A 57,397-nucleotide genomic window follows, 5' to 3' on the forward strand; every position below is an offset into this window, starting at 1 on the left:
CTTCCCATACCAATAATTCCTGTAATGACTTTTTCCATAGACAATTTTCTTTTCCGTGAGAAATTTCTTTCAGAATCAATACAGAAAGATTTTGCATTATCTGCAATTGTTTTAATTTGTGACATCAAAAGTTTCTTTACCATTTGTGGTTTCATGTGCGCCTCCCTGAAATTTGTAAATATACTTACAATTTCAAGGGCCGCTTTCGCTACCTCTGAAAATAATCAGTAGCGAAAGCGGCCGCACTTTTCTGCATTAATGTCAACCCTTTATAGAAAAAAGACCCCTGCATCATTCCTGATGCAGAGATCTTTATACATCCCTCTTAACTTAATGACATTGCGAAAAAGGGGGAAGCTATTTTTATTCTAGGCGCATATCGCCATCTTTTACCCAACCAAGCTTTACAGCTACCATATTGAATAGTGGGCAGAGCACTGCTGGAAGCACGAAACAGATAAGGATAAGTCCAATCCAATCCATTGCAGTGATTGCTGATTTTGTGCCGGCTGCAATATCATTTACCCAGCCAGTGTAAACACCAATCTGCCCAACAAGTCCGCAGGTACCCATGCCTGATGAAACAGCTGCGCCGTTCATTTCCATCTTAAACAGGCATGTTGCAAGAGGGCCTGTGATTGCAGAGCAAAGGATTGGTGAAATCCAAATGCGAGGATTCTTGATAATGTTTGGCATTTGAAGCATTGATGTTCCGATTCCCTGTGAAACAAGTCCGCCCCATTTATTTTCCTTAAAGCTCATTACAGCAAATCCTACCATCTGTGCGCAGCAGCCTGCTACAGCAGCGCCACCAGCAAGTCCGGTAAGTGAAAGAGCTGCGCAAATTGCGGCAGAAGAAATAGGAAGAGTAAGTGCAATTCCTACGATAACTGAAACAAGGATTCCCATGATAAATGGCTGTTTTGTTGTAGCCCACATAATAAGTGTTCCTACAGAGCTTGCCGCTTTACCAAGGGCTGGAGCCCACCAAGCGGAAAGGGCAATACCAACGCCGATTGTAACAAGTGGAGTAACAAGAATATCTACCTTTGTTTCCTTAGAAACAGCCTTGCCGATTTCTGCAGAAATGATTGCTACAAAAAGAACTGCAAGAGGGCCACCTGCACCACCAAGGGCGTTTGATGCAAAGCCTACAGTGATAAGTGAAAACAGTACAAGTGGTGGAGCCTGAAGAGCATAGCCGATGGCAACCGCCATAGCTGGACCACTCATTGCAGTAGCAAGACCGCCAACAGTGTAATCAACACCTGCCACAGTAGCTACAGGCACTGTCAAAAATCCAATTCCAAACTGAGTTCCTATTGTATTTATGATTGTTCCAATAAGAAGTGAGCAAAACAAACCTTGAGCCATGGCACCAAGGGCATCAATAAGATAACGCTTCACAGAAATTTCGATGTTTTTTCTCTTTAAAAATTCTTTCATACATCTTCTCCTTTTATAGTTGATAACAAATGTATTATAATTGATTTAATCGTGTCGCAAAAGATTAATTGACCGATTTATGTAATGATAGGAGGCAATATGAATTTTCCTAAGGACCCAGTGATGCTTTTGTCTGTTGTAAACACAGCACTTCGTGATTACTACAGCAGCTTTGATGCATTGGTTGATGATAATGAGGTAGACGGTGATGAGATAATTGCAAAGCTTGCAATGATTGATTACCACTATGACCCAGAAAAAAATAAGTTTAGGTAGAGGGAGATTATGAAAAAATTTTTTAAGGTATTAATAAATACGATGCTAGTGATGGTGCTGCTTTGCGCGGCAGGCTGGTATTTCGTTGGTGATGACATTTTTGAAAAGGCTCTTTTTAAGGAGGAGCAGGCTGCAGCCCAGCCACAGGATACTATCGTAGAAAAGGAAGTGGTTGCAGAATCGGAGCCTGCAGTGGAACCAGCGCCAGCCCAGACTACTACAAATATAGTATTTACCGGTGACGTTGAAATCAGTGAATATGTCCAGTCTGCTTATAATGCAAAAGGAATTGACGGTGTGGCATCTGCAGATGTTCAGTCGCTGCTTCGGGATTCTACATTTACAATGATAAATAATGAATTCTGCTATTCTGAAAGAGGGCAGAAGGCTCCTGACAAGCAGTACACCTTCAGAGTCAATCCTGGATATGTCAGCATTTTAGGTGACCTGGGTGTGGATATCGCAGGTCTTGCCAACAACCACGTGCTGGATTTTGGCCATGATGCACTAACAGACACCTTCACCACCCTGACTAATGCTGAAATTGAATACACAGGAGCTGGCAACAGCTTAGAGGAAGCCAGCAAGCTTATCATAAAGACTGACGATATGGGAAGAACCTACGGCTTTCTTGCCGCCAGTCACGTTATTCCAGTAGGAAGCTGGAATGTGCTTAATTCCCAGCCAGGCGAGTTCTGCTTTTACGACGAGACAGATTTATTAAATGCTATCGCAGCAGCCCGTCCACAGGTGGATTACTTATTCGTAATGGTTCACTGGGGCGTGGAGCACACCACAGAGCTTACAGACTATCAGGCCAATGACGGACACAAGATGATAGATGCTGGCGCTGATGCAGTAATCGGCATGCACAGCCATTGCCTGCAGCCAGTGGAAATGTACAATGGCAAGCCTATTTTTTACAGCCTTGGCAACTTCATCTTTAATCAGTCTATCAAATCAGGTGGCGGCGGAGCGGTACAGTTTAGTGTTGATGAAAACGGCGCCGTAACCTACCGCATCATTCCTATAACTGCAAGTAATGCATGCACTTCAGTAGACCCAAGCGGATACAGCTATGTTGAAAGCATTTCTGGCAATGTTGCTGTGGATGAAAACGGAGTAATTAGTCAAAAATAAAAATGCACTCAGGGCGACCTGGGTGCTATTTTTTAAGTTGACTTATATATACAGTTCTACTACAATACAGTCTATCGTAGATTGAAAATTGAATAAGGCGAAATTCACGTATTTATTCCTCGTTTTAGCGCCATGCACCAGCAATTGCTGGTTAACGAGGAGGAGGGATTATCGAAAATTCGGCGGGTGCCCTCCCGTGCAGCCTAGTGCGCACGCATTATTAAATATGCAGGTAACTGCAAAACAGAGATGATGCGATAGGCATGTTTTGATTGTAAGCGACAAAGTCGCATTTTATAGAAAGAATGAGGAATTAAATATGTGTGGAATTATTGGATATATAGGAAATGATGCTTTAGCAAAAATTTTGGATGGACTTGAGCTTTTGGAGTACAGAGGCTATGACAGTGCTGGAATCGCAGTTCGTGAAAAAGGTGATGGCCAGTCAGTAATATACAAATGCCAGGGCAGAGTTAATGATCTGAGAGGAATTATTCCTGAATCAGACGTTAATTTTAGCTGCGGCATTGGTCATACCAGATGGGCTACTCACGGTGGAGTTAGTGATGTGAATGCCCATCCTCATAAATCGGGAAAGGTTACTCTTGTTCATAATGGCATCATTGAAAACTATGCCCTTTTGAAGGAAGAGTACGAGCTTTCAGAGCAACTTGTATCAGAAACAGATACCGAGGTCGTTGCGGCACTGCTGAACAAATTCTACAAAGGAAATCCTAAAGAAGCTATCAAAAGAACAGTTTCAAAATTACAGGGAACTTTCGCTCTTGTAATTATGTTTGATGACATCCCAGATACTATTTTTGCTGTTAGAAATGTAAATCCTGTTGTTGTGACACACACTGGCAATCAGGCTATTTTGGCATCTGACCCAGCAGCGATTTACGCATACTCAAAAGAGTATTTTGTTTTGGATGAAGACGTTATTCTTACAATGAATGCATCAGGCTACACTGTTGAAGATTTTGAAGGCAACCCAGTAGATGTTGAATTCACAAAGGTGGATTGGGACACTACTTCTGCTCAAAAGCAGGGCTATCCATATTACATGGCAAAGGAAATTGATGAACAGCCAAATTGTTTACGCAGAATTCTTAGCAATTATATTGTGGATTCAGATGTTAATTTTGGTTTTAATGGTGAAGTTGATAAGGCCCTTAAGCATTTTAGCAGAGTATGTATTGTTGCCTGCGGAACTGCGTTGCATGCTGGTATGGTAGGCGCGCAGCTTTTGAAAAAATGGTGCGGCATAACTGCTGAAGTAGAAATGGCTTCTGAGTTTATATATTCTGATACAGCTCTTGATGCAGACACTTTATTCATTGCAGTTTCCCAGTCTGGTGAGACTATCGATACATTGGAAGCATTGAATAGAGCAAAGGAAGCAGGCGCAACATGTGTGGCAATCCTAAATGTTCGTGGTTCATCTATGTCGAGAGTAGCAGATATGAGCCTTTATACAGATGCAGGCCCAGAAATTGCTGTAGCAAGTACAAAAGCCTACACTACTCAGCTATTGATGTTTTACATGCTGGCTCTTAAGGCTGGACTTGTACGAGGAAAGCTATCAGAAGTAGATTATGAGAACGCTATCTCACAGCTAAGACTGGTTCCTGATGCTATAGCCAGAGTGATTGCTGAAAAGGATAGCATTCACAGACTTTCAAAAGAGGTTATCACCTGCCCAGATTTATTTATGGTAGGTAGAGGCTTGGATTATCTGGTTCTTATGGAAGGTGCCTTGAAGCTTAAGGAAATATCTTACATTCACTCTGAGGCTTATGCTGCCGGCGAATTGAAGCATGGCCCTATTGCATTGATAACAAAAGGAACACCTGTCATTGCAGCAGTTACTCAGACCAAGCTTGTATCTAAGGCATTATCAAATGTTAAGGAAGTCAAGGCCAGAGGGGCTAACGTGGTACTTTTGGCAAAGAACTCATTTAAGGCAGATTTTTCTGAAGAATATCATGTAATTGGATTACCTGTTTTAGAGGATGAATATATGACATTCCCTGAAATAGCAGCACTTCAGATATATGCTTATTATGTTTCTGCCGATAAGGGCTTAGATGTTGATAAACCAAGAAATCTTGCAAAGGTTGTTACTGTTGAATAGACTAATTTATATGGAATAAATACGTGGATTTATAGCTCATCTTCAAAATATTCGATAAGTGCATTTACATTCAAATCAGAATGCTCTACCTCTCGTGAATATAGGTAGATGGTTTTTGCAAGCTCCTGGCTACTTGCGGCATCTAACATCATCAGCCAGCGGGTGCTTTGAACTGCAATCATGGTGCGGGCGTAGATTTGACCATCGTAGACAGCGCCACAGAAGTAGGTATAAAGCAGGCATTCTAGAATCTTTTCAAATATGAATTCTTTTTCAGCTGCTGGATACATGGTAGACTTCCAGGTGGTGAAGCTTTCTTTATGCTCAAGCCAAAAAGCTTTGGCAGCTTTAATAGAGTCTCGCCATGACTCTTCCAAAACTTCCATTTCGATTAAGGCATCAAAGCCCTTGATGCAATTATCTAAAGATAGCATAGCGCTGGTGCCTGTAGTTTCAAAGGTGTCATCAGCAGTCACATCATCCATCTCAAAAATATCGCCTTCATCATAAAGCTCCTGCAATTCTAAGGCCATGCAAGCAATGATATTCATTCGCTCCTGTAGTGGAAGAGTAGTTTCCTTTGCAAGCGCAAACATTTTATCTCGGGCATATTCCAGCTTGTCGTAAAGCATAAAATCAAAATCTTCGAATTCCTCAGGATTATCACAGGACTCATCCTCAGTTTCAGTTATCCCAAATTCAAAGTCAGGCTCCATCATCATCCTAGTCACCTCAGGGCAGGACAGTGACAGCGAATATTCCCTAATATCCTGGAATTCCTCAATGTGTCTTGGGAACAGCCTGCAGGTATTGCAAAGATAATCCTCTCCAAGCGTAGACTGCAAATCGCAAAGCCCATTATCGTTAAGCATTGCACATCTGGTGGCATTTTGCTTGAAACACTGTACATTGTAATCTATGCCAGCCTTCAGCCTATCAGAAAAATTCCCGGAAGTATTCGTGTATTTATTAACGCTGTCCTCATCAATCACAATTTGCCAACCAATGCAGCAGCTCTTCGGACATTTATCAGCTATGCACTTAAACTCATCGTACCCCGTTTGTTTCCTATAAAGCATAATAACCTCTTCAATCTATTTTCTAGAAGGTATTATAACACGAATTTTGGGTGTGTAATAATTGACAAATAATTAACAAAAATACAGAAAAGTACAAAATTAAGAACATTATGGAAAACCACTATTTTTTCATAAAAAAGTAGTATCATATCAAGTGGTTTTGAAAAACTAACACTTTGGTTTTACTAGAGGTTAAAATATTACTTTTAAAGAAAGAAAAGAGGAATTTTAAAATGGCAGGATTTGGAGCTTTAATTGACATCCTTAAAAAGGATCCTAAGAAAATCGTATTTACAGAAGGTACAGATCACAGAATCATCGAGGCATCTAGCCGTCTTCTTGGTTCTGATTTCTTACAGCCAATCCTTATTGGTAAAGAGGCAGAGGTAAAGGCAGCAGCTGAGGAAGCTGGTTTCAACATTCGTGGTGCTGTTATCATCGATCCAGATAACTACGATAGATTTGATGAAATGTGCGAGCTTTTCTGCGAGCTTAGAAAGTCTAAGGGTGTTACAATGGAGCAGGCAGCTGCTACATGTAAGCAGGCTAACTACTTCGGTACAATGCTTGTAAAGATGGGTGTTGCTGATGCACTTCTTGGTGGTGCTACATACTCTACAGCTGATACAGTTCGTCCAGCTCTTCAGGTTATTAAGACAAAGCCAGGCAACAGCATCGTATCTTCATGCTTCATCATGGTACGTAACTCAGCTACAGGTGATAGAGAAGTTCTTGCAATGGGTGACTGCGCTATCAACATTAAGCCAAACGCTGATGAGCTTGCTGAAATCGCTGGTGAGACAGCAGAGTGCGCTAAGATCTTCGGTGTAGATCCTAAGATTGCAATGCTTTCATACTCAACACTTGGTTCTGGAAAGGGCGAGGATGTTGATAAGATGCGTGAAGCTACAGCAAAGGCTAAGGAGAAGTATCCTACACTTGATATCGAAGGCGAGCTTCAGTTCGATGCAGCTGTTTCTCCACGTGTTGCAAAGACAAAGTGCCCAGATTCAACAGTAGCTGGACATGCTAACACATTCATCTTCCCAGATATCAATGCTGGTAACATCGGTTACAAGATTGCACAGCGTCTTGGTGGTTTTGATGCTTACGGCCCAATTCTTCTTGGACTTAACGCACCAATCAACGACTTATCTCGTGGATGCAATGCACAGGAAGTATACTCAATGGCTATTATTACAGCCGCTCTTGCTTAATATGCATTAAGGAGGGGCCCAGCTTGCTGGGAGGATTCCTTATTGCCACGACGCAACTCATTGCCGTAGGCAATATTTAAATGTTGCGTCTTCCCGTTTTGTATATTCAACCTTCCCCTAGTATAATAGGGGGAGGTTATTTTAGATTTTGGAGATAATTTATGAGTAAATGGATATTACAACGCAAAGCCGCAGATTACGCTACACTTAGCGGGAAGCTTAAGGTGGACCCAGTTATTGTGCGCCTTATGGTGAATCGTGGGCTTACTACTTATGAGGAGATGGAGGAATATCTTCATCCTACATTGAATAATCTGCCTGATCCACATTTGTTTGCAGACATGGACGAAGCCTGTGAGCTCTTGATGGAAGCAATTGATGAGGGGCAGAAGATTCGTGTAGTTGGGGATTATGATGTGGATGGAATTATGTCTACCTACATCCTTACTACAGCCTTAAGAGAGGTTGGGGCAGATGTGGATTATGCAGTTCCTAACAGAATGATAGACGGTTACGGTATCAATCCAGAGATGGTTCAGGCTGCTTATGATGAGGGTGTTAGCTTTATCATCACCTGCGATAACGGTATTGCTGCAGCTCCCGCCATCAATCTTGCAAAGGAGCTTGGCATGACATTTGTGGTTACAGACCATCACGAGGTTCCTTTTGAACTGGCAGAAGATGGCATAACCAAAATCCAGATGCTCCCAAATGCTGATGCGGTAGTTGATCCAAAAAGAGATGATTGTAATTATCCCTTCAAAGGCATCTGCGGTGCCCAGGTGGCATGGAAGCTTGTGGATGTTCTTTATGAATTTCTTGGCATAGAAAAAGAAAAGGCAGATGCATTTTTACAGTTTGCCAGCATTGCCACTGTTTGTGATGTAATGGAGCTTAAGGGCGAAAACAGAGCTACTGTTTATCACGGAATAAAGGCCATCGAAAGAACAGACAATATCGGCTTAAATGCTCTTCTTGCCAGAAACGAGCTTAAGGATAAGCCACTTAGCTGTTATCATCTTGGCTTTATTATAGGCCCATGCCTTAATGCCAGCGGTCGACTTGATACAGCAGGAAGAGCTATAGAGCTTTTGATGGAGACTGATAATGCCAAGGCTCTTGCTATGGCAAACGAATTGGTAGAGCTTAATGCAGAGCGCAAGGCCATGACGCAGACAGGCATCGACAAGGCCAAGGATCAAATCGAAAACAGTTCACTTAAAAATGACAAAGTGCTGGTAATATATATTCCTGAACTCCACGAAAGCCTTGCAGGAATAGTTGCAGGACGTATACGTGAAAACTACTGCAAGCCAGTTCTTGTAATCACTGATGCAGAGGACGGGGCAAAGGGGAGCGGACGCTCAATTCCAGCCTATAATATGTTTGAAGAGCTTACAGCTGTAAAGGATGTGTTCACTAAATTTGGCGGTCATCCTATGGCAGCCGGTGTTTCACTTCCAAAAGAAAAGATAGATGAATTAAGAACCAGACTTAATCAAAACTGCACTCTGACAGAAGATGACATGCAGGAGATTATTAAGATAGATTGCGATATGCCACTAGCCTATATTACAGAGGGGCTGATTGACAGCATTGATTTGCTGGCACCATTTGGCACAGGAAACAACAAGCCGCTGTTCGCCCTAAAGAATGTTCCAATTCTGAAAATGGCATACATGGGCAAGGATGGTCAGTATCTTAGAATCACAGTTGAAACTGAAAATGGTGGAAGCATGACAGCCTTAATGTTTAGAGGTGTGGAGGAATTTGAAAAAGCAGTTTCCAATAAATATGGTCAAAGTGCATGGCAGGGATTGTTCTCGGGCAGCGGCCAGAGCGTGTCCATGGATATTATTTACGAGCCTTCCATCAACGAATTTAGAGGCAATCGTTCTGTTCAAATAATTATTGAGAATTTTAAATAGAGGTCAAAGCCTTTGTTGAATATAGTGGGTAAATCATTTAAAATGAACTAGAATAATTACCGATATGAGAGGGTTAAACATGGAAAATCAAGAGGTTTACACATTTGAATCAAAAGATGGACATTCAATGATACATTGCAGAAAATGGTTACCTGAGGGGGAACCAGTTGCAGTATTACAGCTTGTTCACGGAATGGTTGAATATATAGAAAGATATGATGAATTTGCAAGATTTCTTACATCTAAGGGATATGTTGTAGTAGGCCATGATCACATTGGTCACGGTCAGTCTGTAGATAGCCTTGACGATCTTGGTGTTATGACTAGCACACATCCTGCTGATGATATGGTTGAGGATATTTACACACATTATTCTATTACTAAAAAGGCATATCCTAATTTACCATATTTTATTCTTGGTCACTCAATGGGTTCTTACATGCTTCGTAAGTTTTTGGCTGATAAGACAGCTTATTTGGACGAGCTTTCAGGTGCAGTAATAATGGGAACTGGCCAGGAATCAGCTGGTACATTAAATGCAGGCCTTGCTGTAGTAGCAATCCTTTCTCTTTTCAGGGGAAAGAAATATCGCAGCGCTTTTGTACAGGGCATGTCTTACAGCAAGCCATATCAGATTTACGATTGTTATGGTAAGGATTACGCTAATTCATGGTTGTCTAAAAACACCAGAAGCGTTGAAAAGTATTATCACGATCCTTACTGTACATTTATGTTCACATTGAATGCATACAAGGCACTTGCTGAGGGTACAAAATATGCATGTTCAAAGGTATGCGCTGGCAAGGTGAGAAAGAGCTTGCCTGTATTCTTTGTTTCAGGTGATGCTGATCCAGTTGGTAACCTTGGCAAAGGAACTACAGCAGCATACAATTCCTTGAAGAATGCAGGTGTAAAGGATGTTACACTTAAGCTTTACAAGGGAGACAGACACGAAATTTTAAATGAGTTAGATAGAGAACAGGTTTTCCAGGACATCTATCAGTGGTTAGAAGCACACAAATAATGGAGCAATTATGGATTCTTTGGAGCATTTAATTACAAGGTCAATAAAGTCATATTATAAAAGCAAGCTTTATGCTCCTATTATCTTTCTAGTTATTTTGATTGTGCTTGGCATTATTTTCCCAGTTAAGCAATTGCTTGTTCCTAAGATGTATCAGGAGGAGCAAATCAGTCTGTACGAGATGTACAATTCCAGGGAGAATTTTGCCAGATTTAATCTTAATAATCTGTATTTTACTGGATATACCAGCAAATGGTTGGATACCACCAGGGGCTACTATTACTACACAATGATTAATTCTGAGTGTGTAGTAGTGCTTCTTACCCCTGATACTTGCGAGCAGGGTGCTCCAACCATCGATGCTGTTTCTATAAAAGGTGAGATTCTTTACGATTCGGTTGCTACCAGAACACTTCTTACAAATCTTGCCAATGATTTGAATTGGAACGAAAAAGGAATTCTTTCAACCGTATCCAGCTATTCTATTTCTGAGCCTGATGCGGTAGGAGCCGCTGCAGAGTGTTTTGAATTCTTTTATGTTCTTTTCGGATTATATAGCATAGGTGCAATCTTAATTTATTGCATTTATATTGCATTTCCGGTAATTTCGCAGCCAGTTAGAAAGACTAGGGCATACGGTAAGCCAGCAGAAATATTGGCTGAGGCTGAGGAAGAATTGGCCACACTGCCACAGCTTGCTACAGAAGATATGTTTATTACGGAGCATTATTTCATCGAGACAAGCAGTTATGGTGTTGCTATTGTTCCAATTGATGCTATAATTTGGATTTATAAATATTCCACTATGCATAAATTCCTTTGGCATCATTTTTCTATTACATACACTCTGTATATTACAGCCGGCAAGAGACACTACATCAAATGTCCAAAAAATATTAAGAGTGATATAGATGGTATTATTGATTACCTTGCAGAAGCAAATCATGATATTTTGGTTGGTTTCTCCGAGGAGAATCGATTAAAGGTGGAAGAAATTCAGGATGATTTTGAGATAGTTAGAAAGCTTACAAGCTTTTTATCTAAGAGGGTATAGGATGGAAGCTTACACAGGCTTTGCCTCAGTCTACGATATGTATATGGATAATATTCCATATGATGACTGGGCTAACAATATTAAAACTTTGTTTCAAAAATACGATATGCCGATGGAAATCGTATGTGACTTAGGCTGTGGTACTGGTCAGATGACCAGACGCCTTAAGGCTATGGGCTACGACATGATTGGCATAGATATATCATATGACATGCTTATGGAGGCAATGCAGGTTGAGGATTCCGATGGAATCCTTTATCTATGTCAGGACATGAAGGATTTCGAGCTCTACGGAACTGTGGGAGCGGTGGTTAGTGTCTGCGATAGCATGAACTATCTAAAGGATACAGATGAGCTTTTAACAGTTTGCAAGCTCGCAAATAATTACCTTGATCCAAAGGGCTTATTCATTTTTGATATTAAGACAGAACACTACTTCAAAAAGCTGGGAAGTAGTACAATTGCGGAAAATCGTGAGGAGGGAAGCTTCATTTGGGAAAACGATTACAATGAAGAGACCCGGGATAATTTATATTATCTTACTATTTACGAGGAAAACGAAGAGGGCACCTTCGACAGATATGAGGAGGAGCATCTTCAGCATGCATTTACCGTAGATGAAATAAAGTCTGCAATTGAAAAAAGTGAGTTACAACTTCTTGAAGTGCTGGATGTATCAACCATGCAGGCACCAAAGGAAGATAGTGATAGATTGTATTTTATAGCAAGAGAGGTAATAAAGTAATGAGTGATTATATAGTTAGAGGAACAGCAGCAAACGATTCCATTCGCGCATTCGCCATCACCAGCCATGATATGGTGGAAGAGGCAAGACAGCGCCATAACACATCACCAATAGTAACAGCTGCACTTGGCAGAATGCTTTCAGCAGGCTCTATGATGGGCGTTATGCTTAAGGGTGAGGACGATTTAGTAACACTTCAGATTCAGGGAAGTGGCCCACTTAAGGGAATCACAGTTACAGCCAACAGCAAGGGAGAGGTTAAGGGCTTCCCTAATGTTTCTGTGGTTGATTTACCACCAAAGAATGGCAAGCTTGATGTAGGTGGAGCCATCGACCTTGGTATTATGCGTGTTATCAAGGATATGGGCTTGAAGGAGCCATACGTTGGAACAGTAGAGCTTCAGACAGGTGAAATCGCAGAGGATTTAACATATTACTATGCTGTTTCAGAGCAGATTCCTTCCTCAGTAGGACTTGGAGTTCTTATGAATAAGGACAATACTGTAAATTGCGCAGGCGGTTTCATTATCCAGCTTATGCCATTTACACCAGAGGATGTAATTGAAAAAATCGAGGAAAATCTTAAGACACTTCCATCAGTTACAGATATGCTTTCAAGCGGTAAGACACCAGAGCAAATGCTTGAAACAGTTCTTGCAGGACTTGATTTACAGTTTATGGAGACTTATGATACAGCCTTCAAGTGTGATTGCTCAAGAGATAGAGTTATCAAGAGCTTAGCATCTCTTGGTAAGGAAGACATGGATGAAATCATTGCAGATGGCAAGCCAGTAGAGGTTAAATGTCAGTTCTGTAATGAGGCTTATGAATTTACTATCGACGAACTTAAGAGCTTTAGGAGGAATTAGTCAAATAAAGCCTTCCTAAATCAAAAAGTTTAGTTGTTTTTATTTCTTGTTTTCTTGTAAACTAGGAAACGGAATTATTATATACTGATAACAGAAGGTAAATTTATGAGTAAACGTAGGAAGAACAGGTTTAAATCATACAGACCTGATAAGAATTTAATTATTAAATGGGCAATTGCTATTTGCGTTGCATTTATAGTATATCTTTTAGGTAGCTTATACTTTAACAATCACTTTTATATCAGAAGCAAGGTAAATGGTGTAGGCGCATCCTTCCTTGGAGCCGAGAAAACCTATGATAAGATTGTTCAAAACGCAGACAAATACACAATCACCTTTAAGGATGCAGATGGCAAAGTTGTAAACGAAGTTAGCTCTAGTGACCTTGGGGTAGATGTTAATTATGATGAAACACAGGTCCAGGACATTCTTGATAAGCAGTCAGGCTTTAACTGGATAGGACGTCTTATCGTTCCAGCAGAATATTATACAGCCACAGGAAATGCTTATGATGAAGCAAAGGTAAGGGCAGTAGCTCAGAGCCTTGATTTCAGCGATCAGAAGTCCACAAAGGAATCTGAGGATGCATATATTGAATTTAATGGTGATAAATTCGAAATCGTTGATGAAGTCTACGGAGACAGAATAGACGAAGAGGGCGTTGAGGAAGCTATCATTTACGCTGTAGAGAATCTTGAAAGAGTAATAAGTATTGCAGATGGTTCTTGCTATAACAAGCCAGATGTTAAGGCTGATGACAAGAACATTAAAAATGCAGTTGAAAAGCTTAACAAGTACATGGATGTAAATATCCACTACGACCTTGGTGAAGGCTTCACCGAAGAAATCCCAGCCAAAACAAAAGCTACTTTCTTCAAGTGGGATGATAAATTCAAGGTATCTTTTGATAGAGATGCCATTGGTGAATATGTTAATGCTATGGGTGATAAATACAATACCTACGGCAAGAAAAAGGATTTCACTACCACAGAGGGTGAGGAAATCACAGTACCAGCAGGTTCCTTTGGATGGCGTATAGCCTACGAGGGAGAAATCGATGCAATCATTGCAGATCTTAAGGCTGGCAAGGATGTTAGCAGAGATTTCACTTATCTTTACTACGGAACCAGCCATGGCGAGCATGATTATGGTAACTCTTATGTAGAGGTTAATCTTACTGAGCAGCATGTGTATGTTTACAAGGAAGGCCAGATGGTCTTTGACACAGCCTGTGTTTCCGGAAAGATTGTAGGAAACCATGGTACACATACAGGTGTTTATCCAATAGCTTACAAGCAGACAGAGGCAACACTTAAGGGTGATAATTACGAATCACACGTACATTTCTGGATGCCATTCAACATGGGTGAAGGCTTACATGATGCCACTTGGCGTAACAAATTTGGCGGTGAGCTTTACAAAACAAGCGGAAGCCACGGTTGTGTAAACCTACCACTTTCATCAGCAGAAAAGATTTACGATATTGTTGAAGCTGGTTGGCCAGTTATTGTTTTCTATACAGGCAATACAGAGCAGGAGAATTACTTAATCCAGAATCCACAGCTTAAGGTAATTGAGCTTATTACACAGATTGGACCAGTTACTAGCCTGGAGCAGGAGCCACAGATAGCAGAGGCAAGAGTTAAGTACGAAGCATTATCTGAGGAGCAGAAGGCTCAAGTTACAAATCTCCAGGATTTAGTTAACGCAGAACTAACATTACAGGCACTTAAAGAACAGGCAGCTGCCTCAGCACCAGCTGAGGAGGCTCCTACAGAACAAACAGTAGTAGCACCATAACAGATTTTACGTGAGGCAATTATGACTAAATGGACGAATAATGTTAGAACAGTAGTACCTTACACACCAGGCGAGCAGCCTAAAACAAAAGTAATAAAGTTAAACACAAATGAAAACCCATACCCACCAAGTCCTTTGGTGGGTAAAGCTATTTCTAGTGTAGCTATGGATACTCTCAGAAAGTATCCTGATCCTAATTGCAGCAATCTTACAGCTGCTATAGCAAAGTACCACGGCTTTGACACTGAAAATGTATTTGTAGGTGTGGGCTCGGATGATGTACTTGCTATGAGCTTCTTAACCTTTTTCAATTCTACACAGCCAGTATTTTTCCCAGATATCACATATTCCTTTTATGATGTTTGGGCAGATTTGTTTAGAATACCTTACGAGACCAAGGCTCTTGATTCACAGTTCAAGATAAATCCAGCAGATTATGATAAAGAGTGTGGCGGAATTGTCATTCCAAATCCAAATGCTCCTACTGGTATAGCAGAGCCTGTTTCCTTCTTCGAAGATATTATTTCAAAGCATCCAGAATGCGTTGTTATCATCGACGAAGCCTATGTGGATTTTGGTTCTCAGTCATGTGTAGATTTGGTTCGTAAATACGATAATGTTTTAGTGGTTAGAACATTTTCTAAATCACGTTCTATGGCAGGCAATCGTATAGGATATGCTCTCGGTTCTAAGGAGCTTATCAAATATCTATCAGATTGTAAGTTTTCCTTTAATTCCTACACCATGGATGCAATCACACTTGCAGCTGGCGTAGCGTCTATAGAGGATGATGAATATTTTAATGAAAAGCTTAAAGCTGTTATTAAAACCAGAGAATGGACAAAGCAGGCCCTGACAGAGCTTGGCTTTACCTTCCCTGATTCAAAGAGCAATTTCATTTTTGCAAAGCACGAATCTGTTGAGGCATCCTATTTATTCCAGGAGCTTAAAAAGAAGGGCATTTATGTGCGCTATTTTTCTAAACCACAGCGCATTTCAAATTACTTGCGTATTTCCATCGGTACAGATGATGAGATGCAGAAATTTATAAATGAATTACGAGAGATAATAAAAGGAGTTTAGTTTTAATGATTAATTATTTAATAGTGTTTTTTATTTCCATGGTACCTTTGATTGAGCTTAGAGGAGCAATCCCTTACGCAGTTGCAAACAACATGCCACTTTTACAGAGCTATATCATTGCAATCATAGGTAACATGATTCCTATGCCTATCATTTTCTTCTTCGCAAGAAGAGTTCTTGAGTGGGGTAAGGATAAGCCAGTTATCGGCGGCTTTTTCACCTTCTGTCTTGAAAAAGGACATAAGGGTGGCGAGAAGCTTAAGGAAAAGGCTGGCAACGGTCTTTATGTTGCATTGTTTTTATTCGTAGGTATTCCAGTTCCAGGAACAGGTGCTTGGACAGGTACACTTGCAGCTTCAATTCTTGATATGGATTTCAAGAAGAGTGTTAAGGCTACAATGGCAGGCATAGTTCTTGCCGGTGTCATTATGGGTGCTGGAACAAAAATCATTATGCTTATTGCAAGCTTATTTTAAAGGGTGCTGAATATGGATACAGTTAATATGATAATTAACGTAATTGCGATAATGGCTGGACTTACTATTTACATTGCTATCAGCAATACTAAATGGGGTAAGGCGCATCAGCAGTTTCAATACGCCATAATGCTTGGAGCAATTCTCTTGGCAGTTTTCATTGGAGGATTCATTAGATGGCTAATAATTCTAAAGTAAAAAAATCAAGCAGTACAGCTTGCGAATATTGTAACAACTTTGTCTGGGATGACGAGGACGAGCAGTATTACTGCGAGATGGACATGGACGAGGATGATTATGTAAGGCTTGTAACAGGTCATTACAAGGAGTGCCCATATTTTGTAGATGGTGATGAATACAAGGTGGTACGTCATCAGAACTAAATCACATTGATTTAAGAAATTTTTAGATTAAGAATTATTGATTTGTGGTACTATAAAAGGGCAAGAATAATTAGGAGGGAAAAATTGTGAAAAAGATTAAGGCATCAAAAGCATTTAAGTCATTTGCAGCATTACTTTTAGCTGTATGTATGACTTTATCTGTTCCTGTAACTGCTAATGCTGCAGGCGCACAAGGAATAGATGTTTCAAAGTATCAGGGGGCAGTTAACTGGGCAGCAGTAGCACAGTCAGGTGTTTCATATACATTCGTAAAGGTAGGAAGTACAAAGAGTGGAGTTGATCCATTTTTTGCAGCTAATGTACAGGGCGCTCAGGCAGCTGGCATCCGTACAGGTGTATATATTTATTCTTATGCAACTACAGTAGAGGCAGCTGCACAGGAAGCAGCATTAGTACTACAGTGGATTGAGCCATACAATATCAACTTCCCTGTAGCATTTGATATGGAAGATAAGACTCAAAAGGGATTGGATCCAAATACATGTACAGCAATTGCTAATACATTCTGTAGCATTATTTCACAGGCTGGCTACACACCAATCCTTTATACATACACAAATTTCTACAAGTCACATTTTACATCAGCACTTGCTTGTGATAAGTGGATTGCACAGTATTCAGATCACAATGATATCCCAGGTTGGGCTATCTGGCAGTACTCTTCAGGCGGAGCAGTAGCAGGTATCAACGGCAGAGTTGATATGAACCTTGCAGCCAAGGATTACAGCGCATACATTCCACAGGTTGGTTTACTTGACCTTGGAGCAGGAAATGTTTATTTCTTTAATAATTTCCGTAGACAGTTTGGTTGGATAGATATTGCAGGTACTAAATATCACACAGACCCAGCTACAGGTATCGTTACATACGGTTGGTTTGCAGATCCAACAGGAACATATTATTTCGCACCAAAGACAGCTAACGCATTAGTTGGTTTAAATACAATTGATAAGGGCATTTACTACTTCAATGAAGTAGGTCAGATGCAGACAGGCTGGTTAGATTTAGGAGGAAACACATTCTTATTTAACCCAGCAGATAATGGTAAGCTTTTCACTGGCTGGTGGTCAGATCCAGCAGTTGGAACCAGATACTTAGATACAACAGACGGTCACATGGTTAAGGGCCTTGTTGTTATCGATAAGGATATGTACTTCTTCAATGAGGATGGTTTCTTACAGACAGGATGGGTTGATATCAAGGGCGTTACTTACTTATTCAATCCAGCAGACAATGGCAAGCTTTACAAGGGTTGGTGGACAGATGCCACTGGCACATACTATTTAGATGCCAAGGATGCTCACAGAACTACAGGACTTGCAGCAATTGATGGTAGCGTATATTATTTCAACGAAGCAGGCCAGATGCAGGTTGGTGCTTATGTAGTTAACGGCAATACATACTACTTCGGACCAGACGGAAAGATGCAGACAGGCTTCCAGCAGGTAGGTAATAACACCTTCTACTTCGCAGAGAATGGCGCAATGGTTAGAGGCGCATTTGCTGCAGCAGATGGTATATACTATGCAGATGATAAGACTGGTATCATAGTTCGTAATCAGGTAGTAAAGGTTGGCGGACAGCCATACTTATTTGGAGCTGATGGAAAGGTTGTTAAGAATCAGTTAATCCAGGTAGGAAAGATGTTATATCAGACAAATGAAGCAGGTGTTGTAACAGCACAGGCTCCAGTTCAATAAAAAGAGAACCCTTAGTTAATAACTAAGGGTTCATTTTTTTAGATTATAGATTATGCCAGCTTGTGCAGTAATGGATATAATACAGAAGATATAATTACTCCAAAGATACCTTGAATGATGTTTGGTATGATTCCAGCGATAGATGCTAGGGCGCCAGCAGAAAGGGTAACATCATTTACAACAGAAAGCATAAAAATTTCAAAAATAAAATATCCTAAAACCATGACAGCCTCACCAGCGATTCCACTGATAATAAGTGCCGGTAGGGCTGTTTTTGTATTTAAAAGCTTTCCCACAAGTTTGAAAAGGAAAAAACCGGTAAGGGCAGTAAGTGCTTTAATAATAAAGGTGGCTGGAACATAAATAAAATATCCACCAATCAAATCTGAAAGAGCAGAACCAAACCCAGCAGCCAAGGCTCCCCAAGCAGGTCCTAATAGCAGACCTGATAGTAGTACAAATCCATCACCTGGATGTATGTAGCCATTTGTAGGCGTTGGAATTTTGATAATCATTGTGCCGATACAAGTAAGTGCAGCAAATAATGCAGCAATTATTGTTTTTCTGGTGGCGTCGGTTCTTAAGGTGTTTGCTGTAAAAGTAGTATCCTTCATTATCTAGTCCTCCTGTTTCAAGTGAGATTTGAAAAAGCGCTATTTCATTCTTTTTATGTTGAAGCTATAATAACACTAAGCTGTAACTAAAAAAATGCGTAAAACTGACAAAATAAAAGGGGACAGATATGAAGGTATATGAACAAGTCTATAGTTTTTATGTAAAGAAAATCGAGGACGGCAGCCTAAAGACTGGGGATAGAATGCCCTCTATAAGAGAATCAGAGAGGATTTTGAATGTAAGTAGAACATCAATAGAAACAGCCTATCTACAGCTGGCAGCAGACGGCTATATTTATTCGGTGGAGAAGGTTGGATATTTTGTTTCTGACATGGTAACCAGATTAGAAGACAAAAAGCGTCATGTAGTTTCAGAGAAAGACCAAGCAAAAAAGAAATATGTCTACGATTTAGAAATCATCGGTGAGGATAAAACAGTGTCTTGCCTGCAGCTGTGGAGAAGATATATGAAATCCGCCCTCAGACAGGAGGAAAGATTGCTAAATTATCCCAACAATCAGGGGGAGGAAGAATTAAGAATTGAGATAGCGGCTTATGTTAGAAAAACAAGAAATATACTTTGCAGTGCTGATGATATTGTAATCGGTGCTGGCTTCCAAAGCTTATTGTCTCTTCTTATTCCTCTTATTCCAGGAGAGAAGACTATTTCCTTCCCAACAAAGAATTTTGCAGATGGTGCAGCAATATTTAAAAACGCCGGTTATGTAGTTAATTATAGAGATAAGGAAAGCCATGTAATATATGTTACTCCATCCTATATGACAAAATGGGGCGAAGTCATGACCATGAAACGACGTCATGAGCTTATAGAGCATGCCAGGGTTAGCAACCATCTCATTATCGAGGATGATTACCAGAACGAGTTTGTATTTTCCAACAAAGCCACTCCTAGCTTATATGCCATGACAGGAGGGGAGAATATTGCCTTCTTAGGCTCATTTTCAAGAGTATTGCTTCCTAGCGTAAGAATAAGTTATTTGATTTTGCCAAAGGGGGTTAGAGCTGAATACGAAAAAATAAAGCATCTATATAATCAGACTGCTTCCATGGCAGAGCAGATTGCCTTGGCATCATTTTTAAGAGATGGTCATCTAAACCGTCACATAAAAAAGATGAGACGTCTGTATGAAGATAAACGAAAGCTTATGTACAAAAGTCTGAAGCATGTATTTGTAAAGAACGCCACCATTCTTATGGGAGAAAGTGGGATGGAAATAGGCGTTAAGCTTTCAGGAAGGAATATGGCAGAAAAGCTCAAGGAAAATCAGGTAAGGGTGAAGGTGGTAGATATATCAGAGGATATGGCATTGTTTTTAGTGTCTTGCAGTAGGATTGCAATAGAAGACATAGGGGATGCCATAGAAAAATTAAATTATGGTTTACAATGACGCTTTAGTATGCTAAAGTATATACATAACAGTTTAGTACATTATCACGCTAAAGTGTTTCGGACAGTAAACAATAGCTTTATAGGAGATTCTACTATGAAAAAGAGATTATTAGCAGGAATGCTCACAGGACTTATGATGATTTCCATGGTTGCATGTGGCTCATCGTCTACTACAACAGCTGATGAAAAGCAGGATACAAATACTGAGGCAGCAGAAGCTACAACAGATAGCGATTTAGAGTACATCAAGTCAAAGGGTACACTTACAGTAGGTATCACAGACTTTGCGCCTATGGATTACAAGGATGAAGATGGCCAGTGGATTGGCTATGATGCAGATTTAGCCAAGAAAGTGGCAGAGAGCCTTGGAGTTGATGTAGAGTTTGTTGAAATTGATTGGGATAACAAAATCCTTGAGCTTCAGAACAAATCCATTGATGTGGTTTGGAACGGCATGACACTTACACCAGAGGTTACAAATGCAATGGAGTGCACAAATGCATATCTTAACAATGCACAGGTTGTAGTTGTAAACAAGGATGTTGCTGATTCAGTAACAGATGTTGATTCAGCAAAGGAGCTTAGCTTTGCAGTTGAATCTGGTTCAGCAGGTGAGGCAGCAGCAGAGGAAAATGGCTTCAACTATGTGGCAGTAAAATCTCAGGCTGATGCTGTAATGGAGGTTTCAGCCGGTACATCAGATGCTTGTATCATTGACCTTCTTATGGCAGGCGCAATGGTAGGCGAAGGAACTAGCTACGAGAATCTTACACACACAGTAGAGCTTACTACAGAAGAATACGGCATCGGCTGCAGAAAGGGTTCTGATTTAGCTGAATACATCAACAATCAGCTTAAGGCTCTTTACGACGATGGCACAATGGAAGAAATTGCAAACACCTATGGTGTGCAGGATGCAATCGTAAAACTATAAAACAACAATAAGGAAATATTATGTTTGCGAATGTAACATTATCACTTTTAGAGGGTTTCTTAGGAACCCTCAAATTGTTTTCATTAACTTTATTATTTTCACTACCACTTGGACTTATTATTAGCTTTGGCTCAATGAATAAAAATCTGGTAGTTAGATTACCAATCAGATTCATTATTTGGGTGGTCAGGGGAACACCTTTGATGCTGCAGCTTTTAATAATCTTCTACGGACCGGGAATCTTTTTAGGAGTGAATCTTTGGGGTGCAGGAGATAGTGGGCGATTTACAGCGGCACTTGTGGCTTTTGTAATCAATTACGCATGCTATTTCAGTGAAATATATAGGGGTGGAATTCAATCAATACCAAAAGGACAATACGAGGCAGCGGCAGTACTAGGACTTAACAAAGGCCAAACCTTTTTCAGAATCGTTTTATTACAGGTAATTAAGAAAATTGTTCCTCCTATTTCAAACGAGGTAATAACCCTGGTAAAGGATACTTCGCTTGCCAGAGTTATTGCCTTCTATGAAATCATTTGGGAGGGCGAGCGATTTATTAAAAGCGCAGGAATTATCTGGCCACTATTTTATACTGGCGCCTTCTATTTAATATTCAGTGGATTGCTTACACTGTTATTTGGTTATATCGAAAAGAAACTGGAGTATTTCAGATAATCGATAAATGAATTTTAAGTGAGAATATTATGGCAATTTTAGAAGTACATGAAATCAGAAAAAAATTTGATAAAGAAGAGATATTAAAGGGCATTTCCTTCAACATGGAAAGAGGACAGACCTTGTCTATAATCGGCAGCTCTGGCTCAGGCAAGACCACCTTGCTTCGATGCCTGAATTTTTTAGAGGTACCGGATGCGGGGAGCATCACAGTAAATGGTGATGTGCTGTTTTTTGCGAACTATTCCAAGCTGAAGGAAGAGGAGATTAGAAAGAACCGCCATCATTTTGGAATGGTGTTTCAACAGTTCAATCTGTTTCCTCAGTATACCGCCCTTGAAAATGTCATTCTGGCTCCAAAGCTTGCAGCCAAATCAAAGGACGAAATAGAAGAGATTACCGAAAATGGAAAAGAGCTGCTTAGAAAAATGGGGCTAGAGGATAGGATGGACAACTACCCTCATCAGCTATCAGGCGGGCAGCAGCAAAGAGTAGCCATAGCTAGAGCATTAGCTTTAAAGCCTGATATCCTTTGTTTTGATGAGCCTACATCGGCCTTAGATCCGGAGCTTACAGGAGAGGTCCTTAAGGTTATAAAGGAGCTGGCAAAGCAGAAGACTACAATGATTATCGTTACCCACGAAATCGGCTTCGCCAGGGATGTTTCAGATGAAATAATATTTATGGATGGAGGCGTAATCGCAGAACAGGGCACACCTGAGCAGGTGATAGATAATCCTTCGAATGAGCGAACAAAACAGTTTCTTGCAAACTATCTAAAATAACAATATGAAGGGAGATTGAAATGGCAACACTAGGAATCGTAATTGCAATCGTGATTTATTTGGCAGGTCTTCTTATTATGGGAGCTACCTTTGCTAAAGAAAATCACACCGTTGGAGATTATTATTTAGGCGGAAGAAAGCTAGGCCCTTTTGTTACAGCAATGAGTGCAGAAGCATCAGATATGTCATCCTGGCTTCTGATGGGATTGCCTGGTATCGCATACGCCAGCGGTATTTGCGATGTTTTTTGGACAGCACTAGGCCTTGGAATTGGAACCTATATGAACTGGTTGCTGGTAGCAAAAAGACTTAGAAGATATTCGGAAAAGAACAATTCGGTTACTATTCCAGATTTCTTCGAGCATAGATTTAGAGATAAAAGCCACGCACTACTTTTAATATCATCACTGATTATCGTGGTATTTTTCATACCTTATGTTGGCTCTGGCTTTGCCGCATGTGGCAAGCTGTTTTCTTCTCTTTTTGGATTAGATTACACAATCGCTATGATTGCATCCGCAGCTGTTATCATAGGCTATACAGCTACTGGTGGATTTATGGCAGCATCGGTTACAGATTTTGTCCAGTCAATCATTATGACAATAGCTCTTATTGCGGTAGTTTGCTTCGGGCTTGCCAGTGTAGGTGGAATAGATGTAGTTAGTAATTTTGCCACATCCTTGGATGGATATATTAGTGTGTTGGCTACCCATGATTTTGCAACTGGAAGCCGCGTATCCTACGGCGGAATAATCACCATCATTTCAACAATGGCATGGGGACTTGGATATTTTGGTATGCCACATATCCTCCTTAGATTCATGGCTATCGAAGACCCAGAAAAGATTAAGCTTAGCCGTAGAATATCAACTGTTTGGGTATTTATCGCAATGGGCGTTGCAATTTTCATCGGTGTAATGGCTCATACCATGGTAAATGTAGGCGTTCTTGATGAGCTTGCAGATTCAGAAAGAGCAATCGTAATCATCGCCCAGACTCTTGCAGAGCACAGCTTTGGCGCATCACTACTAGCAGGTGTGATACTTGCAGGTATTTTGGCATGTACCATGTCTACCTGTGATTCGCAGATGCTAGCAGCATCTTCATCTGTATCTGAAAACATATTTCACGAGACACTTGGAATTGAGCTTTCAGAGCATATGCAGATGGTAATGGCAAGAATTGTTCTTATCGTTATTGCTGCAATCGGAATCATTATTGCAAGAGACCCTAATAGTTCAGTGTTTGGCATCGTATCATTTGCCTGGGCAGGCTTTGGTGCAGCTTTTGGTCCGATTATGCTGCTCGCTCTGTTTTGGAAGAGAGCAAATCGCTATGGTGCTATCGCAGGAATGCTTGGCGGCGGCATTATGATTTTTGTATGGAAGTTCATGATTAAACCACTTGGCGGAATTTTTGGAATTTACGAGTTACTTCCAGGCTTCATTGTAGGATTATTGCTATGCGTAGTGGTAAGCCTTTTGACACCTGCTCCAGAGAAGGAGATAGTAGAGGAGTTCGAATCAATCTAACCAATTGAGAATAAATATCAACAAGACATAATATCACCTATAACCTATTGACTAAGTAGGTTATAGGTGATATTTTCTTTTACATAGTTATTCAATAGGTGAAATCTATTAAAAATGTGAAAGGAAGGAATAGTAATGTTTGTATATGCAGATAATGCGGCGACAACAGCAGTTAGCAAAAAGGTAGTGGATGCAATGCTTCCATATTTTACAGAAGTATATGGTAATCCATCTAGTTTATATTCAGTTGGCCAGAAGGCAAAAGAAGTTTTAGAAGAGGCTCGAGAAAGAGTTGCAAAGGTGTTAGGTGCAAAGCCTAGAGAAATATATTTCACATCAGGTGGTAGTGAGGCAGATAATCAGGCCATCATCTCAGCTGCAAGAGCAGGTGCCAAGAAAGGCAAGAAGCATATCATATCTTCTAAATTTGAGCATCATGCAGTGCTTCACACATTAGAAGCATTAGAGAAGGAAGGCTTTGAGATTACACTTGTGGATGTTCATTCTAATGGTGTGGTTGATCCTAAGGAAATTGAGGATGCCATTCGTGAGGATACAGCACTTGTAACAATCATGTATGCCAACAACGAAATCGGAACTATCCAGCCTATAGCAGAAATTGGTAAGATTTGCCGCGAGAAGAAGGTATGGTTCCATACAGATGCAGTTCAGGCCATCAGCCATGTGCACATCAATGTGGAGGAGCAGAATATTGATATGCTTTCAATATCAGCTCACAAGTTCCATGGTCCTAAGGGTGTTGGTGTGCTCTATGCCAAGGGAGGTATCCCACTTACAAACATAATTAACGGTGGTGCCCAGGAAAGAGGCAAGCGTGCAGGTACAGAAAACCTTGCAGGTATCGTAGGCCTTACAGTAGCACTTGAGGATGCAGTAGCCCATATCGATGAAAATAACGAAAAACTTTCCAAGCTTCAGGACAGATTAATCAAAGGGCTTTCAAAGATTCCATACTCAGAGCTTAACGGAGATAGACATGCAAGAGTTACTTCTAATGTAAACTTCTGCTTTGAGGGTATTGAGGGAGAATCCCTTCTTTTATTATTAGATGACAAGGGTGTGGCTGTGTCATCAGGTTCGGCATGTACATCAGGTTCGCTGGATCCAAGCCATGTACTTCTTGCAATTGGCAGACCTCACGAGGTAGCTCACGGCTCACTAAGAATATCACTTGGAGAGGATGCTACAGAAGAGCAGGTTGATTATATCGTAAATGCGGTAACAGAGGTTGTGGAGTACCTTCGTGGATTTTCACCTTTCTGGGGTGATCTTGTTAGTGGAAAGCGTCCACATGTATTTGAGGAACATAGTGTAGCCTAATTAATGAGAGTAATTGGAGGAATAAAAAATGGCATTATATAGTGAAAAGGTCATGGACCACTTTAGAAACCCTAGAAATGTAGGAGTTATAGAAGATGCAGATGGTGTGGGCGAAGTAGGTAACCCAGTCTGCGGCGACATCATGAAAATCTATCTTAAGATAAATGATGACCAGGTAATTGATGATGTTAAATTCGAAACCTTCGGTTGTGGTAGCGCCATTGCATCATCTTCAATGGCAACAGAGCTTATCAAGGGAAAGCCTTTAACTGAGGCACTTCAGCTTACAAACAAGGCTGTAACTGAGGCACTTGATGGACTTCCACCACATAAGCTTCACTGTTCAGTGCTTGCAGAGGAGGCAATCAAATCCGCTGTAAAGAATTACTACGACAATAACGGAATCGAATACGACCCCGCTGATTTCCCAGAGGAACACAATTGTGAGGCATGTCACATGCATTAATTTGCCAAAAGCAGTTTGAGGAGTTACAATAGTTTCTTTAGAGAGAAATTGAAGGGAAACTATTTAATGAGTAATACAAATCAGCAACCAAAACCAAATGCTAAGGCACTTCTTCCTATAGCATTGTTTCTAATATTGTATTTAGGTAATGGAATTTATTTCCAGTACATATCACCTATTGAAGGGCAGATGGGATTCTACGTAGTATCCGTTGTTCTGTCCTTCACTTTTGCCCTTATTCTGGCGTTCATGCAAAACAGGGGTAAGAGCTTTGAGGAAAAGATTCATATATGTGCAGAGGGCATAGGAGATGATAATATTGTCACTATGCTTTTCATATTCATACTAGCAGGCGCCTTCAGTGGAGTAGCAGGTGAGGCAGGTGGTGCATCCTCTACAGCAAATCTTTTGCTTAGTGTTATACCAGGCAGATTTGCAATCCCAGGCTTGTTTATAATAGCTTGTCTTATTTCCATGGCAATGGGAACAAGCGTAGGTACTATTTCTGTGCTTGTACCAATAGCATGTGCAGTAGCTAAAAATGGCCATATTAATCTTTCATTTTGTGTTGGAGTAGTTGTAGGTGGTGCCATGTTTGGTGATAATCTTTCATTTATTTCAGACACAACTATTGCAGCTACAAAGACTCAGGGTATCGCCATGAAGGATAAATTTAAGACTAATTTAAAGCTGGCTCTTCCTTCGGCGATTATTACATTAATAATCCTGATTGTCTGCTCCTTTAAAACTGGAGTAACAGCCATAGGAACCTTTGATTATAATATTCTTCAGGCGCTGCCTTATTTCATTGTGCTAATACTTTCTATACTTAGCATAAACGTATTCAAGGTACTGCTTTTAGGTTGCTTTATGTTTATAGTTGTTGGAATGCTTACAGGCTCACTTACATACGTTTCTGGCCTTTCGTCAATGGGTACTGGAATTGCAGGTATGTTTGAGACAATGATAGTAACAATCCTTGTTGCATCTGTGGCATCTCTTATTAGAGAGCATGGAGGATTTGAAGCTATTTTGCAGTTAATCAGAAGTAAGGCTGGCAATAAAAGAGGCGGAATGCTGGGTATAGCTTTCCTTACTATGTTTATGGATCTTGCCACTGCTAATAACACTGTTGCAATCGTAATTGCAGCACCTATTGCCAAGCATATTAGTGAGGAATATGGCGTGGAGCCAAAGAAGACTGCATCACTTTTAGATACCTGCTCATGCATTATGCAAGGAATCATTCCTTATGGTGCTCAGCTTCTTGTAGCTGCTAACATTGCAAAAATAGCCAGTTTTTCACTTATTCCTTGGTTGATATATCCATTTGTTTTGATAATATTTGTGGGTATTTCAATTTTCAAAGAGAAATAATAATTAGTCAGTTATTAATCAATTTAATAACTGGCTATTATTTTTACTAATTATTACACCTATTGACTAGATAGGTAAATAAAGTTATAGTATCAACAAGTTAAATGAATCAGAAATTACATCTCAGTAGAAACTGACTGCTGAGGGAAAGGAGCAAGACTATGAGGGCAAATATGGATAGTAACTGTTGTTGTATGTGTATGTGTAAAATGCTATACGCTCAGGCAGAGGATGCTACAGAGTGCATGGCTTCTAGTCTTGCACCTGAATCAGATTACTTCGTAAATGCGGATTAATCGATGGCCACTGCTTGGGAAACCAGGTGGTGGCTTTTTGGGTGCTATAGCCGCTGGGAGGGCATAGGCGAGGCATCGCTGAAGTTGTTGGTTCGAATCCATCTAGCACCAGTTCTATCAAGAAAATGTAAAAGGAGAGAAAAATGGCTGAGGTAAAAGAGGTTACTCAAAAACAACTGGCACAAATTAAGGATTACATTGAGTCAATAAAATATGGCTCCGTTAACATTGTTATACAAGATGGAAAAATAATCCAAATAGATAAGAGTGAAAAAATAAGATTATAAACAGGTCGAACTGACTAGACAAACTAGAGGTTCAAAATCACGGTCTCATTTGCTGTGGTTTTGAGCCTCTTTATTTTATAAATAACCCCAATAAAAAAAGAAAAGGAGAACAAAAATATGGGAAAGTTATTCACATCAGAATCAGTAACAGAAGGACATCCAGACAAAATTGCAGATCAAATTTCTGATGCAATCCTTGATGAGCTACTTGCTCAGGATCCATATTCGAGAGTTGCTGCTGAAACAACAGTTGCAACAGGACTGGCACTTGTAGTTGGTGAAATTACAACAAAGGCGTATGTGGACATTGCAAAGATTGCAAAGGAGACAATCCGAGAGATTGGATATGTAAACAATGTAGATGGTTACAACGCAGATTCAATAGCAGTGCTTACATCTATCGACGAGCAGTCAGCAGATATTGCACTTGGAGTTGATAAGGCGTATGAATCAAAGCAGGAAGGAGAGACAAAGGATTTTGGAACAGGTGCAGGAGACCAGGGAATCATATTTGGATATGCGACAGATGAAACACCAGAGTATCTTCCACCAGCTATTTCATTTGCTCATCGTCTTACTAGACAACTTACAAAGGTTCGAAAGGATGGAACACTTCCATACCTTAGACCGGATGGTAAGTCTCAGGTAACGGTTGAGTTTGCAGAAGATGGACAGACTGTAAAGAGAGTACATACCATTGTTATTTCAACACAGCATTCTGAGGATGTAACTCTTGAACAGATTCGCAAAGACGTAATTGAATACGTCATAAAGCCGGTAATTCCAGAAGAACTCCTAGACGAAAACACTATTTATTATGTAAATCCAACTGGAAGATTTGTTATCGGTGGTCCACAGGGTGATGCAGGACTGACAGGACGAAAGATAATCGTGGATACCTATGGTGGCACAGGTCGTCACGGCGGCGGTGCTTTCTCTGGAAAGGATCCAACAAAGGTTGATCGTTCTGCAGCCTATGCAGCCAGATGGGTTGCAAAGAATCTTGTGGCAGCAGGTGTAGCAAAAAGGCTAGAGGTTGAGCTTGCATATGCAATCGGCGTAGCAAAGCCTGTATCTATAGCTGTTGATTCATTTGGAACGGGGGTAATTGAGGATGAAAAAATTGTTGAAATCATTGAAAAAGTATTTGACCTTAGACCAGCAGCAATCATTGATGCCCTTGATCTTCGTAGGCCAATCTACAAGCAGACTGCTGCTTATGGACATTTCGGCAGGACCGACGTGGACTTACCTTGGGAGCATTTAGATAAGGTGGATGAGATTCGTAAATACGTTAATAAGGCAGATATAAATTTGTCGGTGGAGTTTGTGGCAGAACAAGAAGTGGTAAGAGTATGATAGGAGAAAAATATGGCAAGAGATAAAGAGTGGCGTAAAAAAGAACCGAGCCTAAAAGATGTCCAGGCTAAATATTCAGACTTACCAAAATCCTGGATTTTAAAAGCAGACATTCAAAGACGTGGACTGACCTACACTAAAGCGGCAGTAGATAAAATTGATCCCAATATACATGTGGTAAATAGTGATGCTGGGTCAGGATTTAGAAATAATCTTGATTATGTTCCAGAAGGACTTATCTGGAAAGACGGTTCGTATCTGGTGGCTAATTTTGATTTTGATGAGAATTCAGCACGCGATCCATATGTAATAGATGTTGTGGATGACAAAATAGTAATAACTGATGAAGGTGAAATTTTTGATGAGGTCCTTGGGTATTGGGAAAAACCAGACTTTTATAATAAGCGAGCAAGTAATGGAGAACCATTGAGTAGGTATATAACTAGTAGACCTCAGAGATTAGACATTTCTGTAAATAAGTATTGTCATTTTTGGGATAAGCCGGGGGACGGCTGTAAGTATTGTCCTCTGACTCCTACATATAAATGTTCTGGGGCAACCGAAGAGCAGTATGAGCATAAATATATCAGAGAAGCCTTTGCAGAAGCATTAAAGCAAAAGGGGAGATTTACGCATGTAATGCTTACAGGAGGTTCAATACTTTCAGGCAAGGAACTGTTGGATGATGAGCTCGAAAGCTATATAGCAATACTAAAAATATTAGGAGAGTTTTTCACAACTGATAGGTTTCCAAGTCAGCTTATTGCAACAGCATTTAACGAGCGACAGTTAGAAAGACTTAAGAATGAGACAAAGCTTATGACCTATACCCCCGACATTGAGGTATTGAATTCTGAAAAATTTGATTGGATATGTCATGGAAAATCTAGGGAAATAGGATATGAGGAATGGAAAAGACGTATATACAAGGCTGTGGATGTATTTGGAAAAGGTAATGTTAGTTCAGGAATGGTTTTGGGTGTAGAGCTTGCTACACCAAATGGATTTACGTCAGAAGATGAAGCTTTTAATGTAATTATTCCTGAGGCCGAGGAAATAATATCTCATGGAGTTGCATTGGCTGCCAATATCTGGAGGCCAGCACCTAAATCAATTCTTCAAGGACAAAAGTCGGCATCCTTAGATTACTTTGTAAGAGTATATCGTGAATTTGACCGATTGCAAAGAAAGTATTGTCCAAATCCTTATACAGATGATTTTAGAAGATGTGGAGCTCATATTGGGCTTGATTTAATGCGAACATATTAATTAAACGGAGAAGGATTATGGTAAAGATAAATGATGAATTAAAGCAGATATTAGATGAGCCGGAAACACTAAAAGTATTAGCAGTTAACAATCGTGAAGGTGTTCCTCATGTTGTATTTAAAGGTACACTTCATGCTGAAGATAATCAATTTGTATTCTATGATTTATTGCAAAGTTCTGAGATAAACAAAAATTTAGTAAATACAATATGGTTTGAGAAAAAGCTGGCAATCAACATATTGTCAAAGGATCGAAGAAGCTTTCACATAGTGGGGACACCAGTTAAAAGTGTAACGGCAGGAAAATATTTTGAATCAGTTTATGAAAATATTCAGGAGAGGTTTGGAAGGGATACAGATTTAAATGCAATATGGTATATAGAGCCTGAACAAATACAAGAGGTTTCTTTTGCATATAGGCAAGCTGAGCAAAGGGAAAAATTTCCAATTTTGGCTCATTTAGATCAAATAACAAGGAGAGATGATGATGAATAAAGTAAAAAAAATAATAGGACTAGGATTAGTTTTATCTTTGACACTAGGACTTTTTGGAGGATGTGGACAGGCGAGTGCAAAAGCGAGTGAGAATAAAAGTGAAGCTGCCGATGCAAATGAACAAAGAGTTATTCGTTTAGGTAATTTCCCGTTTAGTATATGGAATGCACAAATTATTGTTGCATACCAAAATGGATATTTCGATGAGGTATTTGAAGGGAAAAACGTTGATATTGAGATTACAGATTTTGCCAATGGCCCAGCTGCTAATGAAGCTTTTGTCGCTGGTGATTTGGATATTATTAATGGTATTGGTGACCAACCTATCGTAGTCGGTATTGCGAATGGAGTTGATACTAAGATATTGTCTGGTGCTGCTAAGCAAGGAGAAAATATAGGCGTTATTGCACCTGGGGATAGAGGAATCACTTCTGCAGCAGATCTAAAAGGAAAAAGGGTAGGTGTTTATATTGGCACATATGTACATAAATCTATCATTGGTATTCTTAATGATGCAGGTTTGAGCGAAGAAGATGTTGAGCTAGTAAATATTTCGTCTACTTCAGATGCGAGCGCAGCCTTCGCAAGCGGAGATATTGATGCATATTTATCAATGACTGGTGATTATATTCATGAAAAGGTAGATGGGGAAGGGTATGTTGTTGTTAACGATTGTGCAAATCATCCAGCATTTTCTTATATAGTGGCGTCTTCAAAGTTTGTTGATGAGAATCAGGATATTTTAGCGGATTTTTACGATGCATTGAATAAGGCTCAAAAGTTTATAGACGAAAATACAGATGAAGCATATTCAATAATTGCGGAGTTCTCAGATTATGATGTTGATACTGTCAGATATACTATTGAAAATGCAGATATTCAATTGGCATGGGATGAAGATTACGAACAGAATTTATTAGAAACATACGACTTTTTATTCAGTCATGAAATGATTACAACTGAGCTGTCAGAAGATGATATTTTAGACAAAGTGGATACATCAATTATTGATACATACAGTAAATAGGGTGAGAAAATGAGTATAAACGAAAAAACACACTGGAGAGAAAAAGAGCTATCTTATGACCAGGTAATTGATAAATATCCTGATATTCCTCCAATATTAGCTCTTAAAATAGATGTTAGCCGGAGGGGAATTGCATACACAGATGCTGCATTTGCAAAGGTGGATCCTAATAAACATCATGTGGAGCCCTTTAATTATATGATAGGGCACGGTAAGCAAATATCGCCAATAGGATTATTTTTGCGGGATGGTTCCGTTATTTGCCAAGGCCATCAGGAAGTTTATGATTGGACCTATCGTGATCCATATATATTAGATGTGGTGGATGATAAATTGGTTATTGTGGATAACGATAGAATTTTTGAAGAAGCAAAATTTTGGGAGAAACCAGATTTTTACGATAAATATACATCAAATGGAACACCTATGAGAGAAATAGCTTCAGCTAGACCCCAGAGGCTTACAATAGCTCCAGCCACTAAATGTCATTTCTGGGATGTTCCTAAAGAGGGATGTAAATATTGCGCATTGTTCTCTGCCCATAGATCGGCTGATGATGAGGGAGACATCAGAGATGACAAGTGGTTTGATGATGTAACAGAAACAGTTAATGAGGCGTTAAAGCAAAAGGGGCGTTATGCATCATTTCACATGACAGCAGGATCTACACTAAGTGGAGAAGAAATCTTCGATGACGAAGTTGATTTGTACATAAAAACATTAAAGGCCGCAGAAAAGGTTATTGATGCTAAAAAGTTCCCTGTTAAACTAGTTGCCAGTGCGTTTTCTAAAAAGCAGTTACAAAGAATGTATGAAGAGACCGCGATTACTACTTATACTACCGATTTGGAAGTATTAAATAAAAATCTATTTGGTTGGGTATGCCCTGGTAAGAACCGATTAGTAGGGTACGATGAATGGAAGCATAGATTATATGATGCTGTTGAAATTTTTGGTAGAGGTAATGTGGATTGTGGAATTGTTGGCGGAGTTGAGACTGCACAACCTAATGGCTTTGAGGATGAGCAAGAGGCTTTGAATAATGTATTAACGGAAGCAGAGGAAATTGCATCTCATGGTGTAAGTTTTGCAGATTGTGTTTGGAATACTTTGCCTGGTGCAATATTTATGAAACAGAAAACCCCTTCATTAGAGTATTATGTTCAGCTGGCTTTAGGACTTGCAGAAGTTCGAAGAAAAAATGGATTGTATATTTATACAGATGATTACCGCAGGTGTGGAAATCATCCTAATACAGATTTGGCGAGAATAGATTGAGGAGGCTATATTAAATGGCAGTCAAAATAAAAAAGGAAATAGCTGATGCAGTTAATAATCCAGACAATATAAAGGTATTAGCGTCTATTGATAGACATGGGAATGTCCATGTGGTTGCCAAAGGAAGTATAACAGTTACAGAGGATGGGAGAATTAAATATTGGGAGCTTCTTGAAAGCTCCCAAACAAATAAAAATGTAACTTATGCACTTTGGTTTAATAAAGAAATTGCTATTAATGTTATAACAACTGATAGGAGGAGCTATCAAATCAAAGGGATACCTAGAGTGAATTTGAATGCAGGCCATGAATATGAAGAAAACTATATAAAAGCTCAAGAAAAAAACGAAGATAATGACTTGGCTGCGGTTTACTATATCGAGCCAACAGAAATCATTGAAGAAACATATTCTAGCAGGCTAGCTGAGGAAACGAAAAAGCATCCTTTGTATATGCATCTTGATAGATTGGCGAAGAAAGAATAAAGAGGTACTTTGATGAATAGAGTAAAAAGTTTTATGTTCAAAGTTATTGCGCCTTTATTACTAATCGTAGTGTGGCAGATATTTGGCACATTGGGAGTTTTGAATGAACATATTTTACCACCTCCTACAAAGGTTATTTCAACATTTGTTCAATTATTTAAAAACGGCAAGTTAGTGGATAATCTATTTATAAGTTTAATTCGAGTGTTTCGAGGTTTTATATTAGGTGCTCTAGCTGGAGTGGTCATTGGTATATTTATGGGGTTATCGCGACCAATTAACAAGATACTAAGCTCGCTAGTAAGTATTTTTAGACCAATTCCTATGATTGCTTGGATTCCGTTACTTATTCTTGGCTTAGGAATAGGTGAAGAATCAAAGGTAGCAGTAATATTTATAGGAACTTTGTGGCCGGTGCTATTAAATACAATTAGTGGGATTCTCTCAGTTGATACTAAACTTATAGAAGTATCAAGAGTTTTAGAAAAAAGCAAAATAGAAATGCTTATAAAAGTCATTATGCCATCAGCATGGCCAGCAATTTTTACGGGCTTGCGATTGGGAATTAGTACGGCTTGGACATGCGTGGTTGCAGCAGAAATGATAGCAGCGTCATCTGGAATAGGCTATATGATTATGTATGCCAGAGAATTGTCACAACCTGATGTAGTACTTGTTGGTGTATTTACTATCGGATTTGTTGGTCTATTGATTGATGCAATAATTGGTGCGTTGCAAAAGAAGGCTTTGGGTTGGAGCTATATAAATAAAAATGGAAGGTGATGGGAATGGCTGAGAGTAATGAGGTGCGTTTTGAAAATGTTGATAAAGTATTCCCATTAGATGGGGATTATTTAGAAGTACTAGATACAATTAATCTTAATATTAAGTCGGGAGAATTTATTAGTATAGTTGGAAACTCTGGCTGCGGAAAAAGCACGCTGCTAAAAATGCTTGTGGGTTTGGATTCCCCAACTAAAGGAAAAATAATTGTCGGTGATAGAGTGGTAAGTGAACCTCGCGCTGATGTTGGAATGGTTTTTCAAGAGGCAAGACTATTCCCTTGGCTAAGTATTGAAAAAAATATTTCTTTTGGTATTGCAAATAATGTTGCCAAAGAAAATCGTCAAAGGATAGTCAAAGAAGCTATTGAGCTTGTTGGATTACATGGTTTTGAAAAAGCATATCCAGCACAATTATCAGGGGGGATGCAGCAGCGAGCATCTATTGCTAGAGCATTAGTTGGTGAGCCGGAAGTGCTACTATTGGATGAGCCCTTTGGAGCATTAGATGCATTTACAAGAATTACAATGCAAAATGAGGTTTTAAAAATATGGGAAAAAGAGAAGAGAACCATGATTTTAGTAACCCACGATATAGATGAAGCAATTTTTTTAAGTGATCGAATAGTAATTCTATCTGAAAGACCTGGAAATATCAAAGAAATAATAAATGTGGATTTGCCTCGACCAAGGGACAGAAGTCGACAGGAATTTTTGAATATAAGGAAAAAAATCTTAACGAGTTTCATTGGAAATACAGGACTAGATGTAGAGTATTATATTTAATCACTTGCAGCTATACTTCTACAGAGTTATAATAAAGCTATACTTCTACAGAAGTATAGCTTTTATTTTTTGAAAGCAAGGTGGTTTAGTTGAGCAAAATAGTTTTATATCATGGTTCAGATAAAATAGTAAGCGCTCCTCAGTATGGGTATGGAAAGCCCTTCAATGATTATGGGCAGGGCTTTTATTGCACTAAGCATATAGACCTGGCCAAGGAATGGGCAGTAGAAGCTGAGAGAGACGGTTTTGTTAATGTATATGAAATAGATGATAAGGGGCTTAAGATTCTAAATCTTAATGATGAAAAGTATTCAATTTTGCATTGGATTACACTGCTGATTGAGCATAGAACCTTTAGTATCAACAGCCCACTGGCAAGGGATGGTATTGGGTTTTTGCAGCGAAACTATCATATAGATATAGATGAATATGATGCAATAATCGGTTATAGGGCAGATGATTCATATTTTTCATTTGCCAGAGCCTTTTTGGCAAATACTATTAGCATTGAACAGTTGGAAGAAGCTATGCACCTTGGTGAATTGGGACAACAGTTCTTTATAAAGAGTGAAAAGGCTTTTTCAAAGCTTAAGTTTATAGAGGCAAAACAAGTTGATTGCGCAGAGTATTATCCTAAGAAGTCTGCTAGGGACAGCAAAGCAAGGGAAAGCTATAGTACTATTGCTGATGCAATGGATAAAAAAGGAACATATCTTATTGATCTTGTAAGAAAGGAGCAGTAGAATGGTTCATCCTTATAAAGAAATATATCTTAGTGATGCTATGGCAAATTTAGCAGAAGCATTTCAGGTGGCAGCTTACGATTACAAGTTCAGTCTAGATTTTTTTATGAGCCTGTTCATCGTTTCAGGAATAGCAGCACAGTTTGAAGTGGGAAATCCCAAATACATAGTTGGAAAATCCGGGGCGGAGCTTACTCAGGAGATAGTCCTTAGAACAAATGCTACAGAACTAAGGCAGATTGATACATCCTTTAAAGCACCTAAAGAGGATTATTGGACAGGTTGGGTGTTAGCATATTATCAGTGGTACTCGGCCAAGAGCTTCAAGGAAATACAAAGCATTATTACTCCAGAGGAATTAATGGAGAAGTACAATCCATATCATGAAATGGATGAAATGCAGATAGTAGAATATATTAATTCCAAAGTCGACAAAGCAAGAGCGGTAAGCAGGCTTCAGATGTATCGTAAATACTTTGAAATGTCACAAAGTGAGCTGGCGAAGGAAGCAGATGTTAATTTGCGTACATTGCAGCAGTATGAAATTGGGGCAAAGGATATAGGTAAAGCCTCGGTGGCTACACTTGAATCTTTATGTAAGGTTTTGAAATGTGACGTAAAGGATTTATTATAGTTAGTATGATAATTAAATAAGTATATTTGATCTGATTTGAGGGTCGGTTATAGATTGAATCTATAACCGGCTCTCATTTTCTTTAGGAGCTAGATATCTTGTATTTACGGGCTTTGTGACATATAATCCTATCAACCTAGTGGATAAATAGTTGAAAGGAGAGAATGATATGGCGGATATAACAGTAGGAAGAAATCAAGTGAAAAATGATGACATAGTTACTACATCAAAATCACAGATTTCAGATTTATGGAAGAAGGAAGATTGGCTTACGATTTGGATTGGAGCAATTCTTATTGCAGTCGCAGCAATAGCAGTTATTACAGGAAGCTTTGATTTTAGCGCTGCAAAGTTTTCAACCTGGGGAAATGGCGTAAGTGTATTGGAGCAATTAGGGACAGGAAGCTTTTGGATATCCCTTGCAAGAACGTTTCTTGTAACAGGAGTACTGTTTACAACAGGTGTTAAGCTTAAAGGTGAATCAGTAAAGGATTATATTCCAGCATACTCGGCCCTGTTTTTACTAGCTATACTAGTAAGATTCATTTCAGCAGAATATACACTTAACAGATATTTGGAATGGGCTTTCTGGGCACTTATAGTTGGACTTGTAATTTCAAACACAATCGGTGTTCCTAAATGGTTAAAGCCGGCGGTTCAGACAGAGTACTACATCAAGGCTGGACTTGTAGTAATGGGATTTTCAGTACTTTTCTCAAACATTATTAATTTTGGTTTATACGGACTTGGCATAGCATGGATTGTTACTCCAGTGGTAATCATCTTCATGTGGTTCTTTGGAACAAAGGTACTTAAGATTGATAACAAGCCACTTGTTATTACACTTGCAACAGCAACATCTGTCTGCGGTACTTCTGCAGCAATTGCAGCAGGTGCTTCATCAAAGGCAAAGAAGACAGATCTTTCACTTGCAGTTTCAATTTCCATCATTTTTACAGTAATCATGATGGTATTCGAGCCAATTATTATTAAGGCTACAGGCCTTGGAGAGCTTATGGGAGGAGCTCTTATCGGCGGAACAGTAGATTCAACTGGCGCTGTTACAGTAGCAGGTACAGCACTTGGTGAGACTGCACAGACAGCAGCAGTACTTGTTAAATCTATTCAGAATATCCTTATTGGATTTATCGCATTTGCGGTAGCAATTTTCTTTTCGACAAGAGTGGAAAATGGTAATGGAAAGACAAATGTTTCTGCAACAGAAATTTGGTATAGACTTCCAAAATTCATATTAGGATTCTTTGCAGCATCACTTATTGCATCATTTGTATTCCTTCCAGCAGTTGGAAGTGAGTCTGTAGCAAGCATTAATGGAGTTTTAGATCAGTACAAAAACTGGGCATTCGTTCTTGCATTTACAAGCATTGGTCTTGATACAAACTTTAAGGAAATCAAGGAACAATTTAAGGGAGGTAAGCCACTTACTCTTTATGTGGTAGGTCAGCTATTTAATATTGTTCTTACTTTTATAGCAGTATATATACTTCTATCTGGAAAGTTTTTCCCAGTTCCTGTATTGAATTAATTATACGAGGAGAAGATGAATATGAAATCTACATTGAGAAAGTTAATGAAAATATTTGGAATAGTTTTTGTAGTAGCGGTTATAGGTCTTGCTGTATATATAATGGCTAATGGACTTGGCTTAGTCGATGGCCTCGATTTTGGTGCTGGCGCATATTATTATGCAGATATCCCGCAATTCGCTAAGTACGTAAATGGAGAGCATTTTAAATCAGCTTTCCCAATGTGGATTCATATAGTGCTATTTTTAATTTGGGGAGTATTGATGTATAGATTATGGATATGGTTAGATAAAAAATTATGATATAAAAAAAGCCTTCCCCATGAGGGGAAGGTGGCCAAAGGCCGGATGATATGTATTTTATTTAATCTTCTTACATACATAATTAATGCAGATACCACCAACAGTATTTCCAGCAGTGATAACAAGAAGCTTGATTATCGCATTTACGGAATAATTAAATGCCATGTTGTAATAGAACATATCTGCAACGCAGTGCTCTGTTCCTGCAAGAATAAATCCCATAACGCCAAGGAATATTCCTAGGTATTTGCCAAGCTCATGGCTGTTATTCTTAAATTCATCTACTGCAATAAAAATAAAAATGTTGCATAAGATTCCAAGTAAGAACAGGCTCAAGTATGAGTCACCATTCTTAACTTCGCAAAGAGCTGTAGCCTTTTCAGAAACGGCTGCTCCAACTCTAGTACCTCTTATCATAAGAGCAAGTATTAATGTTCCGATAAAATTTCCAACCCAAATAGATATCATATCAAGTGCAGTAGGGCCGCCTTTATCGATTGTATAGCAAACCTTACCAGTGAAAAGATTAAAACCGAAGGTAAGAACTACGAAAAGTCCAACGGAGAAAAGTGCTGAACCAATCACCTTATTTTCCAGGGATAAATAAATGAGGCCACCAAGTCCGATGGTGAAACCAGCCATAATAGATTTTACAAAAGATTTAGTATTCATATATAGTCTCTCCTTTAACGGCAATATTATATGTATTTTTTTACTTAAAAGCAACGAAGTTTAATAGGTATTTGACAAAATACAAAAAAGAAAATAACATAGTATAGCCTATTAAATAGATGGGTGTAAAAGGATGAGTTGTTTTTTGTTAAAAAATGAGGAGTTTATGAAGGAAATATCATATAAAGAGCTTTTGGAGCTCAGTAAAGATTCATATATATTGGTTGATACCAGAAATGAGGGAAGTCTTAAATACGGTATGATTCCTGGCGCAGTTAGCATCACTCATGAACTGTTTGAGACAGATTTAGAGGGTGTCTGCAATCGTCTGGACAAATCAAAGCAGATAATACTTTACTGCACCAGAGGCGTGGTTTCGGTAGATGATGCTGCTGTTTTATCAGAGCAGGGATTTGATGCGGTAAGCCTTAAGGGCGGTTATAATAGTTATCTTTCAGCCATGATGGAGGCTCAGGATAATGAGGCAGAGGAAGAGCTTAACGAAAAGACTGCTGAGATAGAAAAGAGCATCAGAAAGAAATTTCATAAGACATTGTTTTCTCCATTTGCAAGAGCTTGCAAGCAGTATGAGCTTATCAAAGAAGGTGACCATATAGCTGTATGCATATCCGGTGGTAAGGATTCCATGCTTATGGCAAAGCTTTTTCAGGAGATTAAGAGACATCAGAAGGTTAATTTTGAGCTTACCTTCCTTGTAATGGATCCAGGATACAGTGATGTCAATCGCAAGCTCATTGAAAGCAACGCCAAGCTAATGGGAATTCCAATTGTTATATATGAAAGCGATATTTTTGATGCAGTTGATACAGTTGATAAGAATCCATGTTATCTGTGTGCCAGAATGCGCCGCGGCCATCTATACTCAAAGGCCAAGGAGTTAGGCTGCAACAAGATTGCACTTGGTCACCACTATGATGATGTTATTGAAACTATCCTGATGGGAATGCTTTATGGCGCCCAGGTGCAGACTATGATGCCTAAGCTCCATTCTACTAATTTCGAGGGCATGGAATTAATCAGACCACTGTATCTCATTAGACAGGATGATATTATTGCATGGCAAAGATACAACGGCTTACACTTCCTACAGTGTGCCTGTCATTTCACCGAGACCTGTGACAGCTGTTCTGTAGATGGAACCAGCGCATCAAAGCGTCTTGAAACAAGAAACTTAATCGCAGAGCTTAAAAAGGTAAATCCTTATGTGGAATCAAACATTTTCCGCAGTGTTGAAAATGTAAATCTTGCTACAGTAATTGCATACAAGCAGGATGGTGTGAAGCATCATTTCTTAGATGACTACGATAAATAATACGTATATACGTTAATAGAGCTAGCTATAAAACTGATTTATAGCTAGCTCTAATTTTATTTAGGAACTGGATATATTGAAGTGGGAAGATTTATCTGTTATTATCCTATCAACCTAGTAGGTGAATAGATTTCAAAGGGGCGTATAAATGAAAAAAATAGGATATGGAATAGAGTATATTTCGTTAGTTGTGGTGGTAATTGCTATATGGCAAATCATGAATCTTACTGGAGATTTGAATCCGGTGATTTTGCCGGCACCCCTTAAAGTGTGGCAGACATTTATTTCACTTCTGACCCAGGGAACGCTTTTAACCAATTTGTTAATAAGTGTTAGCAGGGTATTGAAAGGATATGTGCTTGCAATGCTTTTAGGGTTGATACTTGGTATTTTCATCGGTTTGTTTGACCACCTGAAGAGAATCACAGATTTACTGATACAAATTATAAAACCAATTCCTCCTATAGCCTGGATTCCACTTGTTATTCTTTGGTTTGGAATAGGGGAGTCTGGCAAGGTTTTTCTTATTTTTCTGGGTGGATTTTTTACCATGCTGGTAAATGTAGTAGATGGAATTAGACAAGCAGATAAAAAATTGCTAGAGGTATCTGAAACTGTTGAAACACCATTTATTAAGCATGTGTTTAGAGTAATAATCCCTGGGGCAGCGCCAAATATTTTCACTGGATTTAGAGTAGGTTTAAGCTCCTGTTGGATGTGTGTGGTGGCCGCCGAATTAGTATCAAGTAACACTGGTTTGGGATTTATGATAATGAATGCAAGACAGTTTGGGCAGACAGACGTAGTAATCGTAGGAATGCTGATTATTGGATTAATAGGAAAAATCATGGATTCTTTACTAAAACTAATTGAAGGCAGGGTAATTAAATGGGCGTAAGTAGTGATTATTTAAAGATAACAGGCTTAAATAAGTATTTTGAAAAGGATGGAGAACGATTTCAAGTTCTTAAAGATATCAACCTTTCTGTGAGGGAAGGGGAATTTATTTGCATTGTAGGAGCTAGTGGCTGTGGTAAGAGTACACTGCTTAGAGCCATAGCAGGTCTCGATACAGAACATGAGGGGGAGGTAGTTGTAGATGGAAAAAGAGTTACAAAACCAGAAAAAACTAGAGGAATGGTATTTCAGGAGCATCGCTTATTTCCTTGGCTAAATGTGGAAGACAATATCAGCTATGTGCTAAATGAGGGATCAAAAGAAGAAAAGAAAAAGAAGGTTGAAAAGCATATAGAGCTTGTTGGCTTGAAAGGTTTTGAAAAGGCTTATCCCAAGCAGCTGTCGGGAGGGATGGCACAACGAGCAGGAATTGCAAGAGCATTGGTTAATCAGCCGGAAATATTGTTATTGGATGAACCATTTGGTGCTTTAGACGCATTTACAAAGATTCAGATGCAGCAGGAGGTTAAGCGAATACATCATACCGAAGGGAAAACGATGATTTTAGTTACCCATGATATTGATGAGGCAGTTTATCTTGCAGATAGAATTGTAATTATGTCTTCAAGACCTGGAACGATAAAGCGTGTTGTTAATGTGGAGTTGGCTGAGCCAAGAAATAGAAATAATGAAGAGTTTCTAGCAATTAGAAAACTGATATTTAATGAATTCTTTGCTGAGCAACAAATAGATTTGGACTATGTCATTTAGGAGGAGAAAAGGATGAAGAGAAAATTATTAAGCTTACTGATTGTAACAGGTTTAGTGGCAGGACTTACTGTGGGATGTGGTTCTGGTGAAGCTGCAGGTACATCAAGTCCATCGGAACAAGCTTCTGTAGAGGACAATGATGCACAGACAACAGCAGATGGAAGTAAGACAGTCAACATAGCAATACAGCCTTCAGGAGCATTTATCCCACTTATTATTGCAAGAGAGGAAGGCTGGCTGGAAGAAGAGCTGGCTGAATATGGGGTAGAGGTTGTGTGGAACGATTTTGAGTCAGGTCCACCTATCAATGAATCAATGGCTGCAGATTTATCTGATATCGGAACATTGGGCGATGTTCCAACAGTTTCTGCTATTGCAGCAGGTCAGGACAATCAAGTGATTCTTATAGCAGCAGAGGGTGAGAGAGCATATGCGATTTTGACAGCGGCAGACTCTGATATTAAATCAATTTCAGATTTAAAGGGAAAGACAATTGCAACCACTCTTGGTTCGACAGGACATAATTTATTTGAGAAGGCTTTATCTTCAGAGGGCCTTAGCTTTGATGATGTAAATCTCATAAACATATCTGCAGGTGATGCAGGCACAGTTTTATCTACAGGTGAAGCAGATGCTGTAGCGATTTGGGAGCCAAACGTAACAAGACTTGTTGAAAATGGTACAGCAAAGGTTCTTACATACGGTGGTGACGTAGGATTGCTTGGGGTTAATCCATTAGTAGCTGATCGTAAATATGTAGAGGAAAATCCTGAGGTTATAAAGGTAATTATCCAGCAATATGCAAGAGGCGTAGCAGAAATTGAAAACATTTCAGATGATACATTAAAGGCAGTTGCAGACTATCTCTCTCTTGACGAGCAGCAGGTTTTAACAGTTGCTTCAAATTGGGATTATACAGTAGATATTACTGATGCAGACAAGGCAGGACTTCAGGATACAATCAGCTTCCTTGTTAAAATCGGAACTCTTGGAGAGGAATATTCCATTGAAGATTATATCAATACAGATTTGATTTCTCAGGTGGATTTGAGCCAGTACAAATAAAACTTTAAGGGGTGTATAAATGGGAAATGTATTACTGTCTCCGCAGGAAGAGAGACTAGAAAAGAATAATGGACGTGTGGAGCTATCTGGTAGAGAAAAACGTATATACGATAGTTTTCAAAAATCAAAATCAGTAGTTGATGTGCAAAGAGCAAAGTATTTCACAGAATCTTTTAAAGAGACAGAGGGGCAGGCATTGTCCTTGAGATGGGCGAAGGCACTATATAATATTGCTGAAAAAATAGATGTAGTTATTGATGATGCGCAACTTATAGTTGGAAGGGGAGGAAAGCCTGGTAAGTATGGAATAATCTATCCTGAGTTAGACGGATGCTTCCTAAAACAATTTGTGAAACAGGCCAGCAGTAGAGTAGAATCTCCTTTTGAGATTGATGAAGAAGATATAAAGGTAATTGAGGAAGAGATTGCACCATATTGGCAGGGTAAAACCTATTATGAGGATTTTGCTCATGCAATGCCTAAGGACGTATTAAAAATTACTTATGATCCAAAGGATTTATTTTCTTCCAGATTTATATTAAATGAATCATCATCCATGCGTTCAGCTTTGCAGTGGGTACATGACTACAAAAAAGGAATCGATTTAGGCTTTGAGGCCATCAAAAAAGAGGCTGAAAAAGCATTGGATAATCTGGATGAGTATGACCCTAGAGACACAGTGGATAAAGCTGAGTTTTATGAAAGTATTATCATCGTCAGTGACGCCATTATCCTGTGGGCCAAGAGGCATGGTGATGAGGCTTTGAGACTGGCAGAACTTGAAGCGGATGAGACAAGAAAAAAGGAATTGTTAGAGATTTCGAGAATTTGCTACAAGGTGCCAGCAAAACCAGCAGAAACATTTCATGAGGCCTTACAATCACAGTGGTTTATCCAAATGTTTTCAAGACTAGAGCAGAAAACTGGTGCGACTATTTCAAACGGAAGAATGGATCAATATCTGTATCCATATTACAAAAAAGATTTAGCGGAAGGCAGAATTACACCTGCCAAGGCCAAAGAACTGTTTAGATGTGTATGGCTTGCAATGGCACAATATCAGGATTTATTTGTAAGTCCAGCAGGAGTTAAATTCCACGAAGGCTATGCACATTGGGAGGCTGTCACAATTGGTGGTGTTGATGAAAATGGATATGATGCTACAAATGACCTTTCGTATTTATTGCTGGAGGATAAGCGAGAATTTCCTCTTAATTATCCGGACTTGGCTGCTAGAATCCATTCAGGTTCGCCAGAAAGATTTTTGCGTGAGATAGCTACCACTATAAAAGATGGTTCAGGCTTTCCAAAGCTTATCAATGATGAGGAAATTATACCTATTCTTGTATCTAAAGGGGCAGATTTCGAATCGGCAAATGATTATGCAGTATCAGGATGTACGGAAGTTAGAATGCCTAATTTGGATACCTTTACAACGCCATGCCCATTTATTAATCTGGCAGCGATTTTGGAGCTTACTCTTTATAACGGAAGAATGCCAAAGTATGGTGAAGAGCTTTTAACAATTGAAACAGGAGATGTAAAGCAGTTTAAGACATATCAGGATTTGGAGGACGCTTTTGTAGAGCAGGAAAAATATCTTCTTAAGCAAGCTCTGCGTCAGCAGTTTGTTGCCAATAGGACCAGACCAAAGCATTTTGCATCTCCACTTGGCTCATCACTTCACAAGCTTTGCATGAAAGCAGGAAAGGACTTGCATAGTGAAACGATAGAAGGGGGATTTGATGCAGGCTTCTTTGACTTCATCGGTTTTGGAACAGTTGCAGATTCTTTAGCAGCTATTAAGAAGTGCGTGTATGATGACAAAACAATTAGCTGGGAAGAATTAATTCAAGCTCTTAATAATAATTTTGAAGGTGCCGAGGCTATACGTCAAAGATTATTGAATTCACCAAAATATGGAAATGATGATGAGTATGTTGATTCTATAGCAAAGCGCATTGATAAAGAAGCAGTAAGCTTTGTAAATAAGTATGCTAAAAATATTGGAATATATATGGACTTGAGATATGTATCTCAATCTGTAAATGTTCCATTTGGAACAGTGGTAGGAGCAACACCTAACGGAAGATTTGCAGGAACAGCCCTTTCTGATGGTTCATCTGCATCTCAAGGGGCAGACGAGCATGGTCCAACAGCTGTGCTTCTATCAAATTACAAGACCAAAAACACAAATTATAATAACAGAGCTGCTCGATTACTTAACATCAAGCTTACTCCGGCAAGTGTAGCGGGAGATATTGGCACAAGAAAGCTGGTACAGTTTATCAAAAGCTGGAGAGATTTAAAGCTATGGCATCTACAGTTCAATATTATCAACAAGGAAACTTTGTTAGATGCACAGGCGCATCCTGAAAACTATAGGAGTCTACTTGTGAGAGTGGCAGGATATAGTGCTTACTTTGTAGAGCTTTCAAGAAATCTACAGAATGATGTTGTAAACAGAACAGCCCATGATGAGATTGCATAATTATGGATAATACAAAGGGAATAATTTTTAATATTCAAAGGTTTTCAGTTCACGACGGTCCAGGCATAAGGACCGTCGTTTTTGAAAAAGGATGTCCTCTAAGATGTAGATGGTGCGCTAATCCGGAATCGCAAATACAGACACCACAGCTTGCATGGACCAAAAACAAATGTATAGGCTGCGATAATTGTGTTAATTCTTTGCTGGGGTGCAAACCATATTTTTTGGATGGTGCCTTATATTGGGGAAAATATGATGAGGCTGAAAGGGAAGCAATAGAAAAAGTGTGCCCCTCCACAGCATTACATATTATTGGATATGAAACTACAGTGAGTCAGGTGATTAAGCAGATTGGTAGGGATGAGATTTTTTATGGTGATGAAGAAGGTGGTCTTACTATAAGTGGAGGAGAGCCCTTGATGCAGCCCAAATTTACTTATCATTTGTTAAAGGCGGCTAAAGACATTGGGATAAATACTGCGATAGAAACAACAGGCTATGGAGAACCATCGGATTTTGTGAAAATTGCAGGGAAGCTGGATTACCTTCTTATGGATATTAAGACATTAGATGATTCAGTGCATCAAAAAGTGACTGGCGTTAGTAATGAGCTTATACTTAACAATTTTAATCTGATTAGAAAAATATATCCTAATCTTCCAATTCAGGTAAGGACTCCTGTGATTCCAGGTGTGAATGATACAGAGGAGGCTATTGGCAGTATAGCTGATTTTATTGGAAAATGCCGAAACGTCAGATATGAATTGCTTAGATATCACAGGCTCGGTGAAGCTAAATATACATCATTACACAGGACCTACCCAATGGGTGATATTGAACTAGATATAAGCCAATTTGAGAGTCTGAAAAAGTATGAATTTAATAATATAGGCTCACAGCTTGCAGATGAAGGTTGGCAGAAAGGCTATGGTATATAGATATTAATAATATTGATAGCTGGGGATAAATTTATTGTATAACCCACTATATTGCTATGTTAAAGGCATATAGCTATAATATCATCAACAATAAAACCTACTAAAAAGATAGGTAATGAATGGGGGATACTACATGAATTTTAATACTAGACTTCTCCATGAAGGAGTGAAAAAAGAGCCCAATGGGGCAACGTTTCCTCCTATATTTCAAAGTAGCGCATTTGCTCAGGAATCAGCAGAGGATTTGGCTGGAATATTTGCCAATAAGAAAATGGGATATTGCTACACTAGAGTGGCAAATCCAACAATAAGCGCTTTTGAAGAGAGAATTACAAAGCTTGAAGGTGGAATAGGATCAGTTGCTTGCGCATCTGGAATGGCTGCCCTTTCGATGGCGCTATTAAATATTCTACAGGCTGGAGATGAAATAATCTCAAGTGCCAGTCTTTATGGCGGTTCAATAGATTTATTCAGAGACATTGAGGCGTTTGGAATAAAGACCAGATACGTGGAAAACAACAACTGGGAAGAGATAGAGGGGGCTTTTAACGAGCACACCAAGGTGGTATTTGCAGAGACCATCGGCAATCCCTGTTTGGACGTAACAGATATTGATAAGCTTGCAGAAATTTCTCATAGGCATGGCACGCCACTTGTTATAGACAACACCACAGCAACACCATATCTGGTGAGGGCCATAGAGCATGGGGCGGACATAGTAGTGAATTCATCTTCTAAATATATAAATGGAAGCAGCAATTCTATCAGCGGTATTCTTACAGATAGCGGCCATTTCAAATGGACAAAGGAACGCTATCCGGTATTAGGAGAATATATAAAGTATGGGCCATTTGCATATATATCGAAAATGCGAAGTGGACTGTATAGAAATATGGGTACCTGTCTTTCTCCATTTAATGCATATTTGAATGTGATAGGACTGGAAACCCTTGGACTAAGAATGGAAAGACAATGCTCTAATGCATTAGCGCTAGCTCAGTGGTTAGAAGAAAATTATGATGATATAACTGTAAACTATCCTGGGCTTAAATCAAGCAAATGGAATGGTATCGCAAATACGATATTAAAGAATGGTTATGGCGCCATCCTCACCATCAGAGTAGGAACAAAGGAACGAGCCTTCGAAATCATGAACAAGCTAACCATTCCGTACATCCTATCAAACATAGGAGACACTAAAACCCTGGTCGTGCACCCATCATCAACGATTTCGTTGCACAGTACCGAAAAAGAACTAGCGGACGCCGGCGTCTACGACGACCTCATTAGAATCAGCGTAGGTATCGAAGACGTGGAAGACCTCATCGCAGACTTCCGTACCGCAATAAGCTAGATTTTCATAATAACTATTAAGAGTCGCAACACAACCTTGGCAAGCGCGAGCAAGAGGGTCCCATGTAGTTAAGGAGGGACCCTTTAGGGAGGTTTCCTTGACTGCGATGGGAGATGGCTTGCGGGAGCACGAAGCACTTGGATGCGACTCATTTATAAAGGAGTAAATATGGCAGAGAAGATAGATTATAAGGCTTTGAAGGCTGGCGGCTTCATGAGCCAGAAACAGAAGGGATATGGATCACTTCGACTTGCAGTTGTAGGTGGCAATTTAGATGCAAACGCCATCAAAACAGTGGCAGAAGTGGCAGAAAAGTATGGTCATGGCTATATTCACATGACTAGCCGTCAGGGAATCGAAATTCCATTTATTCATGTGAATGATTTGGAAAAGGTGAAGGAAGAACTGAAAGCTGGCGGTGTGTATACCGGCGTGTGTGGCCCAAGAGTTCGTACAATTACAGCCTGCCAGGGCTCAGAAATTTGCCCAAGTGGCTGTATAGATACATATACTTTGGCGCAGGAATTAAATGACAGATATTTTGGTAGAGAGCTGCCACATAAGTTTAAGTTTGGTGTAACTGGCTGCCAGAACAACTGCCTTAAGGCTGAAGAAAATGATGTAGGTGTCAAGGGCGGTATGACAGTTGAGTATAAACAAGAGGATTGTATTTCCTGTGGTGTATGCGTAAAGGCTTGTAGGGAGCAGGCGCTTACAATGAAGGATGGCAAGGTAGAAATCGACAACGCAAAGTGTAACAACTGTGCACGCTGTGTAAAGAGCTGTCCTACCGATGCATGGGTAGGAACACCAGGTTATATCGTATCCTTTGGTGGTACCTTTGGAAACAAGATTTATAAGGCTGAGCAGATGTTGCCAATCATCCGTGATAAGGAAACCTTATTCCGCGTCACAGATGCAGCCATCGATTATTTTGAGGCCAACGCAAAGCCATCTGAACGCTTCCGTGCCACCCTCACCCGCCTCGGCGACGAAGGCCTACGCACCGCCGTCGAGGCCGCATATCACAGCGGGAGCACGGAACACTAGGATTGAGTCTCTACTATATTAAGGAGGTTAAATATGAGTGAAGTATTGGAATTTGATGAACAGGTAGATATTACAGATAAGGTATGCCCACTCACTTTTGTTACAGCAAAGGTGGCAATCGAGGAGCTTGATGATGGGCAGGTTTTGGCGATTCGCATGAATGACGGCGAGCCAGTGCAGAACGTCCCTCGTTCTTTTAAGGAGGACGGACACAAGATATTAAAGCTTAATGACAATGAGGATGGAACATATACATTGTTTGTAAGAAAGGTGGAGGAGTAGTATGGCTGAAAGAATATATACAGATGATTTTGCTAGTAAGGTACTTAATAGTACAGTTCCAACTATAGTAGATTTTTATTCTGATTCATGTATCACCTGCAAAAAGCTTGCGCCAACTCTTTGCGATATAGAGGAAGAATATGAAGGCAAGCTCAATGTTTTTAAGGTTAATACCAATTATGATACAAAGCTTGTTGAGGATTATGAAATTAAATCTAATCCAACCTTGATTTTATTTAAGGATGGCAAGGCTATTGGTAAGCAGATTGGTCCAAGAGATTATGAGGATTTAGTAGATTGGATAGATGATTTAATTTAAAGTTAGGAGGATAATGCTATGTTAATTACAGTTGCGGGAGAAAAGAAGGAATATAAGGATGGCTTGACACTTCCAGAGCTAATTGAGCTTGAGGATGTGGAGACTCCTCAGTATGTGACAGTATCAATTAATGATGAGTTTGTGCTTACAGAAAATCGTGATACCACTGTTCTAAAAGAAGGTGATAGCGTAGAGTTTCTGTACTTCATGGGAGGTGGCTGCTAATGGCAATGACAGATCAGCAGATTGAACGCTATAGCAGACATATCATCCTAAAGGAAGTTGGAGCTAAAGGGCAAAAGAAGCTACTAAATGCAAGCGTACTTATTATTGGAGCAGGTGGACTTGGCGCTCCAGCAGCTATGTATCTGGCCGCAGCAGGTGTAGGAAAAATTGGTATTGTAGATGCAGATGAGGTGGATTTATCAAATCTGCAGCGCCAGATAATCCATAGTACAGCAGATATTGGAAAGCCAAAGGTAAAATCTGCCAAGGAAACAATGAATGCTATGAACCCTGATGTAGAGGTGAAAACCTATCATAAATTTGTGGATTCAACAAACATCAGAGAATTAATTCGTGAATACGATTTTATTATTGATGGAACTGATAACTTCCCAGCGAAGTTTCTAATCAATGATGCCTGCGTAATGGAAAAGAAACCATTTAGTCATGCAGGAATTATCCGTTTCAAGGGTCAGCTTATGACATACGTACCTGGGGAAGGCCCTTGCTACAGATGTGTATTCAAAAACCCACCACCAAAGGATGCAGTACCTACCTGTAAGCAGGCTGGCGTTATTGGTGCTATGGGTGGAGTGATTGGTTCACTTCAGGCCATGGAGGCAATCAAATATATTGTAGGTGTAGGTGATTTGCTTACAGGAAAGCTTCTTACTTACGATGCAGTAAATCAGGAGTTCAGAAAGATAAAACTCCCTCATGACACTAGCAAATGTCCTGTATGCGGAGCCAATCCAACTATCACTGAGCTTATTGATTATGAGCAGGAAGTGTGTGAAGAAACTGCCGGCAGATTCGAGGTAAAAGATGAAAATAATTAGAATCCATTATCGTATATACGATGAGCTTGTAGCATACGCTAAGGAACATCTTCCAGAGGAGGCCTGTGGGCTGATTGCAGGTATTGAAAACGATGGTAATATCGAAGTAAAAAAGATATACTATTTGGAAAATAAGGATCATGCTACAGATCATTTTACATTGGACCCAAAGGATCAGATGGAGGCCATAAAGGATATGAGGGCAGAAGGATTAAAGCCTCTTGGTAATTGGCATTCTCATCCTGAATCGCCTTCAAGACCATCAGTTGAGGATATAAAGCTTGCCTACGATTCAAAGGCCAGTTACATGATTCTTTCGTTGATGGCAGAAAATCCAGTACTTAATAGCTTTCACATAGAAGCTGTGGAGTACGAAAAGGAAGATTTACGAATCTATTCAGATGAATACTATTTTTAAGGAGAATTTACAATGAAGTTGACAACTAAGGAGATTACATTTACAGGATTATTCGCGGCACTTATTGCTGTGGGAGCATTTATTAAAATCGATATTCCACTACCACTATACACAATGCATTTTACATTTCAGTGGTTGTTTGTATTATTAGCAGGATTCATTTTAGGAAAAAAGTTAGGTGCTCTTAGTGTAATCACATATATAATCGTAGGCCTTGCAGGTGTTCCGGTATTTGCAGCAGGCGGCGGAATCGGATATGTACTTCGCCCAGGTTTTGGCTTCCTACTCGGCTTTATTTTGGCAGCATACTTAATCGGTCTATATACAGAAAAGCTTCCATCTAGAAAATTAATATACCTTATTGTCCCAGCGACAATAGGACTTATTGCATATTATAGCGTAGGTGCGGTATATTTTTATTTGATAAAGAATCTATATGTTGGAGAAGCTGTTTCATTTGCCGTTGTTGTTGTGCAGTATTGCTTAATTACAGTTTTACCGGATTTTATCCTTTGTGTTTTGGCGGCAAGCCTTTCAGCACAGCTTATTCCAGCATTTAAGAAATTAGTTTTAGTAAATGCATAGGAGTAGGAATGGATATTAAAATAGGAACTCGCGGTTCTAAGCTGGCATTGGCTCAGGCAAATTATGTGTTAGACACTCTTAAAAGTAGCTTCCCTGATAATAATTACGAGATAGAAGTTATTAAAACCACCGGTGATTTAGATCAACACAGACCACTGGATGCTATTGGTTCCAAGGGAATATTTACAGATGAAATAGAGGATGCTCTTTTATCTGGTAGGATTCAGCTGGCAGTTCATTCTATGAAGGACATGCCAGATACCCTGAAGGATGGGCTTACATTTGCAGACCCATGGGATAGGGAAGATGCAAGAGATGTTTTGATACTTAATCAATACAAATCACTAGATGATTTGCCACAGGGGGCCAAGGTTGCTACAGGAAGCAAGCGGCGTTCCTATCAGCTATTGGCAATTCGCCCGGATTTAAATATTTATCCAATTAGAGGTAATATTGACACTCGAATAAGAAAGCTACGGGAAGGGCTTGCAGATGGTACAAAATTAGATGGCATAGTTCTTGCAGCAGCAGGTCTTAAAAGACTGGGATTGTCTAATGAAATATCAGAATATTTTAATGTAGATGACATGATTCCTGCACCTGCGCAAGGTACTTTAGCTATTGAGCTAAAATCCGATAACTATGAGCTTCTTGATATGGTGAATTCACTATCAGATAGTGCTATTAGAGACATCACATTTTTGGAGAGAGGCTTTCTAAAAAAGATAGGTGGAGATTGCCATCTGCCAATAGGGGCTTATGCTTCTGCTACAGCTGAAGGCTATGAACTGAGAGCTTTGTTTGGAACAGAGGATGGCAGTAAGATTGCAAGAACAAATCAAATTGGTTTAAATGCTAATGAAGAATTGATTGACAGAGCTGTTGCGGATATAAGGCAGCAGTTGGAGAGATAAAAATGAGTGGAAAAGTTGTTTTGCTTGGAGCAGGTCCTGGAGAATGGGGCCTGCTCACTTTAAAAGGAGCAGAAATCTTAAAGAAGGCCGATTGTGTAATCTATGACAGATTACTAAATGCTAAGTTTTTAGAATTGGCACCAGTAGGCTGCGAAAAGATTTTTGTAGGAAAAGAAAATCATTTTCATGTAATGCCACAGGAGGAAATTAACCAGCTGTTATTACAAAAGGCCAGGGAGCATCAGCTGGTGGTTCGCCTAAAGGGTGGTGATCCTTATGTTTTTGGAAGAGGTGGCGAGGAGGCATTATATCTTCTTGAAAATGGTGTAGAAGTGGATGTGATTCCTGGAATCAGTTCTTCCATTGCTTCACTTACAGCTGCAGGAATTCCAATAACTCACCGCGGATTATCAAAGGGGTTTCAGGTAATCACTGCCCACAGCAGAAAGGATAAGGTTTCGGATATAGATTATAGTAAGCTCACCGATGAATCTGTTACTTTAGTATTTTTGATGGGTTTATCCCATGTGGGGGAAATCGCTGAAGGCTTAATTGATGCAGGCAGAAGTAAATCCACAAAGGTTGCCGTAATTTCAAATGCCACCACAAATCATCAAAAAAAATGTGTAGGCACCCTGGAAAATATTGCTAAGCTTGTTGCAGCAGCCAAGCTTGAATCTCCTGCAACTATTGTAGTGGGAGAGGTAGTAGCCTTAAATGAAACGTTGGCATTTTTTGAAAGCCGACCACTATTTGGAAAGACATTCTTTTTGCCTAAAATCAAAAGCTTTGAGTATGGTTTAAAGGGCAGTGAGTCGCCTGTTTCAAACGAATTAGAGGTTAGACTAGAAGAGCTTGGAGCAGAAGTGATTTCTTATGTGGCAGGGCAGATTGTTCCTAAGAAAGTGGATGTTTCCTTTTTGGAAAACGCCAGCGAATCAGATGTAATAGTATTTACAAGCGCAAATGGAGTGAAGTCTTTTTTCTACAATCTTTTTGAAGGAGCCAGAAAGGATTTAAGATATATTCCTAATTGCCATTTTGCAGTAGTGGGAAAGAAGACCTTTGATACACTGGCATCCTTTGGAATTATTGCTGATATTATTTCTACAAAGCAAAGTGGTGCAAATCTTGCGGAGGTCATTAATAAAAGGGTGCCAGATGACTCGAATGTGTATTGGCTATGCGCTAAAAAGGTTTCCGGGGGATTTGAAGAAAGCCTGGATGCTAGATTTAATCTTAGCAAGTTCGTAAGCTATGAGAACATATCAACTGATGCACCTATTGATGCCAGAATAAAAGAGAAAATCGCTGCCTGCGATGGGGCAATATTCACCAGTGGTAATACAGCATCAGTTAGTATCGATGCCATTGAAGGCGATTTACCTGACTTTATCTATTCAATAGGGGAAAGCTGCAGCAAAGAAATACGAAAAAAAGGATATGATAATATCGCAGAAGCTAAGATATCATCATATCCTGGAATAATTGATTTATTATTGGCAAACTAGCTATTTACTAAATCGCTGAGCTTTTTGCCATAGAAGAAATCTCTTTCAAGTAAATAGAATTCAGTCCACATTGGGAGTGTTTTGCAAACTCCCTCACGAGGGCAGTCTTTTGCACCGTCGGCCAGGCAGGCTACAGGTGAAAGGCTGCCCTCTAATAATTCTATTATCTCTCCAACGGAGTATTCATCTGGGTTCCTGGTAAGCTTATATCCGCCACCCTTGCCGCTGACACCAGTAACCAGGCCTCCCTTTACAAGCTCTTTAACAATAATCTCCAAATATTTCTTTGAAATATCCTGACGCTCAGCAATATCCTTAAGAGGAATATAATCCTCAGAATGCTGCTGCGCCAAATCTATCATTACACGTAGTGCGTATCTACCTTTTGTACTAAACATACTCCTGACCTCCTAATATATGCGGGAAAGCGCACATTTGGCCCCTCCTATTACCATATTATAAGATAGGTAAGTAGGTAAATGCAAGGATATTATAATCGCTATAGATTATCCTCTCCCCATTTTTTTAATTGTAGTAGGATAGGGATTAAACTCTTAGCTTGATCGGTCAGAGTGTATTCCACTCGTACTGGCATTTCATCATACTGGGTGCGGTGAACCAGGCCATCTGCTTCTAATTCCCTCAGAGACTGGGCTAGCATGGTATTGGTGATACCGAACACTGAGCGTCTTAAATCTCCATAGCGGGCAACATCATTATTGTCGATGACGCAGAGAATCATGATTTTCCATTTGCCACCTATGATATTTAATACTTTCTTTAATCCGCAGCCCTTACCTGCGATTTCTTCACATAAAGGTTCTTTTTTCATAGTCAGTTTTTCCTTACTAGGTTAATAAAAATTGCGTACTTGATATATTTTTCTTACCACATATAATAAGCGTATCGTTGATAAATAACAAGTAAAATGTAAAAGGAAGTTGATATGGCAAAAAGATTAGCAAATGTAGATACAAGCAGATGCGTAGCTTGTGGCGTATGTAGATTGCAATGTCCCAAAGAGGCGATAGCTATTTACAAGGGCTGCTATGCAACGGTAGATTCTGAAAAATGTGTTGGTTGTGGCTTATGCGCGAAGGCTTGCCCTGCTGGCGCCATCAATGTAATGGAAAGGGGGCAGGAAAATGGCTAATAAAAAGAAGCATTGGTATAACTATCTTTGGATATGGTCAATCATTTATTTTGCGCTTGGTTTTTTCAATATACTATTTGCATGGCTTGGGATGATTGATTTTATTCTTCCATTGATATTTGCAATAGTAGGTGGAAACAAGTGGTTTTGTAACAATATGTGCGGAAGAGGGCAGCTGTTTTGGGTGCTTGGAAGAAATGTGGGATGTTCTAGGAAAAAGCCAGCGCCAAAGTGGCTTTCATCTAAATGGTTTAGATACGGCTTCTTAGCATTCTTCTTAACCATGTTTGGCACAATGGTATTTCAGACTTATCTGGTATTTTCTGGCGTTGGCACACTAAGAAAAGCTATCAAGCTGTTTTGGACATTTAAGGTACCTTGGCAGTGGGCATATTCAGGCAGTGCTTTCCCTGATTGGGTAGCCCAATTCGGATTTGGATTCTACAGCCTGATGCTCACTTCCACTTTGATTGGACTGATAGTAATGGTACTATATAAAGAAAGAACCTGGTGTACATTTTGCCCAATGGGAACCATGACTCAGGGTATATGTAAAATAAAAGCAAAAGGAGATAAAGGAAATGACAATAGAAGAAAGAGCTGATTTAGCAGCTAATTTAAAGGCAACAGGCCAGTGCAACTGCACACAGTCTGTACTTAAGGCATTTGAGGATAAAATTGATATCGCTCCAGAGGAGCTTTCAAAGCTTGCAGCTGGTTTCGCAGCAGGCATGGGATGTATGGAAAGCACCTGCGGAGCCCTCATCGGTGCAGTAATGACAGCAGGAATGCTCACAGATGGCAAAGGCACTCCTAGATATTCAAAGGAAATGGTGGCTAAGTTCAATGAAAAATGTGGCGCGACAATCTGCAAGGATCTTAAAGGAATAACTACAGGCCAGGTACTTTGCGAATGCCCAGAATGCGTACGAAATGCAGTATTAGTTTTAGGCGAGACTTTGGGAGTAGAAGATTAAGCTTTAAAGCTCCTGGGCAACCAAAGGCATCTAACAAATTGGTTCATGTGGTGTTTATTATCGGAGGATTACATTAAATATTAAAGAAAATAGATTATTCCCGTATTAAATAGAAGATAATTACATGAATAATTGTGATATTGCATATTATATGGTAATTATTCAATGTGCCTTCATAGTGTAATACTCATGTATTACATGAGTGAGTAGAAGTTATGCCACACTCCTTGTAAAGCCTACGGAAATATCCTAAGATTATATAAAACTTATGTAATTTTTAGAAAACCAAAGCTTCATAGAGTTTAAATCTTAAATAAAGTGACAAAGAAAACTATTAATATTTCAAGTAACAATAGCCAGTTATAAATCAATTTGATAGCTGGCTATTATTTTTTATAATTATAAAACCTATTGACCTAGTAGGTAATAAGATTTAATATATGTCACATAACAACAAGAAAGACTAACTATTAAAGATTGTCAATAAAAAATGATTTGAAACAGAAATGTTTTAAATAGAGCGACGATGGCTTTTCATCGTAATCAGTACCTTGAAAACTGCATGACAAATAGAGCATCATCTGAGATGCTCATTAAAAAAGATTTGTATGGAATTAGTTAAACGGCTTTGTTGTATGACTGACGAGTTTTCTCAAGCTGATATATCAGTCGCACGAGCTTCTTCGTGGCATGAGATACGGCAACATAATAATGCTTTCCTTCAGCACGCTTTCTGGCAAGGTAAGCATTGAACGTCGGATCCCAATGGCAGACAAAGATAGTGGCGTTAAACAGAGCA

The 57,397-nt window shown here is 39.5% G+C and carries 62 protein-coding genes, 1 tRNA gene and 1 pseudogene; 57 read left to right on the forward strand and 7 right to left on the reverse strand.

The features are described 5' to 3' along the window. Window positions 1–363 precede the first annotated feature (363 nt). Window positions 364–1,446: a PTS sugar transporter subunit IIC gene (locus tag BM097_RS11415; RefSeq protein ID WP_090549692.1), complete on the reverse strand. Its 1,083-nt coding sequence runs from the start codon at window positions 1,444–1,446 to the stop codon at window positions 364–366. A gap of 99 nt (window positions 1,447–1,545) precedes the next feature. On the opposite strand from BM097_RS11415, the gene BM097_RS11420 reads away from it, so the two are divergent. The 3 genes from BM097_RS11420 (at window position 1,546) to glmS (ending at window position 4,999) form a co-directional block, all read left to right on the forward strand. Then, complete coding sequence (locus BM097_RS11420; RefSeq protein WP_090549696.1) at window positions 1,546–1,722, forward strand: DUF4250 domain-containing protein; 177 nt, start codon at window positions 1,546–1,548, stop codon at window positions 1,720–1,722. 9 nt (window positions 1,723–1,731) lie between these two features. Next, on the forward strand, window positions 1,732–2,862 hold the full coding sequence (locus BM097_RS11425; protein WP_090549702.1) for a CapA family protein: 1,131 nt from the start codon (window positions 1,732–1,734) through the stop codon (window positions 2,860–2,862). A 319-nt stretch (window positions 2,863–3,181) separates the two neighbouring features. After that, on the forward strand, window positions 3,182–4,999 hold the full coding sequence (glmS, locus tag BM097_RS11430) for a glutamine--fructose-6-phosphate transaminase (isomerizing) (RefSeq protein ID WP_090549705.1): 1,818 nt from the start codon (window positions 3,182–3,184) through the stop codon (window positions 4,997–4,999). Window positions 5,000–5,028: 29 nt separating this feature from the next. On the opposite strand, the gene fliB is transcribed toward glmS, so the two are convergent. After that, window positions 5,029–6,078 (reverse strand): flagellin lysine-N-methylase, encoded by a 1,050-nt coding sequence (fliB, locus tag BM097_RS11435; protein ID WP_090549708.1) that lies wholly within the window; start codon window positions 6,076–6,078, stop codon window positions 5,029–5,031. Between the two features lie 233 nt (window positions 6,079–6,311). Between fliB and pta the strand changes: the two genes are divergently transcribed. The 12 genes from pta (at window position 6,312) to BM097_RS11495 (ending at window position 18,378) form a co-directional block, all read left to right on the forward strand. Beyond that, window positions 6,312–7,295: a phosphate acetyltransferase gene (gene pta, locus BM097_RS11440; protein WP_090549711.1), complete on the forward strand. Its 984-nt coding sequence runs from the start codon at window positions 6,312–6,314 to the stop codon at window positions 7,293–7,295. A 161-nt stretch (window positions 7,296–7,456) separates the two neighbouring features. Beyond that, window positions 7,457–9,223 (forward strand): single-stranded-DNA-specific exonuclease RecJ, encoded by a 1,767-nt coding sequence (gene recJ, locus BM097_RS11445; protein ID WP_090549713.1) that lies wholly within the window; start codon window positions 7,457–7,459, stop codon window positions 9,221–9,223. 79 nt (window positions 9,224–9,302) lie between these two features. Next, window positions 9,303–10,247 (forward strand): alpha/beta fold hydrolase, encoded by a 945-nt coding sequence (locus BM097_RS11450; protein WP_090549716.1) that lies wholly within the window; start codon window positions 9,303–9,305, stop codon window positions 10,245–10,247. A gap of 10 nt (window positions 10,248–10,257) precedes the next feature. Continuing rightward, window positions 10,258–11,301 carry a DUF6709 family protein gene (locus tag BM097_RS11455; protein WP_177197453.1) on the forward strand — a complete coding sequence of 348 codons (1,044 nt, stop codon included), beginning with the start codon at window positions 10,258–10,260 and terminating at the stop codon, window positions 11,299–11,301. 1 nt (window position 11,302) lies between these two features. After that, on the forward strand, window positions 11,303–12,046 hold the full coding sequence (locus tag BM097_RS11460; RefSeq protein ID WP_090549722.1) for a class I SAM-dependent DNA methyltransferase: 744 nt from the start codon (window positions 11,303–11,305) through the stop codon (window positions 12,044–12,046). Next, complete coding sequence (hslO, locus tag BM097_RS11465; protein ID WP_090549725.1) at window positions 12,046–12,915, forward strand: Hsp33 family molecular chaperone HslO; 870 nt, start codon at window positions 12,046–12,048, stop codon at window positions 12,913–12,915. The genes BM097_RS11460 and hslO overlap by 1 nt, the downstream gene beginning before the upstream one ends. Before the next feature lie 105 nt (window positions 12,916–13,020). Beyond that, window positions 13,021–14,715, forward strand: a complete 1,695-nt coding sequence (locus BM097_RS11470) for a L,D-transpeptidase family protein (protein ID WP_090549727.1) — start codon at window positions 13,021–13,023, stop codon at window positions 14,713–14,715. 21 nt (window positions 14,716–14,736) lie between these two features. Then, the gene (gene hisC, locus BM097_RS11475; RefSeq protein WP_090549730.1) at window positions 14,737–15,798 is read left to right on the forward strand and encodes a histidinol-phosphate transaminase; all 1,062 of its coding nucleotides are present in this window, start codon (window positions 14,737–14,739) and stop codon (window positions 15,796–15,798) included. Between the two features lie 5 nt (window positions 15,799–15,803). After that, window positions 15,804–16,274 carry a COG2426 family protein gene (locus BM097_RS11480; protein WP_177197454.1) on the forward strand — a complete coding sequence of 157 codons (471 nt, stop codon included), beginning with the start codon at window positions 15,804–15,806 and terminating at the stop codon, window positions 16,272–16,274. Window positions 16,275–16,286: 12 nt separating this feature from the next. Next, window positions 16,287–16,472 carry a hypothetical protein gene (locus BM097_RS11485; protein ID WP_090549733.1) on the forward strand — a complete coding sequence of 62 codons (186 nt, stop codon included), beginning with the start codon at window positions 16,287–16,289 and terminating at the stop codon, window positions 16,470–16,472. Further along, window positions 16,451–16,657 (forward strand): DUF6472 family protein, encoded by a 207-nt coding sequence (locus BM097_RS11490; protein ID WP_090549736.1) that lies wholly within the window; start codon window positions 16,451–16,453, stop codon window positions 16,655–16,657. Before BM097_RS11485 ends, BM097_RS11490 begins: the two co-directional genes overlap by 22 nt. Before the next feature lie 86 nt (window positions 16,658–16,743). Beyond that, complete coding sequence (locus BM097_RS11495) at window positions 16,744–18,378, forward strand: GH25 family lysozyme (protein WP_090549739.1); 1,635 nt, start codon at window positions 16,744–16,746, stop codon at window positions 18,376–18,378. Between the two features lie 50 nt (window positions 18,379–18,428). On the opposite strand, the gene BM097_RS11500 is transcribed toward BM097_RS11495, so the two are convergent. Beyond that, complete coding sequence (locus tag BM097_RS11500) at window positions 18,429–18,992, reverse strand: ECF transporter S component (RefSeq protein ID WP_090549742.1); 564 nt, start codon at window positions 18,990–18,992, stop codon at window positions 18,429–18,431. A gap of 128 nt (window positions 18,993–19,120) precedes the next feature. Between BM097_RS11500 and pdxR the strand changes: the two genes are divergently transcribed. From pdxR to BM097_RS11605, 23 genes are all read left to right on the forward strand, one after another. Beyond that, window positions 19,121–20,401: a MocR-like pyridoxine biosynthesis transcription factor PdxR gene (gene pdxR, locus BM097_RS11505; protein WP_090549745.1), complete on the forward strand. Its 1,281-nt coding sequence runs from the start codon at window positions 19,121–19,123 to the stop codon at window positions 20,399–20,401. Between the two features lie 96 nt (window positions 20,402–20,497). After that, the gene (locus BM097_RS11510) at window positions 20,498–21,337 is read left to right on the forward strand and encodes a transporter substrate-binding domain-containing protein (RefSeq protein ID WP_090549748.1); all 840 of its coding nucleotides are present in this window, start codon (window positions 20,498–20,500) and stop codon (window positions 21,335–21,337) included. Window positions 21,338–21,357: 20 nt separating this feature from the next. Beyond that, window positions 21,358–22,014 (forward strand): amino acid ABC transporter permease, encoded by a 657-nt coding sequence (locus tag BM097_RS11515; protein WP_090549751.1) that lies wholly within the window; start codon window positions 21,358–21,360, stop codon window positions 22,012–22,014. 29 nt (window positions 22,015–22,043) lie between these two features. Beyond that, complete coding sequence (locus tag BM097_RS11520) at window positions 22,044–22,799, forward strand: amino acid ABC transporter ATP-binding protein (RefSeq protein WP_090549754.1); 756 nt, start codon at window positions 22,044–22,046, stop codon at window positions 22,797–22,799. Window positions 22,800–22,819: 20 nt separating this feature from the next. Continuing rightward, window positions 22,820–24,331 carry a sodium/proline symporter gene (locus tag BM097_RS11525; protein ID WP_242944704.1) on the forward strand — a complete coding sequence of 504 codons (1,512 nt, stop codon included), beginning with the start codon at window positions 22,820–22,822 and terminating at the stop codon, window positions 24,329–24,331. 135 nt (window positions 24,332–24,466) lie between these two features. Beyond that, window positions 24,467–25,672, forward strand: coding sequence for a cysteine desulfurase NifS (gene nifS, locus BM097_RS11530; protein WP_090549760.1), 1,206 nt, complete (start codon window positions 24,467–24,469; stop codon window positions 25,670–25,672). A 28-nt stretch (window positions 25,673–25,700) separates the two neighbouring features. Continuing rightward, window positions 25,701–26,138, forward strand: a complete 438-nt coding sequence (gene nifU / locus BM097_RS11535; protein ID WP_090549762.1) for a Fe-S cluster assembly scaffold protein NifU — start codon at window positions 25,701–25,703, stop codon at window positions 26,136–26,138. Window positions 26,139–26,204: 66 nt separating this feature from the next. Further along, entirely contained in the window at window positions 26,205–27,515 is a 1,311-nt protein-coding gene (locus BM097_RS11540) for a Na+/H+ antiporter NhaC family protein (protein ID WP_090549765.1), read from the forward strand. A 173-nt stretch (window positions 27,516–27,688) separates the two neighbouring features. Next, window positions 27,689–27,811, forward strand: coding sequence for a hypothetical protein (locus BM097_RS16830; protein ID WP_255406671.1), 123 nt, complete (start codon window positions 27,689–27,691; stop codon window positions 27,809–27,811). A gap of 40 nt (window positions 27,812–27,851) precedes the next feature. Next, window positions 27,852–27,922, forward strand: a tRNA-OTHER gene (locus BM097_RS16405). A gap of 32 nt (window positions 27,923–27,954) precedes the next feature. Further along, on the forward strand, window positions 27,955–28,098 hold the full coding sequence (locus tag BM097_RS11545; RefSeq protein WP_090549768.1) for a YezD family protein: 144 nt from the start codon (window positions 27,955–27,957) through the stop codon (window positions 28,096–28,098). Window positions 28,099–28,215: 117 nt separating this feature from the next. After that, entirely contained in the window at window positions 28,216–29,457 is a 1,242-nt protein-coding gene (gene metK / locus BM097_RS11550; RefSeq protein WP_242944705.1) for a methionine adenosyltransferase, read from the forward strand. Window positions 29,458–29,469: 12 nt separating this feature from the next. Beyond that, window positions 29,470–30,726: a radical SAM protein gene (locus tag BM097_RS11555; protein ID WP_090549771.1), complete on the forward strand. Its 1,257-nt coding sequence runs from the start codon at window positions 29,470–29,472 to the stop codon at window positions 30,724–30,726. A 17-nt stretch (window positions 30,727–30,743) separates the two neighbouring features. Beyond that, window positions 30,744–31,220 carry a hypothetical protein gene (locus BM097_RS11560; protein ID WP_090549774.1) on the forward strand — a complete coding sequence of 159 codons (477 nt, stop codon included), beginning with the start codon at window positions 30,744–30,746 and terminating at the stop codon, window positions 31,218–31,220. Continuing rightward, window positions 31,213–32,247, forward strand: coding sequence for an ABC transporter substrate-binding protein (locus BM097_RS11565; protein ID WP_177197455.1), 1,035 nt, complete (start codon window positions 31,213–31,215; stop codon window positions 32,245–32,247). The genes BM097_RS11560 and BM097_RS11565 overlap by 8 nt, the downstream gene beginning before the upstream one ends. Before the next feature lie 9 nt (window positions 32,248–32,256). After that, window positions 32,257–33,525, forward strand: a complete 1,269-nt coding sequence (locus BM097_RS11570) for a radical SAM protein (RefSeq protein WP_090549778.1) — start codon at window positions 32,257–32,259, stop codon at window positions 33,523–33,525. Between the two features lie 14 nt (window positions 33,526–33,539). Beyond that, window positions 33,540–34,010 carry a hypothetical protein gene (locus tag BM097_RS11575; RefSeq protein WP_090549781.1) on the forward strand — a complete coding sequence of 157 codons (471 nt, stop codon included), beginning with the start codon at window positions 33,540–33,542 and terminating at the stop codon, window positions 34,008–34,010. Between the two features lie 12 nt (window positions 34,011–34,022). Beyond that, window positions 34,023–34,793: an ABC transporter permease gene (locus tag BM097_RS11580; protein ID WP_090549784.1), complete on the forward strand. Its 771-nt coding sequence runs from the start codon at window positions 34,023–34,025 to the stop codon at window positions 34,791–34,793. 5 nt (window positions 34,794–34,798) lie between these two features. Continuing rightward, entirely contained in the window at window positions 34,799–35,578 is a 780-nt protein-coding gene (locus BM097_RS11585) for an ABC transporter ATP-binding protein (RefSeq protein ID WP_090549869.1), read from the forward strand. An 89-nt stretch (window positions 35,579–35,667) separates the two neighbouring features. Beyond that, on the forward strand, window positions 35,668–36,321 hold the full coding sequence (locus BM097_RS11590; protein WP_090549786.1) for a DUF3990 domain-containing protein: 654 nt from the start codon (window positions 35,668–35,670) through the stop codon (window positions 36,319–36,321). Between the two features lies 1 nt (window position 36,322). Beyond that, window positions 36,323–36,955 (forward strand): helix-turn-helix domain-containing protein, encoded by a 633-nt coding sequence (locus BM097_RS11595; RefSeq protein WP_090549789.1) that lies wholly within the window; start codon window positions 36,323–36,325, stop codon window positions 36,953–36,955. Between the two features lie 169 nt (window positions 36,956–37,124). After that, complete coding sequence (locus tag BM097_RS11600) at window positions 37,125–38,501, forward strand: YeiH family protein (RefSeq protein WP_090549793.1); 1,377 nt, start codon at window positions 37,125–37,127, stop codon at window positions 38,499–38,501. Between the two features lie 21 nt (window positions 38,502–38,522). After that, window positions 38,523–38,804, forward strand: a complete 282-nt coding sequence (locus BM097_RS11605; protein WP_242944706.1) for a hypothetical protein — start codon at window positions 38,523–38,525, stop codon at window positions 38,802–38,804. A gap of 57 nt (window positions 38,805–38,861) precedes the next feature. Here the strand turns inward: BM097_RS11605 and BM097_RS11610 are convergent, their stop codons facing one another. Then, a complete protein-coding gene (locus tag BM097_RS11610) occupies window positions 38,862–39,476 on the reverse strand; it encodes a formate/nitrite transporter family protein (RefSeq protein WP_090549798.1) in 615 nt (204 codons plus the stop codon). A 166-nt stretch (window positions 39,477–39,642) separates the two neighbouring features. Here BM097_RS11610 and BM097_RS11615 point away from each other — a divergent pair, with 166 nt between their 5' ends. From BM097_RS11615 to cobA, 16 genes are all read left to right on the forward strand, one after another. Then, window positions 39,643–40,809 carry a PP-loop family protein gene (locus BM097_RS11615; RefSeq protein WP_090549799.1) on the forward strand — a complete coding sequence of 389 codons (1,167 nt, stop codon included), beginning with the start codon at window positions 39,643–39,645 and terminating at the stop codon, window positions 40,807–40,809. A 148-nt stretch (window positions 40,810–40,957) separates the two neighbouring features. Continuing rightward, window positions 40,958–41,707: an ABC transporter permease gene (locus BM097_RS11620; RefSeq protein ID WP_090549802.1), complete on the forward strand. Its 750-nt coding sequence runs from the start codon at window positions 40,958–40,960 to the stop codon at window positions 41,705–41,707. Further along, entirely contained in the window at window positions 41,698–42,477 is a 780-nt protein-coding gene (locus BM097_RS11625; protein ID WP_090549805.1) for an ABC transporter ATP-binding protein, read from the forward strand. The genes BM097_RS11620 and BM097_RS11625 overlap by 10 nt, the downstream gene beginning before the upstream one ends. A gap of 12 nt (window positions 42,478–42,489) precedes the next feature. After that, window positions 42,490–43,542 carry an aliphatic sulfonate ABC transporter substrate-binding protein gene (locus BM097_RS11630; protein ID WP_090549808.1) on the forward strand — a complete coding sequence of 351 codons (1,053 nt, stop codon included), beginning with the start codon at window positions 42,490–42,492 and terminating at the stop codon, window positions 43,540–43,542. 19 nt (window positions 43,543–43,561) lie between these two features. Continuing rightward, window positions 43,562–46,033 (forward strand): (2S)-3-sulfopropanediol dehydratase, encoded by a 2,472-nt coding sequence (gene hpsG / locus BM097_RS11635; protein ID WP_090549811.1) that lies wholly within the window; start codon window positions 43,562–43,564, stop codon window positions 46,031–46,033. Between the two features lie 2 nt (window positions 46,034–46,035). Next, window positions 46,036–46,971, forward strand: coding sequence for a glycyl-radical enzyme activating protein (locus tag BM097_RS11640; RefSeq protein WP_090549814.1), 936 nt, complete (start codon window positions 46,036–46,038; stop codon window positions 46,969–46,971). Window positions 46,972–47,104: 133 nt separating this feature from the next. Next, the gene (locus tag BM097_RS11645) at window positions 47,105–48,325 is read left to right on the forward strand and encodes an O-acetylhomoserine aminocarboxypropyltransferase/cysteine synthase family protein (RefSeq protein ID WP_090549819.1); all 1,221 of its coding nucleotides are present in this window, start codon (window positions 47,105–47,107) and stop codon (window positions 48,323–48,325) included. A gap of 168 nt (window positions 48,326–48,493) precedes the next feature. Beyond that, a complete protein-coding gene (locus BM097_RS11650; protein WP_090549822.1) occupies window positions 48,494–49,375 on the forward strand; it encodes a 4Fe-4S binding protein in 882 nt (293 codons plus the stop codon). Between the two features lie 33 nt (window positions 49,376–49,408). Beyond that, window positions 49,409–49,657 (forward strand): sulfurtransferase TusA family protein, encoded by a 249-nt coding sequence (locus tag BM097_RS11655; RefSeq protein ID WP_090549825.1) that lies wholly within the window; start codon window positions 49,409–49,411, stop codon window positions 49,655–49,657. 1 nt (window position 49,658) lies between these two features. Then, window positions 49,659–49,976, forward strand: a complete 318-nt coding sequence (locus BM097_RS11660; RefSeq protein WP_090549828.1) for a thioredoxin family protein — start codon at window positions 49,659–49,661, stop codon at window positions 49,974–49,976. Between the two features lie 18 nt (window positions 49,977–49,994). Continuing rightward, a complete protein-coding gene (gene thiS, locus BM097_RS11665; protein WP_090549831.1) occupies window positions 49,995–50,201 on the forward strand; it encodes a sulfur carrier protein ThiS in 207 nt (68 codons plus the stop codon). Next, on the forward strand, window positions 50,201–51,040 hold the full coding sequence (thiF, locus tag BM097_RS11670) for a thiazole biosynthesis adenylyltransferase ThiF (protein ID WP_090549835.1): 840 nt from the start codon (window positions 50,201–50,203) through the stop codon (window positions 51,038–51,040). Before thiS ends, thiF begins: the two co-directional genes overlap by 1 nt. Beyond that, complete coding sequence (locus BM097_RS11675; protein ID WP_090549838.1) at window positions 51,027–51,458, forward strand: M67 family metallopeptidase; 432 nt, start codon at window positions 51,027–51,029, stop codon at window positions 51,456–51,458. Before thiF ends, BM097_RS11675 begins: the two co-directional genes overlap by 14 nt. Window positions 51,459–51,470: 12 nt before the next feature. Then, on the forward strand, window positions 51,471–52,043 hold the full coding sequence (locus tag BM097_RS11680; RefSeq protein ID WP_090549841.1) for a biotin transporter BioY: 573 nt from the start codon (window positions 51,471–51,473) through the stop codon (window positions 52,041–52,043). An 8-nt stretch (window positions 52,044–52,051) separates the two neighbouring features. Then, on the forward strand, window positions 52,052–52,957 hold the full coding sequence (gene hemC / locus BM097_RS11685) for a hydroxymethylbilane synthase (RefSeq protein WP_090549844.1): 906 nt from the start codon (window positions 52,052–52,054) through the stop codon (window positions 52,955–52,957). Window positions 52,958–52,959: 2 nt separating this feature from the next. Continuing rightward, window positions 52,960–54,468, forward strand: a complete 1,509-nt coding sequence (gene cobA, locus BM097_RS11690) for a uroporphyrinogen-III C-methyltransferase (RefSeq protein ID WP_090549847.1) — start codon at window positions 52,960–52,962, stop codon at window positions 54,466–54,468. On the opposite strand, the gene BM097_RS11695 is transcribed toward cobA, so the two are convergent. Then, a complete protein-coding gene (locus BM097_RS11695; protein WP_090549850.1) occupies window positions 54,465–54,866 on the reverse strand; it encodes an RrF2 family transcriptional regulator in 402 nt (133 codons plus the stop codon). The genes cobA and BM097_RS11695 overlap by 4 nt on opposite strands. A gap of 101 nt (window positions 54,867–54,967) precedes the next feature. Beyond that, entirely contained in the window at window positions 54,968–55,300 is a 333-nt protein-coding gene (locus BM097_RS11700; protein ID WP_090549853.1) for a winged helix-turn-helix transcriptional regulator, read from the reverse strand. 114 nt (window positions 55,301–55,414) lie between these two features. On the opposite strand from BM097_RS11700, the gene BM097_RS11705 reads away from it, so the two are divergent. From BM097_RS11705 to BM097_RS11715, 3 genes are read left to right on the forward strand one after another with little or no spacing between them, the layout of a single operon-like run. Beyond that, a complete protein-coding gene (locus BM097_RS11705) occupies window positions 55,415–55,621 on the forward strand; it encodes an ATP-binding protein (RefSeq protein WP_090549857.1) in 207 nt (68 codons plus the stop codon). Continuing rightward, entirely contained in the window at window positions 55,614–56,225 is a 612-nt protein-coding gene (locus BM097_RS11710; protein WP_090549860.1) for a 4Fe-4S binding protein, read from the forward strand. Before BM097_RS11705 ends, BM097_RS11710 begins: the two co-directional genes overlap by 8 nt. After that, the gene (locus tag BM097_RS11715) at window positions 56,203–56,598 is read left to right on the forward strand and encodes a C-GCAxxG-C-C family protein (RefSeq protein WP_090549863.1); all 396 of its coding nucleotides are present in this window, start codon (window positions 56,203–56,205) and stop codon (window positions 56,596–56,598) included. The genes BM097_RS11710 and BM097_RS11715 overlap by 23 nt, the downstream gene beginning before the upstream one ends. A 618-nt stretch (window positions 56,599–57,216) precedes the next feature. Here BM097_RS11715 and BM097_RS16530 read toward each other — a convergent pair. Then, window positions 57,217–57,397, reverse strand: a pseudogene (locus tag BM097_RS16530) (IS110 family transposase); the annotation flags it as partial.

This window comes from Pseudobutyrivibrio sp. OR37 (assembly GCF_900113655.1).
Lineage (GTDB): Bacteria > Bacillota > Clostridia > Lachnospirales > Lachnospiraceae > Pseudobutyrivibrio.

Coding starts and splice junctions, on each gene's coding strand:
- BM097_RS11415 (WP_090549692.1), bottom strand. CDS start 1,446: ATGAAAGAATTTTTAAAGAGAAAAAACATCGAAATTTCTGTGAAGCGT.
- BM097_RS11420 (WP_090549696.1), top strand. CDS start 1,546: ATGAATTTTCCTAAGGACCCAGTGATGCTTTTGTCTGTTGTAAACACA.
- BM097_RS11425 (WP_090549702.1), top strand. CDS start 1,732: ATGAAAAAATTTTTTAAGGTATTAATAAATACGATGCTAGTGATGGTG.
- glmS (WP_090549705.1), top strand. CDS start 3,182: ATGTGTGGAATTATTGGATATATAGGAAATGATGCTTTAGCAAAAATT.
- fliB (WP_090549708.1), bottom strand. CDS start 6,078: ATGCTTTATAGGAAACAAACGGGGTACGATGAGTTTAAGTGCATAGCT.
- pta (WP_090549711.1), top strand. CDS start 6,312: ATGGCAGGATTTGGAGCTTTAATTGACATCCTTAAAAAGGATCCTAAG.
- recJ (WP_090549713.1), top strand. CDS start 7,457: ATGAGTAAATGGATATTACAACGCAAAGCCGCAGATTACGCTACACTT.
- BM097_RS11450 (WP_090549716.1), top strand. CDS start 9,303: ATGGAAAATCAAGAGGTTTACACATTTGAATCAAAAGATGGACATTCA.
- BM097_RS11455 (WP_177197453.1), top strand. CDS start 10,258: ATGGATTCTTTGGAGCATTTAATTACAAGGTCAATAAAGTCATATTAT.
- BM097_RS11460 (WP_090549722.1), top strand. CDS start 11,303: ATGGAAGCTTACACAGGCTTTGCCTCAGTCTACGATATGTATATGGAT.
- hslO (WP_090549725.1), top strand. CDS start 12,046: ATGAGTGATTATATAGTTAGAGGAACAGCAGCAAACGATTCCATTCGC.
- BM097_RS11470 (WP_090549727.1), top strand. CDS start 13,021: ATGAGTAAACGTAGGAAGAACAGGTTTAAATCATACAGACCTGATAAG.
- hisC (WP_090549730.1), top strand. CDS start 14,737: ATGACTAAATGGACGAATAATGTTAGAACAGTAGTACCTTACACACCA.
- BM097_RS11480 (WP_177197454.1), top strand. CDS start 15,804: ATGATTAATTATTTAATAGTGTTTTTTATTTCCATGGTACCTTTGATT.
- BM097_RS11485 (WP_090549733.1), top strand. CDS start 16,287: ATGGATACAGTTAATATGATAATTAACGTAATTGCGATAATGGCTGGA.
- BM097_RS11490 (WP_090549736.1), top strand. CDS start 16,451: ATGGCTAATAATTCTAAAGTAAAAAAATCAAGCAGTACAGCTTGCGAA.
- BM097_RS11500 (WP_090549742.1), bottom strand. CDS start 18,992: ATGAAGGATACTACTTTTACAGCAAACACCTTAAGAACCGACGCCACC.
- pdxR (WP_090549745.1), top strand. CDS start 19,121: ATGAAGGTATATGAACAAGTCTATAGTTTTTATGTAAAGAAAATCGAG.
- BM097_RS11510 (WP_090549748.1), top strand. CDS start 20,498: ATGAAAAAGAGATTATTAGCAGGAATGCTCACAGGACTTATGATGATT.
- BM097_RS11515 (WP_090549751.1), top strand. CDS start 21,358: ATGTTTGCGAATGTAACATTATCACTTTTAGAGGGTTTCTTAGGAACC.
- BM097_RS11520 (WP_090549754.1), top strand. CDS start 22,044: ATGGCAATTTTAGAAGTACATGAAATCAGAAAAAAATTTGATAAAGAA.
- BM097_RS11525 (WP_242944704.1), top strand. CDS start 22,820: ATGGCAACACTAGGAATCGTAATTGCAATCGTGATTTATTTGGCAGGT.
- nifS (WP_090549760.1), top strand. CDS start 24,467: ATGTTTGTATATGCAGATAATGCGGCGACAACAGCAGTTAGCAAAAAG.
- nifU (WP_090549762.1), top strand. CDS start 25,701: ATGGCATTATATAGTGAAAAGGTCATGGACCACTTTAGAAACCCTAGA.
- BM097_RS11540 (WP_090549765.1), top strand. CDS start 26,205: ATGAGTAATACAAATCAGCAACCAAAACCAAATGCTAAGGCACTTCTT.
- BM097_RS16830 (WP_255406671.1), top strand. CDS start 27,689: ATGGATAGTAACTGTTGTTGTATGTGTATGTGTAAAATGCTATACGCT.
- BM097_RS11545 (WP_090549768.1), top strand. CDS start 27,955: ATGGCTGAGGTAAAAGAGGTTACTCAAAAACAACTGGCACAAATTAAG.
- metK (WP_242944705.1), top strand. CDS start 28,216: ATGGGAAAGTTATTCACATCAGAATCAGTAACAGAAGGACATCCAGAC.
- BM097_RS11555 (WP_090549771.1), top strand. CDS start 29,470: ATGGCAAGAGATAAAGAGTGGCGTAAAAAAGAACCGAGCCTAAAAGAT.
- BM097_RS11560 (WP_090549774.1), top strand. CDS start 30,744: ATGGTAAAGATAAATGATGAATTAAAGCAGATATTAGATGAGCCGGAA.
- BM097_RS11565 (WP_177197455.1), top strand. CDS start 31,213: ATGAATAAAGTAAAAAAAATAATAGGACTAGGATTAGTTTTATCTTTG.
- BM097_RS11570 (WP_090549778.1), top strand. CDS start 32,257: ATGAGTATAAACGAAAAAACACACTGGAGAGAAAAAGAGCTATCTTAT.
- BM097_RS11575 (WP_090549781.1), top strand. CDS start 33,540: ATGGCAGTCAAAATAAAAAAGGAAATAGCTGATGCAGTTAATAATCCA.
- BM097_RS11580 (WP_090549784.1), top strand. CDS start 34,023: ATGAATAGAGTAAAAAGTTTTATGTTCAAAGTTATTGCGCCTTTATTA.
- BM097_RS11585 (WP_090549869.1), top strand. CDS start 34,799: ATGGCTGAGAGTAATGAGGTGCGTTTTGAAAATGTTGATAAAGTATTC.
- BM097_RS11595 (WP_090549789.1), top strand. CDS start 36,323: ATGGTTCATCCTTATAAAGAAATATATCTTAGTGATGCTATGGCAAAT.
- BM097_RS11600 (WP_090549793.1), top strand. CDS start 37,125: ATGGCGGATATAACAGTAGGAAGAAATCAAGTGAAAAATGATGACATA.
- BM097_RS11605 (WP_242944706.1), top strand. CDS start 38,523: ATGAAATCTACATTGAGAAAGTTAATGAAAATATTTGGAATAGTTTTT.
- BM097_RS11610 (WP_090549798.1), bottom strand. CDS start 39,476: ATGAATACTAAATCTTTTGTAAAATCTATTATGGCTGGTTTCACCATC.
- BM097_RS11615 (WP_090549799.1), top strand. CDS start 39,643: ATGAAGGAAATATCATATAAAGAGCTTTTGGAGCTCAGTAAAGATTCA.
- BM097_RS11620 (WP_090549802.1), top strand. CDS start 40,958: ATGAAAAAAATAGGATATGGAATAGAGTATATTTCGTTAGTTGTGGTG.
- BM097_RS11625 (WP_090549805.1), top strand. CDS start 41,698: ATGGGCGTAAGTAGTGATTATTTAAAGATAACAGGCTTAAATAAGTAT.
- BM097_RS11630 (WP_090549808.1), top strand. CDS start 42,490: ATGAAGAGAAAATTATTAAGCTTACTGATTGTAACAGGTTTAGTGGCA.
- hpsG (WP_090549811.1), top strand. CDS start 43,562: ATGGGAAATGTATTACTGTCTCCGCAGGAAGAGAGACTAGAAAAGAAT.
- BM097_RS11640 (WP_090549814.1), top strand. CDS start 46,036: ATGGATAATACAAAGGGAATAATTTTTAATATTCAAAGGTTTTCAGTT.
- BM097_RS11645 (WP_090549819.1), top strand. CDS start 47,105: ATGAATTTTAATACTAGACTTCTCCATGAAGGAGTGAAAAAAGAGCCC.
- BM097_RS11650 (WP_090549822.1), top strand. CDS start 48,494: ATGGCAGAGAAGATAGATTATAAGGCTTTGAAGGCTGGCGGCTTCATG.
- BM097_RS11655 (WP_090549825.1), top strand. CDS start 49,409: ATGAGTGAAGTATTGGAATTTGATGAACAGGTAGATATTACAGATAAG.
- BM097_RS11660 (WP_090549828.1), top strand. CDS start 49,659: ATGGCTGAAAGAATATATACAGATGATTTTGCTAGTAAGGTACTTAAT.
- thiS (WP_090549831.1), top strand. CDS start 49,995: ATGTTAATTACAGTTGCGGGAGAAAAGAAGGAATATAAGGATGGCTTG.
- thiF (WP_090549835.1), top strand. CDS start 50,201: ATGGCAATGACAGATCAGCAGATTGAACGCTATAGCAGACATATCATC.
- BM097_RS11675 (WP_090549838.1), top strand. CDS start 51,027: ATGAAAATAATTAGAATCCATTATCGTATATACGATGAGCTTGTAGCA.
- BM097_RS11680 (WP_090549841.1), top strand. CDS start 51,471: ATGAAGTTGACAACTAAGGAGATTACATTTACAGGATTATTCGCGGCA.
- hemC (WP_090549844.1), top strand. CDS start 52,052: ATGGATATTAAAATAGGAACTCGCGGTTCTAAGCTGGCATTGGCTCAG.
- cobA (WP_090549847.1), top strand. CDS start 52,960: ATGAGTGGAAAAGTTGTTTTGCTTGGAGCAGGTCCTGGAGAATGGGGC.
- BM097_RS11695 (WP_090549850.1), bottom strand. CDS start 54,866: ATGTTTAGTACAAAAGGTAGATACGCACTACGTGTAATGATAGATTTG.
- BM097_RS11700 (WP_090549853.1), bottom strand. CDS start 55,300: ATGAAAAAAGAACCTTTATGTGAAGAAATCGCAGGTAAGGGCTGCGGA.
- BM097_RS11705 (WP_090549857.1), top strand. CDS start 55,415: ATGGCAAAAAGATTAGCAAATGTAGATACAAGCAGATGCGTAGCTTGT.
- BM097_RS11710 (WP_090549860.1), top strand. CDS start 55,614: ATGGCTAATAAAAAGAAGCATTGGTATAACTATCTTTGGATATGGTCA.
- BM097_RS11715 (WP_090549863.1), top strand. CDS start 56,203: ATGACAATAGAAGAAAGAGCTGATTTAGCAGCTAATTTAAAGGCAACA.